Raw genomic sequence first — 52106 nt, 5'->3', positions numbered from 1 at the left:
GCCTGCGCAGCTCGAAGACGGCACCGTCGTCGGCTCGTGGGCGATCCTGCTCGCCGCCGCGGCGACCCGCGTGCTCGCGGCCGGACGCAGCGCCGTCATCGCCGTCCCCGACCATCGCGACCGCGCGCAGCTCGAGGCCGCCCTGCTGAGCCGCATCCCTGCCGACGCGTTCGTCCGCGACGACGCCAAGCAGAGCGGTCCCGCCCGGTATGCCGCGTTCCTGCGCACCCTCGCGGATGCGCCGTGCGTGGTCATCGGCAACCGCTCCACCGTGTACGCGCCGGTCGCCGACCTCGGTCTCGTCGCGCTGTGGGACGACGGCGACCCGCTCCTGGCCGAACCGCTCAGTCCGGGCGTCCACGCCCGCGACGCAGCACTGCTGCGCCAGGAGCTGCACGGCGGCGCGCTCGTCTTCGCGGGGCACACGCGCACCACCGATGTGGAGCGACTCGTCGCGGTGGGCTGGGTGCGCGAACTCCCGGCCGCGCGCCGGCTGAGCCCGCGCGTGGTGCTCAGCGCGAACCGCGAGGGCGAGTCGCGGGCGGCGCGCGTGCCGTCGTCGGCGTTCGCCGCCGCGCGCGAGGCTCTCGTCGATGGGCCCGTTCTCGTCCAGGTCGCGCGGCCGGGGTATGCCCCCGTCCTCGTGTGCGCGAAGTGCCGGCACCCCGCCCGATGCCCGCACTGCGGCGGACCGCTCCACGCAGCTCGGCAGGGCGCGGTGCCGACGTGCACATGGTGCGGCCGCGCCGCCCACGCCTGGGCCTGCCCCGAGTGCTCGTCGACGCTCCTGCGCATGGCGTCCTCAGGCAGCGAACGGACCGCCGACGAGCTCGGTCGAGCCTTTCCGGGCACCCGCGTGATCATCGCCGACGGCGATCATCCGGTCGCCGAGGTCGACGGGCGTCCGGCGCTCGTGGTCGCGACGCGCGGAGTCGAGCCGCTGGCGACCGGAGGCTACCGGGCGGTGATCCTGCTGGACGGCGACCGGATGCTGATGGCCGAGGATCTGCGCATCGGCGAGTCGTGCCTGCGGTGGTGGTCGAACGCCGCCGCTCTGGCAGCACCGGGCGCCCCGGTGCACCTGGTCGGCGTGGGGGGAGAGGTCGCCCGCGCTCTCGCGACGTGGACACAGGCCGCCTACGCCCGTGCGGAGCTCGCCGACCGCGCGCCGCTGCGCATGCCGCCGACGGTGCGGGTGGCGGCGGTCGAGGGGCCGCGGCGCGCCGTCGACACCGCTCTGGCGGAGCTCCGGCAGGCGGTGCCCGAACTCGACGCCGAGGCGGTGCTCGGGCCGCTCGCCCACGGGGAGTCGGTCCGCGCGCTGGTGAGGTTCGACTACGGTCTGGGACCCCGCGTGACCGAGAGCCTGCGGGCATCGGTCGTGAGTCATGCCGTGAAGGGCCGCCGGCCCGCGAAGGGACGCACACCGGGAGCCGCCCATACACTGAAGGTTCGGGTCGACGTGCCCGATCTCGACCTCTGACCCTCGATCGTTCAGGACCGTCATGCGCCTCGTCTTCGCCGGCACGCCCGAGCCGGCTGTGCCGTCCCTGCGGCGGCTCGCGGCCACCGCTCACGACGTCGTCGCAGTCGTCACCCGCCAGGACGCTCCGCTCGGGCGCAAGCGCGTGCTCACACCGTCGCCCGTCGCCGCCGCCGCCGAGGAGCTCGGGTTTCCCGTGATCCGCGCCGACCGGCTCGATGCGACCGTCACGGCCGAGATCGCCGCCCTCCAGCCCGATCTCGGGGTGATCGTCGCGTACGGCGGCCTGGTGCGCGAGCCGCTGCTGTCCACGCCTGCACACGGGTGGATCAACCTGCACTTCTCGCTGCTGCCGCGCTGGCGCGGCGCGGCGCCCGTGCAGCACGCCCTCATCGCGGGCGATGCGCGCACCGGCGCGAGCGTGTTCCAGCTGGTTCCCGAACTCGACGCCGGCGACGTCTTCGGCGAGCTCGCCGTCGACGTTCCCGCCGACGCCACATCGGGGTCTCTTCTCTCGGCGCTGGCCGTCGACGGCGCCGGGCTCCTCGCCGAGGTCGTCGATGCGATCGCCGCAGGATCCGCGGTCTCCCGCCCGCAGGTGGGCGAGCCGACCTACGCCTCGAAGCTCGGTGACGACGACGGCCGCGTGCGCTGGGACGAACCTGCGGACGCCGTGCTCGGGCGCATCCGCGGCGTCACACCCGAACCGGGCGCCCATACGACGGTCGGGGGCGCGCGCCTCAAGGTGCTCGCGGTCGCGTCTGCGCCGGCAGACGCTCCGCAGCTGCAGCCGGGCGCCCTCGCGCTGCACGGCGGCAAGATCGTCGCCGGCACTGCGTCCGCGCCGATCGTGCTCGACACGGTCCAGCCGGCGGGGAAGGGCGCCATGCGCGCCACGGACTGGTGGCGGGGCCTGCGCGATGCGACCCCGGTGGCGGGATCGTGAGCCGCACGATCGCGGCGCGACGCGTCGCCTACGAGACCCTGCGGGCGGTGCACGAGTCGGACGCCTACGCGAACCTGCTCCTGCCGACCGCGATCGCACGCGCCGGTCTCGCCACGCCCGACGCGGCACTCGCCACCGAGCTCACCTACGGAACCCTGCGCCGCCAGGGCACGTACGACGCGGTCATCGAGATCGCCGCCGACCGGCCCATCGCCGACATCGATCCCGCCGTGCTCGACGCGCTCCGGCTGGGCGTGCACCAGCTGCTGTCGACACGGGTGGCCTCGCACGCCGCCGTCAACGAGTCCGTGGAGCTCGCGCGCGCGGCCGGCGGGCGGGGCGCGGCCGGCTTCACCAACGCTGTGCTGCGCCGGGTCTCTCGCGATACCCCGGGGGACTGGATGACGCACGTCGCCGAGAGCGCGCGCTCCGACGACGAGCAGCTCGGGCTGCTGTTCTCGCATCCGGTGTGGGTGGTGCGCGCCTTCCGGCGGGCGCTGGCGGCCGAGGGCCGGGCCGAGGAGCTCGAGGCACTGCTCACCGCCGACAACGCGTCGCCGCGCGTCACGATGGCGGCGCTTCCCGAGCTCGCCGACGTGCCCGAGGACGCGCGCCGCACCCCGTTCTCGCCGATCGGCTTCCGTCTCGGCGGCGGCGACCCCGATTCGACCGTGCGCGGTTCGGGCGGCCGCATCCGAGTGCAGGACGAGGGATCTCAGCTCGCGGCCCTGGCACTGACGCGCGCCCTGCCGGTCACACCGGGGGAGCGCTGGCTCGATCTGTGCGCGGGCCCCGGAGGCAAGACCGCGGTGCTCGCGGCGGAGGCGCTCGTGCACGGGGCGTCCCTCGAGGCGAACGAGATCTCGCCGGCGCGCGCCGGGCTCGTGCGCCAGGCGCTCGCCGGCGTGCCCCTCGACGTGCCCGTTTCCGAGGAGGACGGCCGGCTGCGTGCGCAGGACGCCCCCGAGACGTACGACCGCATCCTCGTCGACGCTCCCTGCACCGGCCTCGGCGCGCTGCGCCGCCGGCCCGAGGCGCGCTGGCGCAAGGCGCCGAGCGACGTTCCGGCGCTCACGCAGCTGCAGCGCGAGCTGCTCACCGAGGCGGTGAGCGCGCTCAAGCCCGGCGGCGTGGTGGCCTACGTGACCTGCTCACCCCATCTCGCCGAGACGGCGGGCGTCGTGGCCGACATCCGTCGCGAATGGGACGGGGCGATCGAAGAGATCTCGGCGCGCGACGTCATCACGTCGCTGTCGGATGCCGACCCCGGCCTTCCGCCGCAGGCCGACGGCAGCGGGCGCGCCCAGCTCTGGCCCCACCGCCACAACACCGACGCGATGTCGGTGTCGCTCCTGCGCCGCGTCTGAGCTGCGCCCGCGCCCCGCTCACTCGCGCAGGTGAATCCCGTGGGGCATCTGCTCGAACTCGGTGCGCAGGGCGATGAGCGCCGCGCTGTGCGTGCGTCCGAGGTCGCGCGCGTCCACGGTCACCTCGGTGCCCTCCGGCAGCGATTCGGCCAGATCCCGCAGCACGGCGACCACGCGCTCGGTCCCCGCGAGGCCGAGTTCGCCGCCCAGCCGCAGCACGCGGCCTTCGTCGGTGTCCTGGACCGTGAACGCGGGGACCGCGACGCTGTCGTGCGGCTCCAGCGTGTGCATGCCGAAACGCTCGGCGAGCGTCTCGAGGAGGGCGATGCCCCGCACCGAGTTGCCGTGGGCATCCAGGCGAGGGCTGAACGCGGCGACGCCGAACTGCGACGGCGCAACGGCGAGGAGCCCTCCGCTGACACCGCTCTTCGCCGGCAGCCCGACGCGCAGCAGCCACTCGCCGGAGAAGTCGTACATGCCGCAGCTCGTCATGATCGACAGCACATCACGGGCCACGACCTCGGCGACGACCCGCTCGCCGGTGACAGGGTTGACCCCGCCGAAGGCGAGCGTCGCCGACATCACCGCGAGGTCGCGCACGGTCACGAGCAGCGAGCACTGCCGGAAATACGTCTCCACGGCGACGTCGACCGATCCCTCGAGGATGCCATGGGAGCGCAGGAGGTGAGCGAGCGCCCGGTTGCGGTCACCCGTGGCCGACTCCGACTCGTACACCTGCTCGTCGACCCACAGCGATCGTCCGGCGAAGGCCGAGAGACCCGCCGCGATACGGGACGTGCGGTCGTCGACGCCGTCGCCGGGGATGAGCGCGGACGTCGCGATCGCACCGGCGTTGACCATGGGATTGGCCGGGCGTCCGGTGCCGGGTTCGAGGCTGATGGCGTTGAACGGCTCGCCGCTGGGCTCCGCCCCGACTTTGCGCAGCACTGCGTCGCGGCCGCGGTCCGCGAGAGCGAGGGCCAGCACGAACGGCTTCGAGATCGACTGGATCGTGAACTCGTGCCCGATGTCGCCGACGGCCCTCACGCGCCCTCGGGGTCCGACCACGGCGAGCGCCAGACGCTCGGGGTCTGCTGCGGCGAGTTCGGGGATGTAACCCGCGGGGGCGCCGTCGCGGAGCGGGCGGATGTCTTCGAGGACCTCGTCCAGAAGCACGGTGATGGGGTCCACAGGTCGACCATAATGGACGGGTGCCCCCGATCGACGAGAACGGCCGCCAGGTCGGCATCCGCATCAATCCCAGCATCCTGGCCGCCGACTTCGTGAACATGCAGACGGAGCTCGCGCGGATCGCGACGGCGGACTTCGTCCACGTCGACGTCATGGACAACCACTTCGTGCCCAACCTCACGTTCGGGTCGCAGATGGTCGAGCGCATCCAGGCGACGAGCCCCGTGCCGCTGGACGTCCATCTCATGATCACGAACCCCGACCGCTGGGCACCCGGCTATGCGGAACTCGGCGCCGCGTCGGTCACCTTCCACCTCGAGGCGGCGAAGGAGCCGGTCGCTCTGGCACGGAGGCTGCGGGCCATCGGCGCGCGCGCCGGCGTCGCGGTGAAGCCTGCAACGCCCGTGGACGGGCTGTTCGATCTGCTCGACGACTTCGATCAGATCCTCGTGATGACCGTGGAGCCCGGATTCGGCGGCCAGTCGTTCATGCCAGAGACGCTGCCGAAGCTGCGGCGGCTCGCCGACGAGGCCCGCCGCCGCGGGTCGTCGGTCTGGTTGCAGGTGGACGGCGGCATCGGCGAGTCGACCATCGCACAGGCGGCCGAGGCGGGCGCCGACACCTTCGTCGCCGGCTCCGCCGTGTTCGGTGCCGACGATCCGGCGAACGCCATCACCGGTCTCCGGGCGTCCGCCCGCACCCACGCCCACTGACGCCGGCGGACCGCGCGTCATCGATTCGAGAGGGAGCGCATGGCCACCGACGACGAGGCGTCCCCTCCGCAGCCCGTGCATCGCCGTCATCTGCATCGCCTCCTCGACGCGTACAGCGGCGAGCACGCGGTCTATGGCCTGGTGCTCGTGACGGCGCTCGTCGCGGTCGGCTGGGAGGAGGACACCGATTTCGAGGTGCTGCTCTTCGTCTTCGGCACCGTGGTCATCTTCTGGCTCGCGCACATCTACGCCGCGGTGGTCGCCAGCCGCGCCGTCCGCCCGGCGAAGCCGCTGATGGCGGCGGTCGGCGACGGCGCCCGCCACTCCTCCGGGATGCTGATCGCGATGCTCGTTCCGGCTGCGCTGCTGCTGCTGGGCGCCGTCGGCCTCGTCGAGGAGTACACGGCCTACTTCCTGGCGCTCGGCAGTGGCATCGTGCTGCTCGCAGTGATCGGCTATGCCAACGCCGCGCGCAACGGGAGCTCGTGGCCCTGGCGGATCGCCGGCCTCCTGGCGACGACGCTGCTCGGCATGCTCGTGATCGGGCTGAGCATCCTCGCGCACTGACGCCCACGCCGGACCGGGCCGCCCGGCTCACGTGACGCGGCGCCGCGGCATCCGTGCGGTGGGTCCGGGTAACGCGCGCTGCGCGTGTATCGAAGGGCGATACTCTGGCATGGTGAAGACGTTCGACACGCTGTACGCCGAGCTGGCCGCGAAAGCGGCCGAGCGCCCCGAGGGTTCGGGAACCGTCGCACAGCTGGATGCGGGCGTGCATGCGATCGGCAAGAAGATCGTGGAAGAGGCCGCCGAGGTGTGGATGGCGGCCGAGTACGAGTCGACGGATGCCGCAGCCGAGGAGATCTCGCAGCTGCTGTACCACCTGCAGGTGCTGATGCTCGCGAAGGGGCTGAGCCTCGAGGATGTCTACCGACATCTCTGAGCCGGTACCCCCATCCGTCCTCGAACCCGAAAGCCACGCTGCCATGCTGCGAATCGCCGTGCCGAACAAGGGATCGCTCGCCGAGACCGCCTCCGAGATGCTCCACGAGGCCGGTTACATCGGGCGCCGCGACCCGAAGGACCTCCACGTCATCGATCCTCAGAACGAGGTCGAGTTCTTCTACCTCCGCCCCAAGGACATCGCGACCTACGTCGGCTCGGGCGCGCTCGACGTCGGCATCACGGGCCGCGACCTGCTGCTGGACGCGCGGATGCCCGGTGCCCGCGAGATCGAGCAGCTCGGGTTCGCGGCATCGACCTTCCGCTTCGCGGCCCCGGCCGGGCGCTTCTCGGAGGTGGCCGACCTCGAGGGGGCGCGCATCGCGACCTCGTATCCGGGACTCGTCGACGGCTTCCTCGACGAGCACGGCGTCGCAGCCGACCTCGTGCCGCTGGACGGCGCGGTGGAGTCGGCCGTCGAGCTGGGCGTCGCGGACGCGATCGCCGACGTCGTGGAGACCGGCACCACGCTGCGCCAGGCGGGCCTGGACGTCTTCGGACCGGTGATCCTCAAGTCCGAGGCCGTGCTGATCGGCGCGCCGACCGAGGCCGAGGGCGTGGAGACGCTGCTGCGGCGCCTGCGCGGCGTCATGGTGGCCCAGCGCTACGTCATGGTCGACTACGACCTGCCGGCGGAGCTCGTCGACACCGCCGTCAAGATCGCTCCCGGCATCGAGTCGCCGACCATCTCCCCGCTGCGCGACGCGGCATGGGTGGCGGTGCGGGTGATGGTCGCCCGCAAGGGCGTCAACCAGGTCATGGACGCGCTGTACGCGATCGGCGCCCGCGCGATCCTCGTGACCGCGATCCACAACGCGAGGCTCTGATGGACGGGACAGCACCGACGAACGGAGCCGTGTCATGAGCCTGGTCTGCCGCGTCATCCCGTGCCTCGACGTCGCCGCGGGGCGCGTCGTCAAGGGCGTCAACTTCCAGAACCTGCGCGACATGGGCGACCCCGTCGAACTCGCGCGGGAGTACTTCCGCCAGGGCGCCGACGAGATCACGTTCCTCGACGTGACGGCGACGGTCGACGAGCGGTCCACGACCTACGACGTCGTCCGGCGCACCGCCGAAGAGGTCTTCATCCCGCTCACCGTCGGCGGCGGAGTGCGCTCGGCCGACGACGTCGGCCGGCTGCTGGCAGTGGGCGCCGACAAGATCGGCGTGAACTCCGCCGCGATCGCCCGCCCCGCGCTCCTCGACGAGATCGCCGACCGGTTCGGCGCACAGGTGCTCGTGCTCTCGCTCGACGTGAAGCGCGCTTCGCCCGACCTGCTCGACCGGGTGCCGTCCGGCTTCGTCGTCACGACGCACGGCGGCCGCACCGAGACGGAGATCGACGCGCTGGAATGGGCCCGCGAAGCCGTCGAGCGCGGCGCAGGGGAGCTGCTGGTCAACTCGATCGACGCGGACGGCACGAAGCAGGGGTTCGACCTCGAGCTCGTGGCCCTCATGCGCGAGGTCGCCAGCGTGCCGGTGATCGCTTCAGGAGGGGCGGGCTCGGCCGCCGACTTCGGCCCCGCCATCGCCGCGGGCGCCGACGCCGTGCTCGCGGCATCCGTCTTCCACTCCGGCCAGCTCACCATCGGCGACGTGAAGGCCGCGATGGCGGCCGACGGCATCGCTGTGCGGGAGGTGGCGGCATGAGCCAGAGCGTCGACGAGCGCATCGCACGCGTGACGTTCACGGCCGACGGCCTGGTCGCGGCGATCATCCAGCAGTGGGACACGCGCGAGGTCCTCATGCTCGGATGGATGGATGCCGAGGCCCTCCGCCGCACCCTCACCGAGGGCCGCGTGACCTTCTGGTCGCGCTCCCGCCAGGAGTACTGGCGCAAGGGCGACACGTCCGGCAACATCCAGCTGGTGCGCGGGGCGCGCCTGGACTGCGACGGCGACGCCGTGCTGGTCGAGGTCGAGCAGATCGGCCCGGCCTGCCACACCGGCACCCGCACCTGCTTCGACGCCGACGACCTCGAGGCCGTGCGCGGCCCGGAGGCCGTCGAGTGATCCGCAGGGCGCGGCTGCTCGCCGTCGTCGTCACGGTGCTGTGCGGGGCGCTCGGCGTGATCTCGTCGACGCAGACGTGGCTCACCGTCGTGCTCGAGGACGCCGCGCATCATGTGCTCGAGGTCCCCGGTGCCTCGGCGCTGCCGGTGCTGGCGCCGCTCAGCCTCGCGGTCCTCGCCCTCGGCGCGGCCCTCTCGATCGTGGGGCTCGCGCTGCGGTACGTCTTCGGCGCACTGGCCGTGCTCATCGGCGGCGTGCTGACGTGGCTGACCGCCCGCATCGTGCTGGAGCATCCCGTCTCAGCCGTCGCATCGGTCGTCACAGAATCCACCGGGATCGCGGGCGAGTCGTCCGTCGCGACGCTCGTCGCGTCGATCGACGCGACGCTCTGGCCGGCGGTGACCCTCGTCGTCTGGGTGGTGCTCATCGCGGGCGGCGGATTCGTCCTCGCCACCGCACACGGCTGGTCGCGCACCGGGCGGCGCTACCGCACGGACGACGCCGCACAGCCGGCTCTGCGGGCCGGTTCCCGCCGTCCCGGCGGCGATGGTCCGCGCCCCCACGACGCCGCCGGATCCCGGGCCATCGACGACTGGGACGACCTGTCGCGTGGCGAGGATCCCACCGCCTGACCGCTAGACTGGCGTGATCCCGCGCTTCCCAGGCTTCACGAGGAGATATCCATGAGCAACAACATCGGCGACCCCGGCCACGGACACTCGCCCGCCGCCTGGACGGCCGTCGTGATCATGCTCGTGGCGGTCGCACTCGGAACCCTCTTCTACTTCCTCGACATCCCCGCACTGGTCTGGGCCTCCGCCGGTCTCCTCGTCGTCGGCGCCATCGTCGGCTGGGTGATGTCCCGCGCCGGCTACGGCGTGAACGGCTCGAAGTACGTGGCGAAAGAGCACTGATCATGCTCGCCGACCTGACGGCCGGCGCGGTTGAGGATGCCGAGGCACGCGCCTCGGTGCGGCCAGTGGCAGCGGTCGAGGCCGCAGCGCTGGCGCAGCGTCCCGCGATCGACGCCGTCGCCGCCCTCGCTCCGTCCGACCGCGTCAAGATCATCGCCGAGGTCAAGCGGGCGAGCCCCTCGCGCGGCGACCTCGCGGCGATCCCCGACCCCGCCCTGCAGGCCCGTCGCTACGAGGAGGGCGGCGCGTCCGCGATCTCCGTCCTCACCGAGGGGCGGCGCTTCAAGGGAAGCCTCGCCGACCTCGAGGCCGTGAAGGCCGCGGTCACCCTGCCGGTGCTGCGCAAGGACTTCATCGCCACCGAGTACCAGGTGCTCGAGGCCCGCGCCGCCGGTGCGGATCTCGTGCTGCTCATCGTCGCCGCGCTCGAGCAGGATGTCCTCGCTCGCCTGCACGCGTTCACGCGCGAGCTGGGCATGACCGCGCTCGTCGAGACGCACTCGGCCGCCGAGGTCGACCGTGCAGCCGAGCTCGACGCGCAGCTCATCGGCGTCAACGCGCGCGACCTGTCGACGTTCCAGCTCGACCGCGACCTGTTCGGGCGGCTGGCCGAGCGCATCCCCGCCGGCGCGGTCAGAATCGCCGAGTCGGCCGTGCTCGTCCCCGAAGACGTCGCCCACTACCGGGCGGCGGGGGCAGACGTCGTCCTGGTCGGCGAGGCCCTCGTCACCAACGATCCCGTATCCACCCTGCGCGCCTTCCTGGAAGCGGGCGCGGGCGATGCACTGAGCGAAGGAAGGGCGACGCAGTGAGTCTTCGCGAGGCCCCCGGGCCGCTGTTCGGCGAGTTCGGCGGGCGCTACATGCCCGAATCCCTGATCGCCGCCATCGATGAGCTGGCGGCCGAGTACGAGGCGGCCAAGGCCGATCCCGCATTCCAGGCCGAATTCGTGCGCCTGCTGCACTCGTACGCGGGCCGCCCGTCGCCGATCACCGAGGTCGCGCGGTTCGCCGAGCACGCCGGGGGAGCGCGGGTGTTCCTCAAGCGCGAGGACCTCAACCACACCGGCTCGCACAAGATCAACAACGTGCTCGGCCAGGCGCTGCTCACCCAGCGCCTCGGAAAGACCCGCGTGATCGCCGAGACCGGCGCGGGCCAGCACGGCGTCGCGACGGCGACCGCTGCAGCGCTGTTCGGGTTCGAGTGCACGATCTACATGGGCGAGGTCGACACGGAGCGTCAGGCGCTCAACGTCGCCCGCATGCGCCTGCTGGGCGCCGAGGTGGTGCCGGTCAAGACCGGCTCCCGCACGCTGAAGGACGCCATCAACGACGCCTACCGCGACTGGGTCGCCAGCGTCGAGACGACGAATTACATCTTCGGCACCGCCGCGGGGCCGCATCCGTTCCCCGCCATGGTGCGCGACTTCCAGAAGGTCATCTCCGAAGAGGCGCGCGCGCAGCTGCTCGAAGAGGCCGGCCGGCTTCCGGATGCCGTGATCGCGTGCGTCGGCGGCGGCTCGAACGCCATCGGCATGTTCGACGCGTTCCTCGACGACGACGTGAAGCTCTACGGGGTGGAGGCCGCCGGCGACGGCGTGGACACCCCTCGCCACGCCGCATCGATCGAGCGCGGACGCCCTGGGGTGCTGCACGGCGCGAAGACCTACGTGCTGCAGGACGAGGACGGCCAGACGGTCGAGTCGCACTCCATCTCGGCAGGACTCGACTACCCGGGCGTCGGACCCGAGCACGCCTGGCTCGCCTCGATCGGGCGTGCCGAGTACATCCCCGCGACCGACGACGAGGCGATGCAGGCGCTGCGGCTGCTCTCCGAGACCGAGGGCATCATTCCGGCGATCGAGTCGGCGCACGCCCTCGCCGGCGCCCTGCGCATCGGGCGCGAACTCGGGCCGGACGCGATCCTCGCGGTCTGCCTCTCGGGTCGCGGCGACAAGGACATGGACACCGCCGCGCGCTACTTCCACCTGTACGACGCTGCCGCCGCCGCAGCCGCTGAGGGTGCGGGGCCGGTCGAGACGGCACCGTCCGACGACGCCGCCAAGGGAGAGGGCACCAAGCTATGAGCTCCCGCGTCGCCGCGGCGATCGACGCCGCCCACGCCGCCGGCCGGGGCGCGTTCGTCGGCTACCTGCCGATCGGCTTCCCCGACCTGCGCACGAGCATCGACGCGGCCGTGGCCCTCGCCGAGAACGGCGCCGACGTCCTCGAGCTCGGCCCGCCCTACTCCGACCCGGTGATGGACGGCACCGTCATCCAGGAGGCCACGCAGGCCGCGCTCGCCGGCGGCTTCCGGCTGCGCGACACGTTCACGGCGGTGCGCGAGATCACGCGCCGCGTGGACGTTCCGGTGCTCGTGATGACGTACTGGAACCCCGTGCTGCAGTACGGGGTCGACCGGTACGCCGACGATCTCCTCGCCGCCGGGGGAGCAGGCCTCATCACCCCTGACATCACGCCCGAAGCCGCGCCCGAGTGGATCGCGGCCAGCGAGCGCACGGGACTCGACCGCGTGTTCCTCGCCGCGCCGACATCGACCGACGAGCGCCTCGAGCTGATCGTCCAGCAGTCCACCGGGTTCGTCTACACGGTCTCGACCATGGGCATCACCGGCGAACGGGCGCAGCTGGATGCCGCCGCACGCACGCTCGTGGCCCGGCTGCGCGAGCACGGGGTCGAGCACGCGTGCGTCGGCATCGGCATCTCGAACGCCGATCAGGTGGCGGGCGTACTCGAGTACGCCGACGGCGCGATCGTCGGCACCGCGCTCGTCCGCGCGCTGCGCGAGGGGGGAATCGACGGCCTCGCCGCGACCGCGCGCAGCCTCGCCGCCGGCACCGCGCGCAGCGCGAACTAGACTTCTCAGGTCGGCGCGTGCGCCGGCCCCTCCCGCACGGATCCAGCAAGGACACGGTTCTCCCATGATCACCGCCGCCGCGAGCGTCGTCGCCAGCATCCCGAGCCCGTCGATCAGCTACTTCGACATCGGCCCCCTGCGGATCCACATCTACGCGCTGTGCATCATCACGGGGATCATCGTCGCCGTGCTGTGGACGAACGCCCGCCTCACCAAGCGCGGCGCCGAGCCGTGGGTCGTCATCGACATCGCTCTCCTCGCCGTGCCGCTCGCGATCATCACCGCCCGGATCTACCACGTCCTCACGCACTGGAGCTTCTACTTCGGCGAGGGCGCGAATCCGCTGTCGGCGCTGTACATCTGGGAGGGCGGCATCGCGATCTACGGCGCCCTCATCGGCGGCGCCGTCGGCGCATGGCTCGGCTGCCGGTGGACCGGCATCCGCTTCTGGACCTTCGCCGACGCTCTCGCGCCCGGCCTTCTCCTCGCCCAGGCGATCGGCCGCTTCGGCAACTGGTTCAACCAGGAGCTGTACGGCCTGCCGACCGATGTTCCGTGGGGCCTCGAGATCGACTACCCGAACCCCGCGTGGCCGATCGGCCTGCCGGAGGGGACGCTCTTCCACCCCACCTTCCTCTACGAGGTTCTCTGGAACGCCCTGGGCGTCCTGGTGATCGTGTGGGTCGGCCGCCGCTTCCGCCTGCAGTGGGGACGCCTGTTCGCCGTGTACCTCATCTGGTACAGCGCCGGGCGCATCGTGTGGGAGTCGATCCGCATCGACCCGAGCGACATCTTCCTGGGCCTGCGCACCAACGTCTGGGCGGCCATCCTGGGCGTCGTCATCGGACTGGCGATCTTCTTCGTGCAGAAGCGCCGCCATCTCGGTCTCGAGCCGTCGCCCTATGTGTCCGGCCGCGAGTGGAACGCCGGACAGGCTGTACAATCGCAGAACACCGACGACTTCGTCGACGTCAGCGAACCCCCGACGTCCGAGGTCGAAGAGGTCAGCGCCACAAGCACTCCTGCCACCAAATAACGCCGCTCAGTTCCCGAGGAGCGTGCGCCCAGGGCCGACGTCGTCCCATCTTGACTATCAACGTGAGGACGGTAGGTATGGCTTCGAGCCCCCGTCACGTCGTCTCTTCGGAGGCGAACTTCCCCGCTTCGTCCGGCCGCGCCGGCTTCCCGCAGAAGCAGGGGATGTACAACCCTGCCTTCGAGAAGGACGCCTGCGGACTGGCCATGGTCGCGACGCTGCGCGGCGAGGCCGGTCACGACATCATCGATCTGGCCCTGACGGCCCTTCGCAACCTCGAGCACCGGGGCGCGATCGGCTCGGATGCCGGCACCGGCGACGGTGCGGGCATCCTCACGCAGATGCCCGACGCGTTCCTGCGGGCGGTGGCCGGTTTCGAGCTGCCGCCGGTGGGGGAGTACGCCGCCGGCATGGTGTTCCTGCCCCGCGACGCCGACGCGCGCGCGGCCCAGAAGTCGGGCATCGAGCGGATCGCGGCGTCCGAGGGCATGACCGTCCTCGGCTGGCGCGAGGTGCCGACATCCGACGAGAACCTCGGCAAGCTCGCCTTCGCGGCGCGCCCGGTCTTCGAACAGGTCTTCGTGTCGCACCCGGCGTCGGGCGACCAGCCGGCTCTCTCGGGCATCGCGCTGGACCGGCGCGCCTATCGCCTGCGCACCCGTGCGCGCACCGAGCTCGACGCGTATTTCGTGTCACTGTCGGCGCGCACGCTCGGGTACAAGGGCATGGTCACGACGCTCCAGCTGGAGCCGTTCTACCCCGACCTGCAGGACGAGCGCTTCGCCTCGGAGCTCGCCGTCGTGCACTCCCGTTACTCCACCAACACCTTCCCGTCGTGGCCGCTCGCTCAGCCGCTGCGCATGCTGGCACACAACGGCGAGATCAACACCGTCAACGGCAACCGCAACTGGATGCGCGCGCGGCAGTCGCAGCTCCAGTCCGAGCTGCTCGGCGACATCCGCCCGCTGCTGCCGATCTGCACCGACGGCGCCAGCGACTCCGCGTCGTTCGACGAGGTGCTGGAGCTCCTCACGCTGACCGGCCGCAGCCTGCCGCACGCCATCATGATGATGGTGCCGGAGGCGTACGAGAAGCAGGCCGACATCGACCCGAAGCTGCGGGCGTTCTACGAGTTCCACTCCATGCAGATGGAGCCGTGGGACGGTCCCGCCGCGCTGATCTTCACCGACGGCACACTCGTCGGCGCCACGCTCGACCGCAACGGCCTGCGTCCCGGACGCTGGACGGAGACGACCGACGGCCTCATCGTCATCGGCAGCGAGACCGGCGTGCTCGACTTCGAGCCGGAGCGCATCAAGCGTCGCGGGCGCCTGCGCCCCGGCCGCATGTTCCTGGTCGACACGGCACAGCGCCGGATCATCGAGGACGACGAGATCAAGGCGCAGCTCGCCGACCAGGAGCCCTGGCAGGAGTGGCTCGACGCGGGTCGCGTGCGGCTCGCCGAGCTCCCGGAGCGCGAACACATCGTGCACCCGATCGCCTCGATCACGCGCCGTCAGCGCACCTTCGGCTACACCGAGGAAGAGGTCAAGATCCTCCTGACCCCGATGGGTCAGAACGGCGCCGAGCCGCTCGGCGCCATGGGCTCCGACACACCCGTCGCCGTGCTCAGCGAGCGCCCCCGCCTGCTGTTCGACTACTTCACGCAGCAGTTCGCGCAGGTCACGAACCCGCCGCTGGACTCGATCCGCGAAGAGGTCGTCACGTCGCTGGGCCTCGGTCTCGGGCCCGAGCGCAACCTCCTCGAATGGGGCGCCGAGCACACCCGTGTCGTGACCCTCGACTTCCCGGTCATCGACAACGACGAGCTCGCCAAGATCCAGCACATCGACACCGCCCTTCCCGGCCGGACGTCGGTCACGATCCGCGGCCTGTACCGCGTCGAGGCCGGCCACAAGGGCATGAAGAAGCGCCTCGAGCAGATGTGCCAGGAGGTCGACCAGGCGATCGAGGACGGCGCGGAGTTCATCGTGCTCTCCGACCGCGACTCCAACAAGGACCTGGCGCCCATCCCGTCGCTGCTCATGCTGGCCGCCGTGCACCACCACCTCATCCGCAAGGAGACGCGCATGAAGTGCGGTCTCGTGGTCGAGGCCGGCGACGTGCGCGAGGTGCACCACGTGGCGACGCTCATCGGGTACGGCGCATCCGCCGTCAACCCGTATCTCGCCATGGAGACCGTCGAGTACCTGGTGCGCGCGGGCTTCATCACAGGGATCTCGCCCGAGAAGGCCGTCAAGAACCTCATTTACGCGCTCGGCAAGGGCGTGCTGAAGATCATGTCGAAGATGGGCATCTCGACCGTGTCGTCGTACGCGGGCGCGCAGGTGTTCGAGGCCGTCGGTCTGTCGCAGGACTTCGTCGAGACCTACTTCACCGGCACCGAGTCCAAGCTCGGCGGCGTCGGTCTCGACGTCATCGCGGCAGAGAACGCCGCGCGCCACACGTACGCGTACCCTGAGGACGCGGCCGTCCGTGCGCACGAGCGCCTGTGGACCGGCGGCGAGTATCAGTGGCGGCGCGACGGCTCGCCGCACCTGTTCAACCCCGACACGGTGTTCCGGCTGCAGCACTCGACGCGCACCCGCCGGTACGACATCTTCCGCGAGTACACCAAGCTCGTCGACGACCAGGCGAGCGAGCTCAAGACGCTGCGCGGGCTGTTCGCCCTCAAGACCGAGGGCCGCACGCCGGTGCCGATCGACGAGGTCGAGTCGGTCTCGTCGATCGTCAAGCGCTTCTCGACCGGGGCCATGAGCTACGGGTCGATCTCGCGCGAGGCTCACGAGACCCTCGCGATCGCGATGAACCGCATCGGCGGCAAGTCCAACACCGGTGAGGGCGGCGAAGACACCGACCGCCTGCTCGACCCCGAGCGCCGGAGTTCGATCAAGCAGGTCGCCTCGGGCCGCTTCGGCGTCACGAGCCTGTACCTCACCCAGGCCGACGACATCCAGATCAAGCTCGCGCAGGGCGCCAAGCCCGGCGAGGGCGGGCAGCTGCCGCCGACCAAGGTGTACCCGTGGGTCGCCCGTACACGTCACGCGACCGCCGGCGTCGGCCTCATCTCGCCGCCGCCGCACCACGACATCTACTCGATCGAAGACCTCAAGCAGCTGATCTTCGACCTCAAGCGCGCCAACCCCGGCGCGCGGGTGCACGTGAAGCTCGTGAGCCAGTCGGGCATCGGCGCGGTCGCTGCCGGCACCGCCAAGGCGCTGGCCGACGTCATCCTGGTGTCGGGCCACGACGGCGGCACCGGCGCGAGCCCGCTCAACTCGCTCAAGCACGCCGGAACGCCGTGGGAGCTCGGTCTCGCCGAGACGCAGCAGACGCTCATGCTCAACGGCATGCGCGACCGCGTCGTCGTGCAGGTCGACGGCCAGCTCAAGACCGGCCGCGACGTCATCATCGGCGCCCTGCTCGGCGCCGAGGAGTTCGGCTTCGCGACGGCGCCCCTCGTGGTGTCCGGCTGCATCATGATGCGGGTCTGCCACCTCGACACCTGTCCAGTGGGCGTCGCGACGCAGAACCCCGTCCTGCGCCAGCGCTTCAACGGCAAGCCCGAGTTCGTCGTGAACTTCATGGAGTTCATCGCCGAAGAGGTGCGGGAGTACCTCGCCGAGCTCGGCTTCCGCTCGCTCGACGAGGCGATCGGCCGCAGCGACCTGCTCGACGTCAACGGCGCGGTCAACCACTGGAAGGCGAACGGCCTCGACCTCGCCCCGGTGCTCGAGGGCCCCGTCTTCGCCGCGGACGAGCCGCGCCGCAACACCACCGCGCAGCTGCACGAGCTCGACGAGCACTTCGACGTCGCGCTCATCGAGCGCGCCCAGCACGTCATCGCGAACGGCGGCGAGATCACCATCGACCTGCCGATCCGCAACACCGAGCGTGCCGTCGGCACGCTCCTGGGTCACCACGTGACGAAGGAGCGCGGCGAGAACGGCCTGCGTTCGGGCAGCATCGTGGTGAACCTCACCGGCTCGGCGGGCCAATCGTTCGGCGCCTTCATGCCCTCGGGCATCACGTTGCGTCTCGAGGGCGACTCCAACGACTACGTCGGCAAGGGGCTCTCGGGCGGTCAGATCGTGGTGCGGCCGCCGCGCGGCGCCACCTTCGACGCGTCGAAGAACGTCATCGCGGGCAACGTGATCGGCTACGGCGCGACCCTGGGCACGATGTTCCTGCGCGGTGTGGTGGGCGAGCGCTTCTTCGTCCGCAACTCCGGTGCCACCGCGGTCGTGGAGGGCGTCGGAGACCACGCCCTCGAGTACATGACCGGCGGTCTCGCCGTGATCCTCGGAGCGACAGGACGCAACCTGGGCGCCGGAATGTCGGGTGGCACCGCATACGTGTACCGGCTCGACAGCAAGCTCGTCAACCGCGAGGCGCTCGCCTCGGGCGAGCTGGAGCTCGGCGAGCTCGGCTCGGGAGACGCGGAGATCCTCCGCGACCTGCTCGAGCAGCACGTCGCCGAGACCGAATCGACTCTCGCGCAGGCTCTCCTCGACGACTTCGAGGCCGAGCTGGCGAACTTCGTCAGGGTCATGCCGCGCGACTACGCCGCGGTGCTCGAGACCCGTCAGGCGGCCGTCGCGGAGGGGCTCGACCCCGACGGCGACGTCGTCTGGAACCGCATTCTGGAGGTGACGGGTGGCTGACCCGAAAGGCTTTCTCAAGGTCACCGAGCGCGAGCTGCCCCCGCGGCGGCCGGTGCCGGTGCGCATCATGGACTGGAAAGAGGTCTATGAGCCTGGCGACGGCGCGGTGCTCCGCCGCCAGGCCGGGCGCTGCATGGACTGCGGCGTGCCGTTCTGCCACAAGGGCTGTCCGCTCGGCAACCTGATCCCCGAGTGGAACGACCTCACGTGGCGCGGCGAGGGTCGTGCTGCGAGCGAGCGTCTGCACGCGACGAACAACTTCCCGGAGTTCACGGGACGCCTGTGCCCGGCGCCCTGCGAGAGTTCGTGCGTCCTGGGCATCAACCAGCCCGCCGTGACGATCAAGCAGGTCGAGGTGTCGATCGTCGACGAGGCGTTCGCGAACGGCTGGATCGAGCCGGAGCCGCCGGGCCGTCTGACCGGCAAGACCGTCGCCGTCGTCGGATCCGGTCCCGCCGGTCTCGCCGCCGCACAGCAGCTCACCCGCGCCGGTCACACCGTGGCCGTGTTCGAGCGCGACGACCGCATCGGCGGACTCCTGCGCTACGGCATCCCGGACTTCAAGATGGAGAAGAAGCACCTCGAGTCGCGTCTTCGCCAGATGCAGGACGAAGGCACGCGGTTCCGCGCCGGTGTCGAGATCGGCCGCGACATCTCGTGGGCGGACCTCCGTGCCCGCTACGACGCGGTCGTCATCGCGACCGGCTCCACGGTGCCGCGCGAGCTGGCGATCCCCGGTCGCGACCTCGCCGGCGTGCACTTCGCCATGGAGTACCTCGTCGAATCGAACAAGGCGGTCGCCGGCGACGCCGTGCCGAACCAGATCACGGCCGAGGGCAAGCATGTCGTCGTGATCGGCGGCGGTGACACGGGCGCGGACTGCATCGGCACGGCCCACCGCCACGGCGCGCTCAGCGTGACGAACCTCGCGATCGGCCGCCGCCCTCCGGGCGAGCGTCCCGAGCACCAGCCCTGGCCGATGGACCCCCTCGTATTCGAGATGCAGTCGGCTCACGAAGAGGGCGGCGAGCGCACCTACCTCGCCTCGACCGTCGAGTTCCTCGCGAACGACGCGGGCGAGGTGCGCGCCCTGCGCGTCGCCGAGACCGAGTTCGTCGACGGCCGCCGCGTGCCCAAGAGCGGCACCGAGCGCGAGATCCCCGCCGACCTGGTGCTCATCGCGATGGGCTTCACCGGTCCTGAGCGCGCGCTCCTCGAGGAGCAGCTCGGCGCCCGCTTCACCGAGCGGGGCAACGTGCGCCGCGAGGACGACTACCAGACGACCGCCCCGGGCGTGTTCGTGGCCGGCGACGCCGGCCGCGGGCAGTCGCTCATCGTATGGGCGATCGCCGAGGGACGTGCCGCCGCAGCCAGCGTCGACCGCTTCCTCATGGGGGACACGGAGCTGCCTGCTCCGGTCCGCCCGACCGATGTCGCCATCGGCTTGCAGCCCGCGTAGGCTTGCCGAGGCACTCGCCACCTTCAACCCACCCGGAGATACCACGGATGAGACGCGCCAAGATCGTCGCCACCCTTGGGCCCGCCACGTCGACATATGAGATGGTCCGCGCGATCATCGATGCCGGCGTCGACGTCGCCCGCTTCAATCTGAGCCACGGGGACTACTCGGTCCACGACAACAACTTCGCCAACGTGCGCAAGGCCGCCGACGACGCCGGACGGGCGGTCGCGATCCTCGTCGACCTACAGGGTCCGAAGATCCGCCTCGGCAAGTTCGAGAACGGACCGCACGAGCTCGCGGTCGGCGACATCTTCAAGATCACCACCGACGACATCCTCGGCACCAAGGAGATCGTCAGCACCACGTTCAAGGGCCTCCCGCACGACGTCAAGCCGGGCGACTTCCTCCTGATCGACGACGGCAAGGTGCGCGTCGAGGTCATCGAGACCGACGACACCGTCGTGACCACCAAGGTGATCGTCGCCGGCCCGGTCTCCAACAACAAGGGCATCAACCTCCCGGGCGTCGCCGTGAACGTGCCGGCGCTGTCCGAGAAGGACGAGGCCGACCTCCGCTGGGGCCTGCGCGCCGGCGCCGACCTCATCGCGCTGTCGTTCGTGCGCGATGCGAAGGACGTCCAGCGCGTCCACGTCATCATGGCCGAGGAGGGGCGACACGTCCCGGTCATCGCCAAGATCGAGAAGCCGCAGGCGGTCGACAACCTCGAGGAGATCATCGACGCTTTCGACGGCATCATGGTCGCCCGCGGCGACCTGGGCGTCGAGCTGCCGCTCGAGGCCGTCCCGATCGTGCAGAAGCGCGCGGTGGAGCTCTGCCGCCGCATGGCGAAGCCCGTCATCGTCGCGACGCAGATGCTCGAGTCGATGATCGAGAACCCGGTCCCCACCCGCGCCGAGACGAGCGACGTGGCCAACGCCGTGCTCGACGGCGCGGACGCGGTCATGCTCTCGGGCGAGACCAGCGTCGGCAAGTACCCGGTCGGCGTCGTCGAGACGATGGCGCGCATCGTCGACTCCACCGAGGAGCACGGCCTGGACCGCATCCTGCCGCTCACGACGAAGCCGCGAACCCAGGGTGGCGCCATCACGCTTGCCGCGATGGAGGTCGCCGAGTTCGTCGACGCGAAGTTCCTCTGCATCTTCACCGAGTCGGGCGACACCGCCCGTCGCATGTCGCGGCTGCGCCCGCGCATTCCCATGATCGGCTTCGCCCCCGAGCCGGCGATCCGTCGTCGCATGGCGATCACGTGGGGCGTGCAGTCGACGCTGGTCGAGCACGTCGCGCACACCGACCTGATGTTCATCCAGGTCGACGACTACCTGCTGTCGAACGACCTCGCGAAGGTCGGCGACAAGGTCGTCGTGATCTCGGGATCGCCTCCCGGAATCATCGGCTCCACGAACGACATCCGCATCCACAAGGTGGGCGATGCGGTGCACGGCAAGGCGCCGATCTACAAGACACGGGACTGACACCTCTCTCCAGCGGACGGCTGCGACCACTACTGTGGTCGCAGCCGTCCCGGCTTTTTCGAGAAAGGTGACGCCGATGTTCTTCGGTGACTTCTGGTGGTTCCTGCTGTGGAGCTTCTACTTCATCGCCTACCTGTACGTGGTGATCGTGATCATCACGGACCTGTTCCGCGACGAGAACCTGAACGGCTGGCTCAAGGCGCTGTGGATCATCGCCCTCGTGTTCGTGCCTTTCCTCACGGCGATCGTCTACATCATCGCCCGCGGCAAGGGCATGGCAGAGCGGGCCCAAGCCGCCCGCGGGGGAGTGGTCGCCGAGTCCGACGACTACCACCCGGCCGCATCGTCGAGCCCGGCGGAGGACATCGCCAAGGCGAAGGCCCTCCTCGACGCCGGCACGATCTCGCAGGGCGAGTTCGACGCTCTCAAGAGCAAGGCCCTGGGCCACCAGTACTTCGGCGCGTAAGCCCCGAACAGCAGAAGAGCGGATGCCTCGACCCGAGGCATCCGCTCTTCTGCGTGTGCGGTCAGCTGATCTTCTTGCGGTAGATCGCCATCGACGCGATGTACGCGGCGACGAGGATGCCGACCAGCCAGGCCATCGCGACCCAGATGTCGCTGCCGACCGGCTCGCCCGCGAATAGCGCCCGCATGGAGTCGACGATCGAGGTCACCGGCTGGTTCTCGGCGAACCACTGCACCGGCCCCGGCATGCTCTCGGTCGGAACGAACGCCGAGCTGATGAAGGGCAGGAAGATCAGCGGGTAGGAGAAGGCGCTCGCGCCGTCCACCGTCTTCGCCGTCAGACCCGGGATCACGGCGAGCCATGTGAGTGCCAGCGTGAACAGCAGCAGCATGCCGATGACGCCAAGCCACGCGCCGAAGCTGGCACCGGTCCGGAAGCCCATCAGCAGCGCGACGCCGATGACGATGGCGAGCGAGACCACGATGGCCACGACCGAGGTCAGCACGTGCGCCCAGAGCACTCCCGATCGAGCGATCGGCAGCGACTGGAAGCGCTCGAAGATGCCGCCCTGCATGTCCAGGAACAGCCGGTACGCCGTGTAGGCGATCCCCGAGGCGATCGTGATGAGCAGGATGCCGGGCAGCATGTAGTCGATGTACGACCCCTTCCCGGTGTCGATCGCCCCGCCGAAGACGTAGACGAACAGCAGCATCAGGGCGATCGGGGTGACCGCGGTCGTGATGATGGTGTCGGGGCTGCGCAGGATGTGGCGCAGCGACCGGCGGGTGAGTACGGCGGTGTCGCCGATGACGTGGGCGGTCATCGTCCTTCCTTTCCTGTCTTCGCGGCGTCGGGAGCGGCGTCCGCGGATGATTCGGTGTCGTCCTCGCCGGTCAGGGCGAAGAAGACGTCTTCGAGGGTCGGCTGCTTCTCGACGTACTCGACCTTCGCCGGCGGCAGCAGCTGCTTGAGCTCCTGCAGGGTGCCGTTGACGATGATCCGGCCCTTGTGGAGGATCGCGATGCGGTCGGCGAGCTGCTCCGCCTCGTCCAGGTACTGCGTCGTCAGCAGCACGGTCGTGCCGCCGCGGGTGAGCTCCTTGACGGCGTCCCACACCTCGATCCGCGCGGCCGGGTCGAGGCCGGTCGTCGGCTCGTCCAGGAAGATCACCGGCGGGTTGCCGATGAGGCTCATCGCGATGTCGAGCCGGCGACGCATGCCGCCGGAGTAGGTCGACGCCTTGCGCGAGCCCGCCTCGGTGAGCGAGAACCGGGCGAGGAGACCGTCTGCGATCCCGCCGGGGTCCGGCAGATGGCGCAGCTGGGCGATGAGCACGAGGTTCTCGCGTCCGGTCAGGACCTCGTCCACCGCCGCGAACTGGCCGGTGAGGCTGATCGTCTCACGCACGTTCTGCGACTGGGCGACGACGTCGAACCCCGCGACGGCTGCCGCGCCGGCATCCGCCTTGAGCAGCGTCGCCAGGATCCGCACGACCGTGGTCTTGCCGGCGCCGTTCGATCCGAGGAGCGCGAAGATGCTTCCGCGCGCCACCTCGAAGTCCACGCCGCGCAGCACCTGCAGGTCCTTGTAGGACTTCTCGAGTCCCTGGACCTTGATGGCGGTGTCGGTGGTCATTTCTGGTCTCCCTTCTCTGCCTCGTCGATCGCCTTGTTCAGGCGAGCGCGCTCCTTGTCGATCCACTGCTTGCCGGAATACGCGGCGGTGAAGTCCTCGGCGAACGCCGAGGCGTCCTCGCCGACGATGTCGCGCACGGGGGTGCCGTCGGCGGCGGCGCGCTCCCAGAGGTCGGCGGAGTCGCCGAGCATCTGCATCATCGTCACGCCGTCGGTCATGCCGCCGACGGTCATGAAGTACCGGTCCAGCGCCTTGGCGGCGGCGTGGTAGGGCTCGGGCAGAGCCTCGATGCGCGCCTTGTACTGGCGGTACTGCTTCTTCTGCTCGAGCGAGCCGGTGACGACTTCGTACCACTTGGCGGCCATGATCAGTCCTCTTCCTTCGGGGTGTGGGGTTCGTTGTCTGCGTTCTGGTGGTGGAGTTGTTCGATGCGTTCTGCGAGGAAGCTCCACGTCCTCCAGAACTCCGCGAGCTGCTCGCGGCCCTGCGCGTTGAGGGAGTACACCTTGCGCGGCGGTCCCTTCTCCGAGGGAACCTTCTCGACGTCGACGAGGCCGCGCTGCTCGACCCTGACCAGCAGGGCGTACACAGTGCCTTCGGCGATGTCGGAGAAGCCCTGGTCACGCAGCCACGAGGTGATCTCGTACCCGTAGGCGGATCGCCCGGACAGGATCGCCAGGACGATCCCCTCCAGCGTGCCCTTGAGCATCTCCGTCTCCTGCTTGCCCATCCCGCACCTCCTCAGTACTCAGTGTTGTTGACTACTGGTAGACAGTAACACTAGGTACCGCTACTTAGCAACACCGAATAGCAAAATCTCTTTCGCGCCGACGGTGTAATGTCCGACTCCAGATCACAGGGAGAGTAGGCAGCGTTGACTGACGATCCAACGGGCACGACGACCGCGGCCACGGGGACACCGGAGCCGGTCGTGACAGACGGGGCGGACGGACCTGGGGGATCCGAGCCGCCACGCGAGGCTGAGCCGCCCGCGGCGGAGAAGCGCGAGGACCTCACACCGCAGCGCCGCGGGCGTGGGCTGGCAGTGGTGGCGATATTGCTCGGCGTCGTCCTGCTCGGGGCCGTGGTCGTCTCGGTGTGGCTGTTCCTCCAGCTCGAGCAGGCGAACGACCGCATCGAGCGACAGAGCGACCTCATCGACGAGCAGCACGACCTCATCGAGAAGAAGGAGGCCTTCGGCGCCGCCGTGGCGGGCATCCAAGAGAGCATCGAGCCGTTGCAGGGGCTTCCGTTCGCCTCGATGGTGCCGTGGGACAGGTACCAGGGGATCGCGGAGAGCGGATACGCGAGCAGATGGGATGCCGAGGCGATGGATGCCGCCATCCTCGTCGCACAGCGCGCCGCACAGGAGATGCAGGCACTGCAGACGGCCGCCGCGCTCGAGGCCGCGACGAACGCGTCCGGGACGGCGTGGGAGGCGACGCTCGACCAGCTCGGCCGGGGCTACGTCGCCACCCGCATCGACGACGCGGCTGTGACCTGCGACCTGGCGACCGCGCTCGGCTGCGTCTTCGAGGCGGAACCCCTCGTCGTGCATCTGAATGCCGCCAGTCAGTCGGACCCTTCGATGACCGACTGGATCCGGCAGGGAGTCGCGTACCACGAGTTCGCCCACGTCCTGCAGTTCACCAATCCCGAGGCCACGCGACCCGTGCTGGAGGCGTTCGCCGGCAATGCGGAGACGATGGCGGACTGCTACGCACTCGCCTTCCTCGACGGCTGGACGCTGGAGCACGAGGTGTGGACCAGCGCCTACGACGGCTGGGACGTCAACGTCGGTTACGGCTACGTCTGCACTGAAGCAGAACGCCGGCTCATCCGGGAGTGGGCCGGCGGACTCGGCGTCGCCATGCGCACGCTGTCGCCGGCAGGCGCCGGATCCTGAGGTGCCGGTGGGCAGTCGCGCTGCGCACGGCTCCCTACGCGAGGTGCCGGTGGTGGGAGTCGAACCCACACGCCCTTGCGGGCAACCGAGTTTGAGTCGGTCGCGTCTGCCATTCCGCCACACCGGCCCGCGCGGCATGCCGCGCGTCCGCGAACGACCATACCGTAGGATTCAATGGTGACTGAGCAGGAGCAGACCGCCGCATCGACGGCATCCACCCCCCGCCGCGTCGTGGTCGCCGAAGACGAGTCGCTCATCCGACTCGACATCGTCGAGATCCTCCGCGACAACGGCTTCGACGTGGTCGGAGAGGCAGGAGACGGTGAGACCGCGGTGGCGCTGGCCACCGAACTGCGCCCCGATCTGGTGATCATGGACGTGAAGATGCCGCAGCTCGACGGCATCTCGGCCGCTGAGAAGCTCAGCAAGAATCACATCGCCCCGGTCGTGCTGCTGACCGCCTTCAGCCAGAAGGAGCTCGTCGAGCGCGCGAGCGAGGCCGGTGCCCTCGCCTACGTCGTCAAGCCGTTCACGCCGAACGACCTGCTGCCGGCCATCGAGATCGCCCTCGCCCGCTACGAGCAGATCATCACGCTCGAGGCCGAGGTCGCCGACATGGTCGAGCGCTTCGAGACGCGCAAGCTCGTCGACCGGGCCAAGGGCCTGCTCAACGAGAAGATGGGACTCAGCGAGCCCGAGGCATTCCGCTGGATCCAGAAGGCCTCGATGGACCGCCGCCTCACGATGCAGGACGTCGCCAAGGCGATCATCGAGCAGCTCGCGCCCAAGAAGGGCTGACCACACACTTCTTGCAAGAGCGGATGCCTCGATCGAGGCATCCGCTCTTCTCATGCGTGCGGCAGGTCCTTGATGTGGTTCGTGATGCGCACCGTCGAGCAGCGCCGGCCTTGGTCATCGGTCACGACGATCTCGTGGACGGTGATGGTCCGGCCGAGATGGATCGGCGTGCACACCCCCGTGACGTGGCCGGACGTCGCCGAACGCGTGTGCGTGGCATTGATGTCCACACCGACGGCGAGCCGGCCGGGGCCGGCGTGGAAGTTCGCGTGCATCGAACCGAGCGACTCGCCGAGCACCACGTAGGCGCCGCCGTGGAAGAGTCCGACGGGCTGCGTGTTGCCCTCGACCGGCATGCGGGCTACGGCGCGCTCGGGCGTGAACTCGAGCCATTCGAAGCCCATCTTCTCGGCGAGCGCACCGATCCCACGGCCCAGCGCCCACTCGATTCCGTCGACGGCAGCGGGGGAGTGGTCGGGCATGACTCACCTTCGAATCGGGTCGGCAGTGGCGCGCTGCGACGGGGAAATCGACTGTCGTCCGCCCTGACTAGGCTTGCAGGGTGACGGACTCCGCAAAGCCTACCCTTCTCGTCGTGGACGGCCATTCGCTGGCATATCGGGCGTTCTACGCACTCCCGGTCGACAACTTCTCGACGAAGGACGGGCAGCACACGAACGGGATCTACGGGTTCCTCGCGATGCTGATCAACCTGATCAAGGCAGAGAAGCCGACGCACCTCGCCGTGGCCTTCGACACCTCGCGCCAGTCCTTCCGCACCCGCGAATACACCGAGTACAAGGCCAATCGCTCCGAGACGCCCTCCGAGTTCAAGGGCCAGATCCCGCTGCTGCAGGACTGCCTCGCCGCGATGAGCATCCGGGTTCTCCAGCAGGAGGACATCGAGGCCGACGACATCCTGGCGACCCTCGCCACGCAGGGCGTCGAGAAGGGCTTCCGCGTGCTCGTGTGCTCGGGTGACCGCGACACCATCCAGCTGGTCAACGACGACGTCGTCCTGCTCTATCCGAACGTGCAAGGCGTCTCGCAGCTCAAGCGCTACGACCGCGACGCGGTCATCGAGCGCTACGGCGTGCCGCCCGAGATGTACCCCGACGTGGCGGCGCTCGTCGGCGAGACCAGTGACAACCTGCCGGGCGTGCCGAAGGTGGGCGAGAAGACCGCCGTGAAGTGGCTGAACCAGTTCGGCTCGCTCGACGCACTCCTCGACGGCGCCGACGCCATCAAGGGCGTCGTCGGCGGCAACCTGCGAGACCACGTCGAAGACGTCCGCCGCAACCGCCGTCTCAACCGGCTGATGACCGACGTCGAGCTGCCGCTCGGCCCGGACGACCTCGAAGTCCAGCCGATGGACGCGCAGGCCGTTCGCGACATCTTCTCGCGGCTCGAGTTCAAGACGCTGATCCCGCGGGTCGCCGAGCTGGCCGGCATCGAGCAGCAGATGGCGGCTGTCACGTCGGCCGCGGCCGAGCTCGCGCCGATCGCGACGGAGCTCTCCCCAGCGGACTTCGCCGCGTGGCTCGCGAACAGGGACGGAGAGCTCGGCGTGACGATCGCCATCGAGGGCGGCCTGCCGGCGCGCATCGGCGTGGCCACGGCGGATGCCGCGGCCGAGGCATCCTGGACCCCGGAGCTCGCCGCCGCACTCGAGCCCTGGCTCGCGTCCGACGCGCCGAAGGCGTTCGCCGACGCGAAGCCCCAGGTGAAGGCGCTCCGCCGCGCCGGCCTGCGTGTGGGCGGGCTGGCCTTCGACGTGATCGTCGCCGGCTGGCTGCTGCGGCCGAGCTTCCCCGACAAGACGCTCGCCGATCTGGTCGACCGCTACCTCGACGAGAAGCTGCCCGAGGCCGACCCGGCACAGCTCGTGCCCGAGACCGAGGGCGCCACCACCGGCCAGCTGTCGTGGTACCTGGTGCGCGTCGTCCGTGCGGTGCGGGCCGAGCTGCCCGACAGCGTCTCGGCTGTGCTCACCGACATCGAACTGCCGACCCTGCACACGCTCGCCGACATGGAGCTCGCCGGCGTCGCCGTCTCACACGAGCGGCTGTCGGCGTTCTCCGGCGAGCTCGGCGCACGCGCGGACGCCCTCGCTCTGCGGGCCTACGCGGCCATCGGTCGCGAGGTCAACCTCGGCTCGCCGAAGCAGCTGCAGGAGGTCCTGTTCGAAGAGCTGCAGCTGCCGAAGACGCGCAAGACCAAGACCGGATACTCGACCGATGCCGCGGTCCTGGCCGATCTGCAGGAGACCAACCCGCACCCGTTCCTCGATCTGCTGCTCCAGCACCGCGAGGCGACGAAGCTGCGTCAGATCATCGAGTCCCTCGACAGTGCGATCGGCGGCGACCGCACCAGCGGCGCGGACGGACGCATCCACACCACGTATGTGCAGACCGGCAGCCAGACCGGCCGGCTCTCGAGCACCGACCCGAACCTCCAGAACATCCCCATCCGCACCGAGGAGAGCCGCCGCATCCGCTCGGCGTTCATGGTGGGCGAAGGGTACGATACGCTGCTCACCGCCGACTACTCGCAGATCGAGATGCGCATCATGGCGCACCTCTCGGAGGATCCCGGCCTGATCGAGGCGTTCAACTCCGGCGAAGACACGCACCGCTTCGTCGGCTCGCGGGTGTTCGGGGTCGCGCCGGAAGACGTCACACCGGCGATGCGCACGAAGGTCAAGGCGATGTCGTACGGCCTCGTCTACGGCCTCTCCGCGTTCGGGCTCTCGAAGCAGCTGCGCATCGAGCAGGCCGAGGCCAAGCAGCTGATGATGGAGTACTTCGCCCGCTTCGGCGCCGTACGCGACTACCTGCGCTCATCGGTCGAGCAGGCCCGCATCGACGGCTACACCGAGACGATCTTCGGACGGCGCCGCCCGTTCCCCGACCTCGCCAGCCCCAACCGCGTGCTGCGAGAGAATGCCGAGCGCGCCGCCCTCAACGCCCCGATCCAGGGCAGCGCGGCCGACATCATGAAGATCGCGCTGTTCCACATCCACGACGACTTCGCGGCGGAGGAGCTGCGTTCCCGGGTGCTTCTGCAGATCCACGACGAGCTCGTGATCGAGGTGGCCCCGGGGGAGTGGGATGCCGCCGAGCACATCGTCCGCACGCGCATGGGCGATGCGGCGCAGCTCTCGGTGCCCTTGGACGTGCAGATCGGCCGCGGCGACGACTGGAACGCCGCCGGCCACTGATCGGGCTGCGCGGAGCGATTCGCGATCGGACCGGGATTCTCGTTTGTCGGTACCGCGTCTCATGCCTAGGCTCGGAGCCATGACAGACGAAACCCGCACGCCCACGCAGATCGACAAGATCGCTGATGCGTGGGTCGACACCCTCGCCGAGCTCGAGCCGACGCTCGCGACCTACATCGGTCGGTCCGAGTACAACGACCGCTTCGGCGACTACAGCCCGGCCGGTCAGGAGCGCCTCGTAGAAGAGGGACGCAAGACACTGGCCGCCCTCGAGGCCTCGGCCGTCGCCGACGACGTCGACGCCGTGACGAAGGACGACCTCTCACGAGAGATCCAGCTGGAGCTCGACCTGCACGATGCGAAGTGGCATCTGCGCGACATCAACGTGATCGCCTCGCACGCGCAGAACATCCGTTCCGCGTTCGACCTCATGCCGACCGCCACCCCCGACGACTGGTCGGTGATCGCGACGCGTCTCGGCGCGGTCTCCGGTGCGATCGACGGCTACATCGCCACACTCCGCGAGGGGATCGACCAGGGCGTCGTGCCCGCCCGGCGCCAGGTGGTCGAGGTCGCCACGCAGATCGCCCGCTACACGGCCGACGGCGGATTCTTCGCGACGTTCGCCGCGGAGGCGGCTCCCGAAGAGGGGCAGCTCCCGGCATCCCTCGCCCGCGACCTGGCCGACAACGCCAACGCGGCGCGCGTGGCCTACGACCAGCTCGCGTCGTTCCTGAGCGGCGAACTGGCACCGGCGGCGGGGGAGAAGGACGCGGTCGGCCGCGAGCTGTACGCGCTGCACTCGCGCCGGTTCCTCGGTGCGACCATCGACCTCGACGAGACCTACGAATGGGGCACCGAGGAGCTCGCGCGCATGGTCGCCGAGCAGGAGTCCATCGCAAACGAGATCAAGGCCGGCGCCTCCGTCGAAGAGGCCGTCGCCTTCCTCGAGGAGGACGCCAGCCGCAAGCTGTACGGCACAGACGCCCTGCAGAAGTGGATGCAGGAGACCAGCGATCGCGCGATCGCCGAGCTCGGCAAGACCCACTTCGACATCGCCGAGCCGATCCGCAGCCTCGAGTGCATGATCGCGCCCACGAAGGAAGGCGGGATCTACTACACCGGCCCGACCGACGACTTCTCGCGTCCCGGCCGCATGTGGTGGTCGGTGCCGGAGGGCGTCGAGGAGTTCGACACGTGGCGCGAGCTCACGACGGTGTACCACGAGGGCGTCCCGGGCCACCACCTGCAGATCGCGCAGGCCGTGTACAACCGCGCACAGCTGAACACCTACCGCCGCCTCCTCGCCGGGACGTCGGGGCACGCCGAGGGCTGGGCCCTGTATGCAGAGCGCCTCATGGAGCAGCTGGGCTACCTCTCCGATCCCGCGGACCGGCTCGGCATGCTCGACGGCCAGCGCATGCGCGCGGCCCGCGTCGTGCTCGACATCGGCGTGCACCTCGAGAAGCCGCGTCCCGACGGTCAGGGGCCGTGGGACGCGGACTTCGCCCTCGAGTTCATGCTGCGCAACGTCAACATGCCCGACGAGTTCGTCCGGTTCGAGGTGAACCGCTACCTCGGCTGGCCGGGTCAGGCGCCGTCCTACAAGGTCGGCCAGCGCATCTGGGAGCAGCTGCGCGACGAGGTCGCCGAGCGCGAGGGTGATGACTTCTCGATCAAGAAGTTCCACAAGCGCGCCCTCGATCTCGGCGGCGTCGGACTCGACACGCTGCGCATGGCGCTCTCGCGCTGACCCTTCGACAGGCTCAGTGACGGCCCTTCGACGGGCTCAGTGACCTTCTCCGGTCGCTGAGCCTGTCGAAGCGGCCAGCAACAGCGCCACCACCTCACGGTCGCTCGTCTGCCCGAAGTGCTCGTAGTACTCGCCCACGGCCCAGAAGTCGGATTCGCGGTGCGGGCACACGAAGTCGTCGACCGCGTCCGCCGGTGCGATGAAACGTTCGGGTGCGACAGGCACGGCAAGCACGACCCGGTCGGGATGGCGGGCACGCACCGCGCGGCAGGCGGCGACGGCGGTCGCGCCCGTCGCCACGCCGTCGTCCACCACGAGGGCGGTCCGCCCCGTCAGGTCCACGAAGCGCGAACCGTAGACGTCCGTCCGCCGTGCCAGTTCGTCGCGCTCTGCCGCCTCGACCCGTTCCAGGTCCTTCGCTGACATGCCGGCCCAGCGCACGGCGTCGGGCGTCACGATGCGAACCCCGTCGGCGATCGCTCCGACGGCGAACTCCTCGTGCCCGGACGCTCCGAGCTTGCGCACCACGACGGCGTCGAGCTCGAGTCCCAGCCCTTCGGCGACCGCCGCGGCGACGACGACGCCCCCGCGGGGGATGCCCAGGACCACGGCATCCGTCCCTCGCCACTCCGCGAGCCCGGCGGCGAGCTCTCGTCCGGCGGCGCGGCGATCCGCGAAGAGGGCCATGCCCACCACGCTACGCTCGCGGCGGCCGTGCGTCTCGGGGAATGCCGCAGTCGCGCCGTAGGTTCATGCAAGCGAATAGAAGGAGAAGACCATGACCTCCATCGACCCCGCCACCCTCGAGCTCGGACTCGACACCTTCGGCGACGTCACCCGCGACGCCTCCGGCGAGCTGATCAGCGGCGCGCAGACGATCCGCAACGTCGTCGAGCAGGCCGTCCTGGCCGATCGGGTCGGCCTGTCGTTCTTCGGGGTGGGGGAGCACCACCGCCGCGAGTTCGCCGTCTCCAGCCCCGAGATCGTACTGGCCGCCGCGGCCGCGCGCACTGAGCGGATCCATCTCGGCACTGCCGTCACCGTGCTCTCGAGCGACGACCCGGTGCGGGTGTTCGAACGGTTCTCGACGCTCGATGCGGTGTCGAACGGCCGTGCCGAGGTCATCCTCGGCCGGGGGTCGTTCATCGAATCGTTCCCGCTGTTCGGCTACGACCTGCGCGATTACGAGGCACTCTTCGACGAGAAGCTCGATCTGTTCTCGCAGCTGCTGACCGAGAAGCCCGTCACGTGGAGCGGCACCCTGCGCGCCCCGCTGGACGCGGCAGACGTGTTCCCCAAGACCGAGAACGGACTGCGCGCGTGGGTCGGCGTCGGTGGCACGCCCGAGTCGGCCGTCCGCGCCGCCCGGTACGGCTACGGCCTCATGCTCGCGATCATCGGCGGCCCCGCCGCACGTTTCCGGCCCTTCGCAGACCTCTATCGCCGGTCGCTCGACACCTTCGACCAGCCGCAGCTTCCCGTCGGCGTGCACTCGCCGGGCCACATCGCCGAGACCGACCAGCAGGCGTGGGACGAGGCGTACGAGGGCTTCGAGGCGATGAACAACTCGATCGGACGCGAGCGCGGCTGGCCGACATACAACCGCCTGCGCTTCCAGCACGACGTCGGTCCCGAAGGCGCGCTGTACGTCGGCTCACCCGAGACGGTCGCCCGCAAGATCGCCGACACCGTGCAGACGCTGGGCGCGACGCGCTTCGACATGAAGTTCTCCACCGGGACGCTGTCGCACGAGAAGATGCTGCGCTCGATCGAGCTGTTCGGCACCGAGGTCGCCCCGCGTGTCCGCGACATGCTGTCGTAGCGCCCGCTCGGGCTCCGGCATCCGTAGCATGACGCTATGACGGATGCCGGACCCCGCACGTCGACGCTCTCGGAGCGGCTCGACCGACTGCCGTTCACCCGCGTGCACCTGCGCGTGCTCACCGGTTCGGGGATCGGGTGGGCCCTGGATGCGATGGACGTCGGGCTCATCTCGTTCGTGATCGCCGCGCTGGCCGCGCAGTGGGACCTGGTTCCGAGCGAGACGGCGTGGATCGCGTCGATCGGCTTCGTCGGCATGGCCGTCGGGGCGAGTGTCGGCGGGCTCCTGGCCGACCGCTTCGGGCGACGCCAGGTGTTCGCGCTGACGCTCCTCGTGTACGGCGTGGCGACGGGCGCGAGTGCGCTCGTCGGCGGGCTGGCGGCACTTCTCGTCCTGCGCTTCCTCGTCGGCCTGGGGCTCGGTGCCGAGCTGCCGGTCGCCAGCACCTACGTCAGCGAGTTCGCACCGGCTCGCATGCGCGGCCGGCTCATCGTGATCCTCGAGGCATTCTGGGCGGTCGGCTGGACGCTCGCGGCACTCATCGGCTACTTCGTCATCCCGGCGTCCGAGAACGGGTGGCGCTGGGCCTTCGCGCTCGGGGCGATCCCGGCGGCGTACGCGCTCATCGTGCGGTGGGGGCTGCCTGAATCAGCACGCTGGCTGGAGCGCCGCGGCCGCTTCACCGAGGCCGAGTCCGTCGTGCACACCTTCGAGGAGGCGGCAGGATCCGACGCGCCGACGTCATCGCTCGCTCGCGCCGACGCGCCTCCCGCCGCGGCGACGTCTCTCCGGCAGCGCTTGGGCGCGCTGTGGGCCCGAGAGTTCCGTGTGCGCACCGCGTGCCTCTGGCTCGTCTGGTTCTGCGTCAACTTCTCGTACTACGGCGCATTCATCTGGATTCCCTCGATCCTGGTGGCGCAGGGGTACGACCTTGTACGCTCATTCGGCTTCACCCTGGTGATCACCCTCGCTCAACTGCCGGGCTACGCGGTGGCCGCGTGGCTGATCGAGGTGTGGGGGCGCCGACTGACGCTCTCGGTGTTCCTGGTCGGCTCGGCGGTGTCCGCCGTCTTCTTCGGCACCGCGGCGGGGCCGGGAGCGATCATCGCGGCGGGCATGGCGCTGTCGTTCTTCAACCTCGGCGCCTGGGGCGCGCTGTACGCCGTGACCCCCGAGATGTACCCCACCTCGTTGCGGGCGACCGGCACCGGATGGGCTGCGGGCGTCGGACGCATCGCATCCATCGTCGCGCCGCTGGTCGTGCCGCCGCTGCTGCTGGCCGGGGGCGCCCCGGTGCTCTTCGTGGTGTTCGCCATCTTCTTCGCCATCGCGGCCGCAGCCGCATGGGGACTCGTCGACCGCCGCGGCGTGGCGCTCGACGACCGATGACCCTGGCCGGACGCACGCCGGGCCGGCCGTAGGCTGGAGCCCGTGGCATCCGTTCGATACGTCGCGATCGGCGACTCCTTCACCGAGGGCGTGGGCGACGAGCTCCCCGACGGGCACGTCCGCGGCTGGGCCGACCTCGTGGCGCAGGGATGGGCCGACGCCGCCGGCGAGCCGATCGAGTACGCCAACCTGGCGATCCGCGGCAAGCTCGTGTGGCCGATCGTCGAGCAGCAGCTGGAACCGGCTCTCGCCCTGAACCCGACCCACCTTTCGTTCAACGGCGGCGGCAATGACATGCTGCGACCCCGGACGAGCATCGCGCACGTCCTCGCCGCGTTCGAGACGGTGGTCCGCCGCTGCGACGAGGAGGGCGTGCACCTCATCGTCCTCTCGGGGGCGAACCCCACCGGGCAGCTGCCGCTGCGGCGCGTCATCCAGCGGCGCGGAGATCTGCTCTCCCACGCCGTGGAGAAGCGCCTGGCATCGCGCACCGACGTCGTGCAGGCGTACAACTGGTTCGACGAGGAGCTCGCGACCCCGCCCTACTGGTCGGAGGACCGTTTGCACATGAACGCGCGTGGCCATCATCGCGTCGCCGCCCGCGTCCTGGACGCTCTGGGCGTGGAGCCGGTTCCGCAGGAATGGTGGTCGCTGCCGCCGCTGCCACCGAGGGGCGCCCGTGGCGCGGCGTACTATCGCGAGCACGTCGGTCCCTGGGTGCGCCGGCGCCTGACCGGCACGTCTTCGGGCGATGGCCGCGAGGCGAAGTTCGGTCAGTGGACCGAGTTCGCACCCCGCGCGCACTGACCGCGAACGCGACTCACCAGCGCGGCGGGTTCTGCGTAGCGCCTGTTGCTCAGGATGCCCCGCCGGTCACCGCGTAGGTCAACTCGGCGAAGACACCGGCCTGGCGCACCGAGGTCAGTTCGAGGCGGTCGGCGCCGAGGTTGCGGGGGAGAAGCGGCTTGCCCGAAGACAGGGTCGCCGGCGCGATGGAGACCCGGATCTCGTCGAGGAGGCCCGCGTCGGCGAACTGGCCGGCGAGATCACCGCCGCCCACGACCCAGACATCCCGCTCACCCGCCGCGTCGCGGATCTCGGGCCAGACGTCGCGGACCTCTCCGGAGGCGAAACGGATGTCGACGCCCGGCACCACCGGCTGCTCCTTGCTGGTGAACACCCATGTCGGCCGGCTGCCGTAGTAGGACGGCCACTTCTCGGGGTGCGCCACGAGGTCCTCGTGCTCCAGCACCCAGCGGTAGGTCGACGAACCCTGCACCAGCACGCCGATGCCGGAGAGGAAGCGCTGGAAGCCGTCATCACCGCCTTCCCCGCCCGCGGCGGCGAAGAGCCACTCGAGCGAGTCCTGATCGTCGGCGAGAAAGCCGTTGAGCGTGGTGGCGGTGTAGAAGATCACTCGGGGCATGCCCGTCACCGTACTCGGCACCTCGGACAGCGGTCTTGACGCATATTCAACCAACTAGTATTGTACTTATCAGTTGAACAAGGAGGCGAGATGACGGACGCACTGAGCCTGACGTTCTCGGCGCTCGCCGATCCGACCCGGCGCGCGATCCTCGCGCGGCTGAGCGAAGGGGAGGCGACCGTGGGGGAGCTCGCGGCACCGTTCGACATGACGTTCGCCGCGGTGTCGAAGCACCTGCGCGTGCTCGAGGGAGCGGGGCTGGTCACGCGAGGCCGCAACGCCCAGTACCGGCCGGCCCGGCTCGACGCTCGTCCTCTGGCGGCGGCATCCGACTGGATCGGCGGCTACGCGCAGTTCTGGGAGGACAGCCTGGGCGCCCTGGACCACTATCTCAACGCCCTGCAGCAGCTGGGCACCCGTACCGACACACCGACAGGCGGCGACGCCGCACCTACCGAGAAGGAGAACGACCATGACTGAGTACTTCACCGTCACGCGCACGCTGCAGGCGCCCCGCGAGCTGGTGTTCGAGACGCTGACCAAGCCCGAGCACTTCGCCGTGTGGTTCGGCACGGCGGCCGTCGAGGTGCCCCAGGACACCTTGACGATGGACGTGCGCCCGGGCGGCGCCTTCCGTGCGGTCATGCTGCTGCCGGACGGCAACCGGATCGATTGGGCGGGGGAGTACCAGGTGGTCGAACCACCGTCGCATCTGGCGATGACTCTGACCGACCAGCCGGGCGACGACGCCGGACTGCCCGTGCTGTTCGACCTCGAAGAGACCGGCGACGGCACGGTGCTCACCATCCGCCAAGACCGCAGCGATTTCTCGGACGAGCAGGTCGCAGCCACCATCGCCGGCTACAACGCCTTCATCGACGACATCGAGGACGTGCTGGCGCAGCTCCAGAGGGCCTGAGCCCACGCGGGCTGGATCAGAGTGCGCCCGGACGGCGCAGTGCGCTCATCGCGAGCACACTGCCCGCCCGGGCGCTCTCGCACGCGTCAGCGCCGCCGAGCGCCGCGAGGATGTACCCCGCCGCGAAGGCGTCCCCGGCTCCGGTCGAGTCCAGCACGTCGTCGGCTCTCTCGACGGCCACAGCGTGCGCGCACCCGTTCACCCGGACGAGCACTGGTTCGGCGCCGCGCTTGACGACGTAGACCCCTTCCGGCTCGACATCGAGTCCGGCCGTCAGGCGTGCCTCATCCTCGTTGGCGAAGACGACGTCAGGGCGGACCTCCGTGAGAACGCGCTGCAGCTCTGCGCCGCCGAGATCTCGCAGAGTCGCCACGCTCGACAGATCGAGACTGACGCGGGCGCCTCGCGCGGCGGCACGGGTCGCGGCATCCGTCACCGCATCTCTCGAGCGGGTCGACGCGAAGCCGTACAGCGGCAGATGCACCCACTCGGCGCCCGCCATCCACGCGGGATCGACCGGGCCGAGCTCCGCCGCCGCACCGCGGTCGGTGATCATCGTGCGCTCGCCGGCGGCGTCGACGAGAACGACGATCGACCCGGTGCGGCCACCGCGCTGCACCTTGACATCGACGTCCGCGGCCTCGAGCTCGCCGACCAGGGCGTGCCCGAGCGTGTCGTCTCCCACGCAGCCGATGAAGCGCGACGGATGCCGCGGCGCGGCCGCAGCGGCGACGTTGGCGGCGCTGCCTCCTCGCGTGAGGCGCACCTCCGCCGGGTTGTCGGTGCCGCGCTCGAGCGCCGCCCCGCCCAGCACGATCAGGTCGGCGACGAGATCGCCGATCACGACGATCATCCGGCGGTGTCCGCGAGGGCCAGTGCGATGCGCGCACCGAGACCGACGTTGCCTCGATACACCTCGACGTTGACGTCCAGGCTGCGACCTCCGGTCTCGCGCTGGAGGAAATCGAGGAGGAACGGCGTCGTGTCGTGGCCCGAGACGCCCCTCGCATTCGCGGCGGAGAGCGCACGTGCGAGCACATCGTCGTGCAGGGCCGGATCCAGCTGACGCTCGGCGGCGACGGGGTTGGCGACCAGCAGCGTGGACGAGATGCCGAGACCGTCGCGCATGCGCGCGATCGCCGCGATCTCGGCGGGGGAGTCCACCGAGTACTCGATGTCGTGCCCCGAGTCGGCGATGTAGAAGCCGGGATAGTCGGTGGTGCGATAGCCGACGACGGCGAGGTTGAGCGTCTCGAGACGTTCCAGCGTGAGGGGGATGTCGAGGATCGACTTGACGCCCGCGCTCACCACGACGAGCGGCAGGCCGGCCAGCGTCAGCAGGTCTGCCGACTCGTCGAACGTCTGCGGGGCACCGCGGTGGACACCGCCGAGGCCGCCCGTCGAGAAGACGCGCAGACCGGCGCGCGACGCGAGGTACCCGGTCGCCGCGACCGTGGTGCCGGCGCTCAGTCCCTTCACGGCGACGACGGGGATGTCGCGGACGCTCGCCTTGACGACGTCGTCCGCGGTCGAGAGCTGCTCGATCTCGTCCGGGGAGAGCCCCACGGTGGGGCGGCCGTCCACCACGCCGATGGTCGCGGGTACGACGCCGAACGCGCGCACACGCGCTTCGGCTTCGAGGGCGACATCGAGGTTTCGCGGGCGCGGGAGTCCGTGAGTGAAGATCGTGGACTCGAGCGCGAGCACCGGCTCACCGGCCGCGACGGCCTCCCGGACCTCCGCGGCGATGAAGAGGGGAGCGGACACGGGCATCCTTTCGATCGGTCCCTGCTGTGGAGCCGATTAAGGTCACAGTACCGATCTGGCGCCCCGACTCGCCGGGACGTTCTGCTCGACATCCCGTCGGAAGCGGTCAGCGCCGGCGACGCGGCGCGCGCGGCGGCTCCAACCCGAGCCGGATGCGGGTGCGCTTGCGCTCTATCACGATGAACGCGCCGCCGAGGAGCCAGAGCGGCACCTGCATGAGGAACGCGATCCGGAAGGCGTCGAGATTGTAGGTGGCCGGTGTGCCGGCGCCCTGCACGTCGAGCGCGAGGCCGATGAGAAGGATCGCCAGCAGCGCGGCGAGGAAGCCGCCCGCGTTGGTCACCCCTGTGGCGGTGCTGAGGCGATGCGACGGGTTGTGGGTGCGCGCATGGTCGAACGCGATCATGGACGCGGGACCGCCGGTCGCCAACGCGACCGCCAGCGCGAGGAGCAGCCAGAGCGGCGCCGGCCCCGGATAGGCGATCACCGCGAGCCAGGCGACGGCCTGGACGGCCACCGTCGGAAGCACGAGTGCACGAGATCGCAGGTGCGGCACCCGCCGCGAGAGCTCGCCCATGATCGGTCCCAGCGCCATGCCCACCACGACGTACAGCGACATGATGGAGGCAGCCTCTGCCGTGGTGCGCCCCTCGCCCGCGGTGAGGAACGGCATGCCCCACAGCAGCACGAATGCGGTGCCGGCGAACGGCGTGGTGAAATGCGACCAGAACGCCAGTCGCGTGCCCGGATGAGCCCATGCCGCACGGATACCGACCCCGGTGTCGACGGAGGATGTCACGACCCGGATCGCGCCGGTGTCGGTGTCGACCGACACGTCCTCGTCGCGGTCGGGCGGGTGGTTGCGGATCAGGAGGAACACGAGGATCGCGAACAGCACGCCGAGGCCGGCGATGCTGCCGAACGTGATCGTCCACGACGTGGCGTGCAGCAGCGCGGCGAGGGGGATCAGCGCGACAAGCTGTCCGGACTGCCCGACGATGCCGGTGAGCTGCACCATGATGGGTCCGCGCTGGGCGGGGAACCAGGTGGCGATGAGACGCAGCACGCCGGGGAAGATCGCAGCGTCGCCGGCGCCCAGCAGCATGCGAGCGAGGATCGCGACGCCGACGCTGGGGGAGACGGCCATGGTGAGCTGCCCGACCGCCATCAGCAGCATCCCCACCGTCATGATCGGGCGTGCTCCATAGCGGTCGAGGAGCACGCCGATGGGAATCTGCATGCCGCCGTACACCGCCAGCTGGACGACCGCGAACAGTGACAGGGTCGCCGCGTCGGCGTCGAACCGGGCGGCCGCGTCGACGCCGACCGCGCTCAGCGACGAGCGGTTCGTGATCGCGAGGACGTACGCCGCGACCCCGACCGTCCAGATCGCCCAGGCTCGCAGTCCCGGCCCCGTCGCTCGGGGACGGGACAGACTGTGCACCATTCCACAGTAGTCGCCGCCGCGGATGCCCTCACCCGGACAGAGCCGCTCGGAGGCGCATCGCGAAACGCGGGCGAACGCTTCCGCCGTTTGTCAACCCCTTCTTCCGACGCGGGCGGATGCGCCAGCGTTAGAGGCGGGACAACGCGTCCCGGAACAGGGGAGGGCTGATCGCCGTGCCCCGGAAAGGACACCTCGCATGAGTATCGGAGCAGGCATCGCCCTCTTCGCCATCGGCGCGATCCTCGCGTTCGCGGTGAACGTCGAGGTCGAATGGGTGAATCTCGACATGATCGGCTACATCCTCATGGGTGCCGGAGCCGTCATCTTCATCGTCGGCATCGTTCTGCTGGCGCGCCGCCGCCGGTCGGAGTCCGTCACCCACACGGCGGTCGACCCGACTGCCAACGAGCGGGTGACCCGCCAGAGCACGAGCTCGACCGACGACGCCGCAGGCCTCTGACGAACACGCTGACCGCGGGCGCTATGGCGCGCCCGCGGTCAGTGCTGTCTGGCCCCAGCGCCAGGTTGGACCGGCTCGAGCTGTGCCCGGAGGCCCTCGATCCCGTGAAGCTCGACAGCGCCGCCCAGACGTTGGGTGTGGTCCGACCGAACCGACTCCCAACGCTCGCGCGACATGACATAGCGATTGTGAACGACGGCGGCGCCTTCGCGGGCGACGTGGAACGCTCCGTCCCGCTCGTATCCCACACGCTCCGACACGGCGTTCGAGGCGCCGTTGTCGACGAACGCCCCTGACATCGCCTCTCGCGCACCCACACCTTCGAAGGCCAGATGCAGAGCCAGCATCCGCATCCGAGTCCCGATACCGCGTCCCTGGTGCGAGCGTCCGAGCCACGATCCCGTCGTGACACTCCGCAGCACCGGCCAGTCCTTCGCGGTGAGTCCCTGGATCCCCACGGGTACCCCGTCGTGCAGCACGCCCAGTTCGAGCACGAACGCGGTGGGCGAGATCCGATTGCGGATTCCCCACTGGTAGGCCAGCACGCTGCGCGCGACCTCATCGGCCGAGCCGCGCGACCACGGGTGCTCGAACGGCATCGCCTCGGGATCATGGATGCCGCGCCCCGCCACGTCGGCGAGCTCGACCAGGAGCTCGTCATCGATCCAGCGCAGCTCGAGGTCGCCGGCGCTCACGCGAACGGCGGATGCGGGCCAGAGCCGGGTGAGGACGTCGTAGTTCGGCATCCCGGAAGTCTGCCAGACGGTGTCTCTTCGACGACAAGCCCGGACTCGTGTGACGGCATCGACGGCGACTCATCCCCAGGTGCGTGCCCTGTTCCCGGCGAGCGCGTGCCCTGACTGATAGACATCTCGTCAGGCGTCCGCGAAGGAGACCGATGACCGCTCCGACCACCTCATCCACCGATCGTTCGAAGCTCATGGGCGTCATGCTCGCCGGCACTGCGGTCCTGCTTCTGCTGGGAGGTTGCGCGTCCCCGGCGCCGGCAACGGCAGGCAATGACGCTTCATCGGAGGCGGGGGCCTCCGACACGAGTGGTGAGACCCTGTCAGGCGTCGGCGCACCCTCGGAGTCCTCCGACGTCCCGATCGCGATCCCCGAAGATGCGCGTTCGCTCGCCCTCGACTTCGAATGCGCGGGCGGCGGCCCCTTCTCCGTCGAGCTCGGCGATTCGATGATGCTCGGTCAGGCACCCCTCACCGGCACCTGCGACGGCTCCCACAGCCTTGGATGGCCGATTCTCGAGCGCACTGCGCCTGTCCTGCACGTCACGGTGCCCGAGAACGTCGAATGGATGGCGCAGGCCCGATTCTCGACGGCCGAGTTCGAGCAGAACGCAGCGGTCACCGCAGAATGCGAGCGGTTCTCCGAGATCTACAGCGCGCTGGTGAACGCCGACACGGGTTACGCGTACTATGGCGCGTTCGACGAAGCGGCGTGGCGGGCGCGAGTCGAGCGGGCCTCGGAGGATCTCGCCGCCGCGACGCAAACCTCTGATCCCGCATTCGCCGAGAGCTACGAGGCGATGCGCGACGTCGTGAGCGATCCATCGCAGGAGGTGGGCGCCGCACTCATCGGAACAGAAGCAGCGTTCACGCAGATCCGTCAGCTCTGCGACGCCAACCAGACACCTATCGTCATCGTCGCCGAGTTCGGCGGCTGAGGGCCTGGCCATGGTCGCCGACGCGCGGGGAGCTGTCCGCTCTTCTCGACTCCTTTCGCGCGGTGAGTCGTCAACACCGCGTATGGGGTCGAGGCGGAGTCCACCGCGTCGACAGCGCAGCAAAGGGGAGGGGGTTGCCATCGGCGAACCGTCATGGTTCGCCACGCTGACCCTGACCCGAGGGTTGGAGACGAGTGACACCAGCCGCCCAGCCGTCACTCGCGCACGTGGGCCCACAGGAGACGGGACGGAACTGCCTGGCGGAGCGTCGCGGGAACTGCCGTCAGGACTCCCATTCGGCAAGCACGCTCCGTGCCCTGCCCGCCACAGTGTTGAGCAGCCGCTCTGCCGCCGCCACGTCGCTCGGCGGAAGGTCGCGCCAGATGGGCGCCGCCACCGAGTCGACGCTGGCCTGGAGCTCTTCGAGCAGTGTCTGTCCCGCAGGGGAGAGGCGATTGCCGATGATCAGCCCCCGGTCGGTGAGCGAAGTCACGATCCGCTCGGCGTCGGCGAAATGCGCCCGATCGGAGATGAGCCCGACCAGTTCTGTCCGCCCGTCGTTCTGTCCGGCCAGGCGGAGGGCGACCCATTGCCGTTCCGTCAGGCCGGTGTTGTCGAGGACACGAGCGAGTACGCCTCCGAGAGCCTTTTCCGTTTCGCCCAGCAGTTGCGGTCCGAAAGGGGTCATGAGTTCTCCTTGTTCGTTGGAATGGCCAACGATATCTATTGTTGGGCGTTCCAACAACTCCTATGCTGGATCGCGTGCTGACTCGAGTCGTTGACCTGCCCACCTGGCTGCTCAGCCGAGCGAATGCGCGCGCGCAGGACATCCTCCAACGCGCTTTCGCGCCCTTCGCGCTGCGGCCCGTGCATTACCGCACCTTGGCGGTGCTCGACGAGCATGGGGGAGTGAGCCAGGTCGAGATCGGCCGCCATCTCGATCTCGACCGCAAGGACGTCGCCGTCGCCCTGGACAACCTGTCGGCGCGTGAGCTGATCCGCCGGGAGCCGGATCCGGCGGACGGTCGCCGCAACATCGTCAACCTGACCGATGCCGGCCGGGACGTGCTGCCGCGGCTGGAGGACGCCCTGGCAGCTGCGCAGCGGGACGTCGTCGCACCGCTGTCCGGCGAGGAGGAGGGGATGCTGGTCGCGCTGCTCACGAAGCTGCAGCACTCGTCCGACGCTGTGGGGTCTCACACGTCGGGTCTTCACGAACTGACATAATGTGCATTATCGGCGCATTCTGGCACACAAGCCCATTGCGCCCCTTCCGGCCCGGCACTAGAGATGGGCCATGACAGAAACCCCTTCCGGCGCCCGGCCGCTGCCGGAGATCGCCGACCGCAGCGAGTGGCAGAGACGACTCGACGACCTGCTTGTAAAAGAAAAGGCATACACGCGCGCCGGGGACGAACTCGCTGCAGAACGTCGTCGGCTGCCGATGGTCGAGGTCGACCCGACGACGCCGGTGATCGGCGCCGACGGTCCCGTACCGCTCATCGACGTCTTCGAGGGGCGCTCTCAGCTGATCGCGTACTTTCACATGTGGCACGACGGGAAACCTGCGGCCGAGCAGTGCGTCGGGTGCACATTCTCGACCAGCCACATGAACGAGCTGTCTTATCTGAACTCGCGCGACATCACGTACGCGACCTTCTGCGAGGGTCCCTACGGGGCGAGCTCGCGCTACAGGGACTTCATGGGCTGGACGATGCCCTGGTACGCCGTACCTGCGGAATCGTTCGACCGGTTGGTTGCCGGCCGGGAATTCGGGATGCTGGTCTGCTATCTGCGCGACGGCGACCGCGTCTACGAGACCTACTGGACGACCGGTCGCGGCAACGAGCGCATGGCACCCTCATACGCGCTGATGGACCTCACCGTGTACGGCCGGCAGGAGTTCTGGGAGGACTCCCCCACAGGCTGGCCGAAGCAGTTCGACACGCGCGGGCAGCAGATGAGCCTGAAGGGGCGCCCGACCTCGCAGTGGCCCCGAATCCGCGCCGGCCACGTCGACGATCTCGGCCAGGCGGCGGAGAGCTCCCCGGCGGAGCAGGCTCATCACCACTGACACCCGCGCCATCCTCGAGGACCAGCCGGCACCGGGGTCGACGCTCAGACCACCCAGGTACCGTCGCGCATGAGCACGCGTCCGGCCAGCTCGTTCGACTCCCGCCACGCCTGGATGCGCGTCGGTCGCAAGACGAGGAACACGTATCCGTCGAGTCCGCGCGGGTCCCAGTCGGCCTGTGCCGCGTACGCGCTGCCCAGCGACTCGTCGTCGTCGACCCCCACCGAGCGCTCGAGTACCGCGTCGATCATCGCGACGTCGCGGGTGTGTCCGGCTGCCAAGCGCGCGACTCCTGATGCACCGATGTTGCGGGCCGTGACCGAGCGCTCCTCGAGGGCGATGACCGCGCGGTCGTCGATCCACGCCAGCGACAGCGGCACCAGGTGCGGCGCGGCGTCAGTCGACGCGGTCGCCACCCAAACGTCGGCAGCCGGTGCTGTCAGCGCGGCGAGCAGGTCGATCTTGCGGGTCGGGCGGTCACGGGGTTCAGGCATCGATGGCTCCCTGGGTTCGGCGCGTGCCAGTCTGTCAGACGGTGACGCGCGATTCGCTCCCGAGAGAACGATTTCCTAGGCTCGGATCATGCTGGAGTCGCTCACCGGGTTCGTCGTGGTGGGCGTGGCGATCCTCGTCGGGTGGATCCTCGGCCGCATCGACCTCCTCGGCGAGCACGCGCGGCCGGTGCTCGCGCGGCTGACGTTCTTCGTGCTCTCGCCGTTCCTGCTGTTCGTCGTGCTGGCGCAGGCGGACGTGCGGACCCTCTTCTCGGCGCTGCTTCCGGTGTCGGCGATCGCCGCCGTCGCGGTGATCCTCGCGCACGTGCTGATCGCACGGGTCGCCTGGCGGCGCTCGGTCGGCGAGACCGTGATCGGCGCGCTGAGCGCCGGTCAGGTCAACTCCAACAACATCGGCATCCCGCTGTCGCTGTACCTCCTCGGCAGCGCGGCGTATCCGGCGCCGGTCATCCTGATGCAGCTCCTGGTGTTCACCCCGATCACGATGGCGATCCTGGATGCCGTCACCACCGCCCGCGCGTCACTGTGGCGCGCGATCGCGCGTGTGGCCACGAACCCGATCGTGCTCGGTTCGCTGCTCGGCACCCTCGTGTCGGTGTCGGGCATCGAACTGCCGCCGATCGTGATGCAGCCCGCCGTGCTCATCGCGAACGCGTGCGTGCCGATCCTCCTGATCGCCTACGGCATCTCGCTGCACGGGCAGCGGGTGCTGGCGCCCTCGGGCCGCCGGCGCGACATCGTGCTCGCCAGCATCCTGAAGCTCGTGGCCATGCCGGTCATCGCCTGGGCGGTGGCGGAATTCGTCTTCGGCCTCGGCGCGCACGACGTGCTCGTCGTGACGGTGCTCGCCGCGCTCCCGACGGCGCAGAACGTGTTCAACTACTCGCAGCGCTACGACGTGGGCGAGACGATCTCTCGCGACACCGTCTTCTTGACGACGATCGGCTGCGTCCCCGTGCTCATCCTCGTGACCCTGCTGCTGGGATAGCTCCGGCCGCTCGCCGCATCAGGGCCGGACGATCTCGTGCAGGGTGCCGACCACGAGTCGCACTCCGCCCTCGTGCCTGAGCACTGTGAACAGCGTGTGGGTACAGGAGCGGCAGCGCACGATGGCCGCCGCCTCGTCGATCTCGACGATCGCCTCGGCGACCGGTGCGCCCTCGTGGCACCCGCCGCACACCGCGATCAGAGCCGTGACGTCGGCCTCGAACACGTCCCACAGCAGCCCCGCAGCAGCGTTGCCGTCGACCGTACTGGCCGCGATCTCCGCACGCATCATGCACCTCCGAAACGTTCGGTCCTGATCCGGGCCGGCGGATGCCCGAGCCCGACGAGCGCGTCGGCGACGTGCTCGACGAAACCCGTCGGGCCGCACACGTAGACGATCGGCTCCCGCCCGGGCTCCCACGTGGCGGTACGCAGCACGTCATCGTCGATGCGTCCCACGGGTCCCTGCCAGCCGGTGGGTGCGGCTCGCGTGTACCTCCAGGTGAGGCCCACTCCCCCGTCCGTCGCCTGACGTTCCAGCTCATCGCGATATATCGCGTCTTCAATGGTGCGTACCGAGTACAGCAGCCGCACGGATGCCGCGGCCCCGGCATCCGTCGCCGCACGCACGATCGCCATCAGCGGCACGATGCCCGAGCCGCCCGCGATCAGCTGCACCGGCTCCGCTCCCCCGGGCCGCCAGACGAAGTAGCCGCCCAGCGGACCCTTGACCTCGAGCTCGTCGCCCGGCAGCACGTCGCGCACGAGGTAGGGCGACACCTCGCCGTCGGGGATCTCGTCCACGGCGAGCTCGATGGTCTCGCCGGGCCCGTACGACCCGATCGAGTAAGACCGCACGGCCTGATAGCCGTCCTCCGCCGTGAGCCGGATGTCGACGTGCTGACCCGCGTCATTCCCGGGCCACCCGGGCACCTGCAGATGCAGCAGGCGAGCGGACGGCGTTGCACCGACGGCCTCGACCACGCGAGCGGGCTGCCAGCCCCCGACCGTCACCAATACCGCTCCTCGGTCCAGGGATCGCCGTGCATGTTGTAGCCGTTCTGCTCCCAGAAGCCGGGCTCGTCGTCGTCCATCAGCGTGAGGCCGCGCACCCACTTCGCGCTCTTCCAGAAGTAGAGGTGCGGCACGAGCAGTCGCGCCGGTCCGCCATGCTCGGGGTCGAGCGGTTCGCCGTCGAACTCGAACGCGACCCACGCCCGGCCCTCGCGCAGCTCGTCGAGCGGGATGTTCGTGGTGTAGCCGCCGTACGAGTGCGCCATGGCGTACGCCGCATCCGTTTCGACTCCGTCGAGCAGGGTGTCCAGCGACACGCCCCGCCACGAGGTGCCGAGCTTCGACCAGCGCGTGACGCAGTGGATGTCTGTGTCGACGTCCTCGATCGGCAGCGCCTGGAACTCGTCCCACGTCCAGGAGACTTCCCCACCGCCCTCGGTGCGGATGCCGAACCGCCACTCATCCAGATCGATGCGGGGCGTGGGCCCGGCCGACAGCACCGGGAAGTCCTCGGTCAGATACTGGCCGGGCGGCAGTCGCGGATCGCTCTCGCGACGCCGTGCTCCGAAACCCCTCGAGACGACGGCCATCGAACCCCTCCTCCTGTGCGGCGTGCTGAGGCGCACACTCACGGTCACGCACGCTCACGGTAGCGCGCCTCGCGCCGCTGGTGCGATGGGCATCCGGCAACACACGTTCACGCTCGTCGCCAAGTTCGACAAGGGGTCTAAGCTTTAGCCGCACCACATACAGGGAACTCTCAGAAAGGCCCCCATGTCTACTGCATCCGAAGCCGAGAAGTCGGCCGTCAACGGGATCCGCACGGCGCTCGGCGTCGGCGGCGTCCTCGCACTCATCGTCGGCGTCCTGATCCTGGTCTGGCCGGGAAAGACCGCCGCCGTGGTCACCGTCATCATCGCGATCTACGCGATCGCCGCCGGGCTCGTCTACGCCGGACTCGGCATCTTCTCGAAGACGAAGGGCGGATGGGCGCGTGTCGGCCACATCGCGCTCGGCATCCTGTTCATCATCGCCGGCGTCGTGGCGCTGTTCAACATCGGTCAGACGACCGCGTGGCTCGCGCTGTTCCTCGGCATCCTCATCGGAATCATGTGGATCGTCGAGGGCATCGTCGCGCTGTCGACGCTCGGTGACGCCGCCTCGAAGGGCTGGTCGATCTTCTTCGCCATCCTGAGCATCGTCGCGGGCATCATCGTGCTGTTCTCGCCGATCTGGGGCGTCATCGTGCTCTGGTGGATCCTGGGCATCTCGCTCATCGTCCTCGGCATCATCAACATCGTGCGCGCCTTCACCTTCAAGGGCGACATCTGATCCGAGACCGAACGGACGCCGGCCCCGGGAGCGATCGCTCCCGGGGCCGGCGTCTTCGTGCGTCAGCGATCAGTCGACCGGCAGGTGCCGGTGCCACCAGTCGAGCACCGCGTCGAACCGCTCGATGCGGTGACGGGGCTGACCCGAGCGCGTGAGCTCGTGGTTCTCACCGGGGAACACCAGCAGCTCGGCCTCGGTGCCCTGGCGCTTGAGGGCCGCGTAGTACCGTGTCGCCTGCTCCAGCGGGCAGCGGAAGTCGAGCTCCGAGTGCATCACGAGGGTCGGCGTCGTCACCTGGCCGACGACGGCCATGGGGCTCTGCCGGGCGATGTCCTCGGCCGAGATCCCCACGTACTCGTCGCCGAAGAACGAGCCGATGTCACTCGTGCCCTGGAACGACAGCGGCTCGAGGAAGCCGCGTTCCACGATCGCGCCGGCGAAGCGGTGGTCGTTCGCGATCACCCAGGCGGTGAGGTAGCCGCCGTACGAGCCGCCCATCACGCCGACCCGCTCGCCGTCCAGGCGCGCGTCGTCGGCGATGGCTCCGTCGAGGAAGTCGATGACGTCGGCGAAGTCGACGGTGCCCATCTGCTGACGGATGCTGCGACCGTGCGCTCGCCCATAGCCCGCCGAGCCGCGGGGGTTCGAGTAGACCACGGCGTAGCCGGCATCCACGAGCACCTGCGTCTCGTCGAACAGGTGCACCCCGTACGACGCGAACGGCCCGCCGTGGATCTGCAGGATGACCGGGAACGGTCCTTCGCCGACGGGTGCGGCGATCCAGCCGTGCACCGGATAGCCGTCGCGACCCGTCACCGTCAGCTCGCGCGGTAGAGCGATGCCGGATGCCGCGGCGGGCGCGCCGAACGAGGTCAGGCTGCGGGCCCCGCCGTCCTCGAGGAGCACGAGCTCGCCGAATGAGTCGGGGCGCGCCACGGCGGCGACGACGTGGTCGCCTCCGGCGGCGTGGCCGGTCACTTCGACGTCGCCGCCGAGGACCTCGGAGAGGGCGCCGTCGCGGCCGACACGGACCAGCCGCACGCGGCCGCGCGTACGGTCCTGCACCAGGAAGCCGTCGCCGACCGCGGTGATGTGGCTGCCTGCCTCACCGAGATCGATCGTCTCGGCATCCGTGATCCGGACCGGACCGCTCTCTTCGAGCAGCCACAGACCGACAGCCGGTGCGACGAAGTCGACGCCGTCTCCGACCTCGTTGGCGAGCAGGGTGATGGTGCCGTCGTCGGCGACGTCCAGCGCCGACAGCGAGAGGCCCGCGTCGACTGACAGCAGCTCTCGCTCGCCCGAGCCGTCGACGGCGATCGCGACGAGGCGGTTGCGCAGGTCGCGGCGATCCGCCTCGATGTCGTCGGGAACCGTCAGCACCTCGCGGCCGTCGGCGGTGAACGCCAGGCCGCCGTGGGATGTCGCACCTTCGGTCAGCGCACGCGCCTCGGCGGCCACGAGGGTCTTCTTCGGCGGCGTCGCATCGTCGGCGCGCACAGCAGCGGCAGGCTCGTAGAACGGCTCGGAGTCCGGCTCCGGAACCGCGATCACGAAGACGTGCGCCGGCCGGTCGCCGATGTAGCCGAGACCGTTCGCGTGCCAGCGGATGCCCGTGATGTGCCGCGGCGCCTCGGCCGCGGCATCCAGCCCCTCCACGCTGCCATAGCGGCCTTTCTCGGGAACGCGCGCGAGGTAGGCGATCGAGGCGCCGTCGGGCGACCACCTGAAGTCCTCGACGCCGAGAGTCGCGTCGGTGGCCTGCACCGGCTCGCCGCCGCCCGCCGCCACAACGTGCACCTGGGGCTTGCCCTTGGCGTCGGGGCGCGTGAACGCGATGCGGGAGTCGTCGGGCGAGAGCTTCGGAGAGCCGTCGGCGACGCCGCGGGTGAGGCGGCGCGGGGCGCCGCCCGGAAGGTCTACCCTCCAGAGCTGCCCGACGGCCCGGTTGGCGGCGATGTCGGGACGCGAGGACGCGAAAACGGCGAACGAGCCGTCAGCGGCGATCTCGGGGCGTCCGACGGAGACGAGGGTCTCGATGTCCTGTGCCCGCATCGATCACTCCGCCCCGAACGACGTGACGTCGCCGACGAGACGCGTGTTGTCGGCGGGCACGGGCTCGAGCGCGGCGAGGGCGACCTCGGCGGCGAACTCTGAGACGTTGTAGAGCTTGCCGGCATCCTCGCGGCGGGCGGCGATCGCGCCCGGGTTCGCACGCTCGAGCAGCGTCGCGGTGATGGTGCCCTCGATCATGTCGCCCGAGACGACCACGAACTCGACGCCGCGCTCGGTCAGCGCCGGAATCCGCTCGCGCAGCGCGTCCTCGCCGGCGCGCTTCGACAGCGCGACCGGCTCGTACTCGGGCATCGTCGGCGTCGTGCGGATGAAGTGGGCCTGGTGGCTCGTGACGAAGACGACGCGCGAGCCCTCACCGAGAAGCGGCAGCGCGGTCTCGAGCACGCTCACCTGGGCGTCGCGATTGAGCAGCAGCGCATAGTCCTCGGCCATGCCGGACTCCATGCCTCCCGACGCGTTGAGCACGAGGATGTCGAGCGCTCCGAACGTGCGGGCCACCTCGTCGAACATCGCCTGGACGGATGCCGGATCCGTGAGATCCGCACCGACGACGAGCACCTGCACACCGAGCTCGCGCAGCTCCGTCGCGAGCTTCTCAGCCCTCGGAGCCTTGTTGCGGTAGTTGATGACGACGTTCGCGCCGGCCTGTGCGAGGTAGCGCGCGGTGTCCGCGCCGATGCCGCGCGACGAGCCCGTCACGAGTGCGATCTTGCCGCTCAGGGAACTCTCGGGAAGCGGGTTGGATGTCTCAGTCACGTGTAGACCCTACCTGCTAGGTTCGAGCGTAGGAGGCGCATCGTGGAGCTCATCGAGACCGTCGAACAGTGGGCGTGGATCGGCTGGCTGGTGCTGATCCTGGTCTTCCTCGTCATCGAGATGCTCACGCTCGACTTCACGTTCCTGATGCTCAGCATCGGCGGTCTGGCCGGTCTGATCACGGACCTTCTGGGTGCCCCGATCTGGCTTCAGGTGATCATCGCCGCCGGCGTCGCTGCGATCCTCGTGCTGCTGCTGCGACCGCCGTTGCTGCGGCGGCTCCGCCGTGGCGAAGACCCGACGCCCTCCAACGTCGACGCCCTCATCGGACTGCGCGGCACCGTCGTCTCTTCGGTCGGCGCGCACGGCGGGCAGGTCAAGCTCGCCAACGGCGACATCTGGACCGCCCGCACCGAATCCGGCGACCTCGACCCGGGCATGCCGGTGCGCGTGAGCCGCATCGACGGCGCGACCGCGGTGGTGCGCTCCGACTCCCCCACTCCCCCGACACCTGCACCTGAGGACCCGCTCGTATGAACGATTTCGCATCCACCATCCCCGCGGTGATCGGCTGGATCCTTGCGATCGCGGTCTTCATCTTCGTGCTGGTGGTCATCTTCCGATCCGTCCGCATCATCCCGCAGGCCAGTGCCGGCGTCGTCGAGCGTCTGGGCCGCTACCACAAGACCCTCATGCCGGGCCTCAACCTGCTTGTGCCCTTCATCGACCGTCTGCGTCCGCTCATCGACATGCGCGAGCAGGTCGTCTCGTTCCCGCCGCAGCCCGTGATCACCGAGGACAACCTCGTCGTCTCGATCGACACCGTCGTGTACTTCCAGGTCACCGACGCGCGTGCCGCCACCTACGAGATCGCGAACTACCTCGGTGCCGTCGAGCAGCTGACCACGACCACCCTCCGCAACGTGGTCGGCGGGCTGAACCTCGAAGAGGCGCTCACCAGCCGCGACAACATCAACGGCCAGCTGCGCGTGGTGCTGGACGAGGCCACCGGCAAGTGGGGCATCCGCGTCTCCCGTGTCGAGCTGAAGGCCATCGACCCGCCGCACTCGATCCAGGACTCGATGGAGAAGCAGATGCGCGCCGAGCGCGAGCGTCGCGCGACGATCCTTACCGCCGAGGGCTCGAAGCAATCCCAGATCCTCGAGGCCGAGGGCCGTCGGCAGGCCGAGATCCTCAAGGCCGAGGGCGACAAGCAGGCCGCGGTGCTGCGCGCGCAGGGCGAGGCCGAGGCGATCCAGACCGTGTTCGACGCGATCCACTCCGGCAACCCCGACGACAAGCTGCTGGCGTACCAGTACCTGCAGACGCTCCCGAAGATCGCCGACAGCGCGTCGAGCAAGCTCTGGATCATCCCGAGCGAGTTCACCGAGGCGCTCAAGGGCCTGACCGGGTCCTTCGCCGGTGTGATGACGGATGCCGCGGCCAAGGGTCGCGCGCAGAGCACGGGCACCGCCGCAG

55 protein-coding genes and 1 tRNA gene are annotated in these 52106 nt (G+C 69.8%); 36 read left to right on the top strand and 20 right to left on the bottom strand.

Translation table 11 applies throughout. The features are described 5' to 3' along the window. From VIP82_RS04015 to VIP82_RS04005, 3 genes are all read left to right on the top strand, one after another. A partial coding sequence (locus VIP82_RS04015) for a primosomal protein N' (RefSeq protein WP_331905996.1) occupies positions 1-1483 on the top strand: 1483 nt, incomplete at its 5' end. 22 nt (positions 1484-1505) lie between these two features. Further along, positions 1506-2429 (top strand): methionyl-tRNA formyltransferase, encoded by a 924-nt coding sequence (gene fmt, locus VIP82_RS04010; protein ID WP_331905995.1) that lies wholly within the window; start codon positions 1506-1508, stop codon positions 2427-2429. Beyond that, positions 2426-3796, top strand: coding sequence for an RsmB/NOP family class I SAM-dependent RNA methyltransferase (locus VIP82_RS04005; RefSeq protein ID WP_331905994.1), 1371 nt, complete (start codon positions 2426-2428; stop codon positions 3794-3796). Before fmt ends, VIP82_RS04005 begins: the two co-directional genes overlap by 4 nt. Before the next feature lie 18 nt (positions 3797-3814). Here VIP82_RS04005 and glsA read toward each other — a convergent pair whose 3' ends face one another. Then, positions 3815-4987: a glutaminase A gene (gene glsA, locus VIP82_RS04000; RefSeq protein WP_331905993.1), complete on the bottom strand. Its 1173-nt coding sequence runs from the start codon at positions 4985-4987 to the stop codon at positions 3815-3817. A 20-nt stretch (positions 4988-5007) separates the two neighbouring features. Between glsA and rpe the strand changes: the two genes are divergently transcribed. The 16 genes from rpe (at position 5008) to VIP82_RS03920 (ending at position 21647) form a co-directional block, all read left to right on the top strand. Beyond that, a complete protein-coding gene (gene rpe, locus VIP82_RS03995) occupies positions 5008-5700 on the top strand; it encodes a ribulose-phosphate 3-epimerase (protein WP_331905992.1) in 693 nt (230 codons plus the stop codon). Between the two features lie 39 nt (positions 5701-5739). Beyond that, on the top strand, positions 5740-6267 hold the full coding sequence (locus tag VIP82_RS03990) for a hypothetical protein (protein WP_331905991.1): 528 nt from the start codon (positions 5740-5742) through the stop codon (positions 6265-6267). A gap of 112 nt (positions 6268-6379) precedes the next feature. Beyond that, entirely contained in the window at positions 6380-6643 is a 264-nt protein-coding gene (locus VIP82_RS03985; RefSeq protein WP_045302883.1) for a phosphoribosyl-ATP diphosphatase, read from the top strand. A gap of 43 nt (positions 6644-6686) precedes the next feature. Further along, on the top strand, positions 6687-7529 hold the full coding sequence (gene hisG, locus VIP82_RS03980; RefSeq protein ID WP_331905990.1) for an ATP phosphoribosyltransferase: 843 nt from the start codon (positions 6687-6689) through the stop codon (positions 7527-7529). Positions 7530-7563: 34 nt separating this feature from the next. Then, on the top strand, positions 7564-8352 hold the full coding sequence (hisF, locus tag VIP82_RS03975) for an imidazole glycerol phosphate synthase subunit HisF (RefSeq protein ID WP_331905989.1): 789 nt from the start codon (positions 7564-7566) through the stop codon (positions 8350-8352). Continuing rightward, positions 8349-8714: a phosphoribosyl-AMP cyclohydrolase gene (gene hisI / locus VIP82_RS03970; RefSeq protein ID WP_331905988.1), complete on the top strand. Its 366-nt coding sequence runs from the start codon at positions 8349-8351 to the stop codon at positions 8712-8714. The genes hisF and hisI overlap by 4 nt, the downstream gene beginning before the upstream one ends. Continuing rightward, entirely contained in the window at positions 8714-9346 is a 633-nt protein-coding gene (locus VIP82_RS03965) for a Trp biosynthesis-associated membrane protein (protein WP_414684608.1), read from the top strand. The genes hisI and VIP82_RS03965 overlap by 1 nt, the downstream gene beginning before the upstream one ends. A 51-nt stretch (positions 9347-9397) precedes the next feature. Continuing rightward, positions 9398-9628 carry a DUF6704 family protein gene (locus VIP82_RS03960; RefSeq protein WP_331905986.1) on the top strand — a complete coding sequence of 77 codons (231 nt, stop codon included), beginning with the start codon at positions 9398-9400 and terminating at the stop codon, positions 9626-9628. A 2-nt stretch (positions 9629-9630) separates the two neighbouring features. Further along, a complete protein-coding gene (trpC, locus tag VIP82_RS03955) occupies positions 9631-10440 on the top strand; it encodes an indole-3-glycerol phosphate synthase TrpC (protein ID WP_331905985.1) in 810 nt (269 codons plus the stop codon). Next, the gene (gene trpB / locus VIP82_RS03950; RefSeq protein ID WP_331905984.1) at positions 10437-11714 is read left to right on the top strand and encodes a tryptophan synthase subunit beta; all 1278 of its coding nucleotides are present in this window, start codon (positions 10437-10439) and stop codon (positions 11712-11714) included. The genes trpC and trpB overlap by 4 nt, the downstream gene beginning before the upstream one ends. Continuing rightward, positions 11711-12505 (top strand): tryptophan synthase subunit alpha, encoded by a 795-nt coding sequence (gene trpA, locus VIP82_RS03945; protein ID WP_331905983.1) that lies wholly within the window; start codon positions 11711-11713, stop codon positions 12503-12505. Before trpB ends, trpA begins: the two co-directional genes overlap by 4 nt. 64 nt (positions 12506-12569) lie before the next feature. Continuing rightward, positions 12570-13541, top strand: coding sequence for a prolipoprotein diacylglyceryl transferase (gene lgt / locus VIP82_RS03940; RefSeq protein WP_331905982.1), 972 nt, complete (start codon positions 12570-12572; stop codon positions 13539-13541). Between the two features lie 77 nt (positions 13542-13618). Then, positions 13619-18226 carry a glutamate synthase large subunit gene (gene gltB, locus VIP82_RS03935; protein ID WP_414684607.1) on the top strand — a complete coding sequence of 1536 codons (4608 nt, stop codon included), beginning with the start codon at positions 13619-13621 and terminating at the stop codon, positions 18224-18226. Next, positions 18219-19685, top strand: a complete 1467-nt coding sequence (gltD, locus tag VIP82_RS03930; protein WP_331905981.1) for a glutamate synthase subunit beta — start codon at positions 18219-18221, stop codon at positions 19683-19685. Before gltB ends, gltD begins: the two co-directional genes overlap by 8 nt. A 47-nt stretch (positions 19686-19732) precedes the next feature. After that, positions 19733-21181: a pyruvate kinase gene (gene pyk / locus VIP82_RS03925; protein ID WP_331905980.1), complete on the top strand. Its 1449-nt coding sequence runs from the start codon at positions 19733-19735 to the stop codon at positions 21179-21181. A gap of 76 nt (positions 21182-21257) precedes the next feature. After that, complete coding sequence (locus tag VIP82_RS03920) at positions 21258-21647, top strand: SHOCT domain-containing protein (protein WP_331905979.1); 390 nt, start codon at positions 21258-21260, stop codon at positions 21645-21647. Positions 21648-21708: 61 nt separating this feature from the next. On the opposite strand, the gene VIP82_RS03915 is transcribed toward VIP82_RS03920, so the two are convergent. The 4 genes from VIP82_RS03915 to VIP82_RS03900 are packed head-to-tail and all read right to left on the bottom strand — an operon-like array spanning position 21709 to position 24012. Continuing rightward, positions 21709-22470, bottom strand: coding sequence for an ABC transporter permease (locus tag VIP82_RS03915; RefSeq protein WP_331905978.1), 762 nt, complete (start codon positions 22468-22470; stop codon positions 21709-21711). After that, complete coding sequence (locus tag VIP82_RS03910) at positions 22467-23282, bottom strand: ABC transporter ATP-binding protein (protein ID WP_331905977.1); 816 nt, start codon at positions 23280-23282, stop codon at positions 22467-22469. Before VIP82_RS03910 ends, VIP82_RS03915 begins: the two co-directional genes overlap by 4 nt. Then, on the bottom strand, positions 23279-23647 hold the full coding sequence (locus VIP82_RS03905) for a DUF1048 domain-containing protein (protein WP_331905976.1): 369 nt from the start codon (positions 23645-23647) through the stop codon (positions 23279-23281). Before VIP82_RS03905 ends, VIP82_RS03910 begins: the two co-directional genes overlap by 4 nt. 2 nt (positions 23648-23649) lie before the next feature. Next, on the bottom strand, positions 23650-24012 hold the full coding sequence (locus VIP82_RS03900; protein WP_308867316.1) for a PadR family transcriptional regulator: 363 nt from the start codon (positions 24010-24012) through the stop codon (positions 23650-23652). Positions 24013-24156: 144 nt separating this feature from the next. On the opposite strand from VIP82_RS03900, the gene VIP82_RS03895 reads away from it, so the two are divergent. Beyond that, positions 24157-25188, top strand: coding sequence for a hypothetical protein (locus VIP82_RS03895; protein WP_331905975.1), 1032 nt, complete (start codon positions 24157-24159; stop codon positions 25186-25188). Between the two features lie 44 nt (positions 25189-25232). Here VIP82_RS03895 and VIP82_RS03890 read toward each other — a convergent pair. Further along, positions 25233-25315, bottom strand: a tRNA-Leu gene (locus VIP82_RS03890). 47 nt (positions 25316-25362) lie between these two features. On the opposite strand from VIP82_RS03890, the gene VIP82_RS03885 reads away from it, so the two are divergent. Further along, positions 25363-25986, top strand: coding sequence for an ANTAR domain-containing response regulator (locus VIP82_RS03885; RefSeq protein WP_109209425.1), 624 nt, complete (start codon positions 25363-25365; stop codon positions 25984-25986). A gap of 50 nt (positions 25987-26036) precedes the next feature. Here VIP82_RS03885 and VIP82_RS03880 read toward each other — a convergent pair whose 3' ends face one another. Continuing rightward, positions 26037-26468: a PaaI family thioesterase gene (locus VIP82_RS03880; RefSeq protein ID WP_331905974.1), complete on the bottom strand. Its 432-nt coding sequence runs from the start codon at positions 26466-26468 to the stop codon at positions 26037-26039. 80 nt (positions 26469-26548) lie between these two features. Here VIP82_RS03880 and polA point away from each other — a divergent pair, with 80 nt between their 5' ends. Together polA and VIP82_RS03870 are read left to right on the top strand one after the other, a co-directional pair. After that, a complete protein-coding gene (gene polA / locus VIP82_RS03875) occupies positions 26549-29206 on the top strand; it encodes a DNA polymerase I (protein ID WP_331905973.1) in 2658 nt (885 codons plus the stop codon). 79 nt (positions 29207-29285) lie between these two features. After that, the gene (locus VIP82_RS03870; RefSeq protein WP_331905972.1) at positions 29286-30959 is read left to right on the top strand and encodes a DUF885 domain-containing protein; all 1674 of its coding nucleotides are present in this window, start codon (positions 29286-29288) and stop codon (positions 30957-30959) included. 36 nt (positions 30960-30995) lie between these two features. Here the strand turns inward: VIP82_RS03870 and VIP82_RS03865 are convergent, their stop codons facing one another. Next, the gene (locus tag VIP82_RS03865; protein ID WP_331905971.1) at positions 30996-31646 is read right to left on the bottom strand and encodes a phosphoribosyltransferase; all 651 of its coding nucleotides are present in this window, start codon (positions 31644-31646) and stop codon (positions 30996-30998) included. Between the two features lie 91 nt (positions 31647-31737). Here VIP82_RS03865 and VIP82_RS03860 point away from each other — a divergent pair, with 91 nt between their 5' ends. The 3 genes from VIP82_RS03860 to VIP82_RS03850 are packed head-to-tail and all read left to right on the top strand — an operon-like array spanning position 31738 to position 34977. Continuing rightward, a complete protein-coding gene (locus VIP82_RS03860) occupies positions 31738-32781 on the top strand; it encodes an LLM class flavin-dependent oxidoreductase (protein WP_331905970.1) in 1044 nt (347 codons plus the stop codon). Positions 32782-32817: 36 nt separating this feature from the next. After that, entirely contained in the window at positions 32818-34170 is a 1353-nt protein-coding gene (locus VIP82_RS03855; RefSeq protein ID WP_331905969.1) for an MFS transporter, read from the top strand. A gap of 42 nt (positions 34171-34212) precedes the next feature. Next, entirely contained in the window at positions 34213-34977 is a 765-nt protein-coding gene (locus tag VIP82_RS03850) for an SGNH/GDSL hydrolase family protein (protein ID WP_331905968.1), read from the top strand. A gap of 49 nt (positions 34978-35026) precedes the next feature. Here VIP82_RS03850 and VIP82_RS03845 read toward each other — a convergent pair whose 3' ends face one another. Next, the gene (locus VIP82_RS03845; RefSeq protein WP_331905967.1) at positions 35027-35596 is read right to left on the bottom strand and encodes a dihydrofolate reductase family protein; all 570 of its coding nucleotides are present in this window, start codon (positions 35594-35596) and stop codon (positions 35027-35029) included. Positions 35597-35686: 90 nt separating this feature from the next. On the opposite strand from VIP82_RS03845, the gene VIP82_RS03840 reads away from it, so the two are divergent. Then, positions 35687-36076, top strand: a complete 390-nt coding sequence (locus VIP82_RS03840) for an ArsR/SmtB family transcription factor (RefSeq protein ID WP_331905966.1) — start codon at positions 35687-35689, stop codon at positions 36074-36076. Next, on the top strand, positions 36069-36515 hold the full coding sequence (locus tag VIP82_RS03835; RefSeq protein ID WP_331905965.1) for an SRPBCC family protein: 447 nt from the start codon (positions 36069-36071) through the stop codon (positions 36513-36515). Before VIP82_RS03840 ends, VIP82_RS03835 begins: the two co-directional genes overlap by 8 nt. A 16-nt stretch (positions 36516-36531) precedes the next feature. Here VIP82_RS03835 and VIP82_RS03830 read toward each other — a convergent pair whose 3' ends face one another. The 3 genes from VIP82_RS03830 to VIP82_RS03820 form a co-directional block, all read right to left on the bottom strand. Next, complete coding sequence (locus VIP82_RS03830) at positions 36532-37368, bottom strand: carbohydrate kinase family protein (RefSeq protein ID WP_331905964.1); 837 nt, start codon at positions 37366-37368, stop codon at positions 36532-36534. Then, positions 37365-38288 (bottom strand): pseudouridine-5'-phosphate glycosidase, encoded by a 924-nt coding sequence (locus VIP82_RS03825; protein ID WP_331905963.1) that lies wholly within the window; start codon positions 38286-38288, stop codon positions 37365-37367. Before VIP82_RS03825 ends, VIP82_RS03830 begins: the two co-directional genes overlap by 4 nt. 100 nt (positions 38289-38388) lie before the next feature. After that, positions 38389-39726, bottom strand: a complete 1338-nt coding sequence (locus tag VIP82_RS03820) for an MFS transporter (RefSeq protein WP_331905962.1) — start codon at positions 39724-39726, stop codon at positions 38389-38391. 199 nt (positions 39727-39925) lie between these two features. On the opposite strand from VIP82_RS03820, the gene VIP82_RS03815 reads away from it, so the two are divergent. After that, on the top strand, positions 39926-40189 hold the full coding sequence (locus VIP82_RS03815; protein ID WP_331905961.1) for a DUF6458 family protein: 264 nt from the start codon (positions 39926-39928) through the stop codon (positions 40187-40189). A gap of 38 nt (positions 40190-40227) precedes the next feature. Here the strand turns inward: VIP82_RS03815 and VIP82_RS03810 are convergent, their stop codons facing one another. Then, positions 40228-40935 (bottom strand): GNAT family N-acetyltransferase, encoded by a 708-nt coding sequence (locus VIP82_RS03810; protein WP_331905960.1) that lies wholly within the window; start codon positions 40933-40935, stop codon positions 40228-40230. A gap of 152 nt (positions 40936-41087) precedes the next feature. Here VIP82_RS03810 and VIP82_RS03805 point away from each other — a divergent pair, with 152 nt between their 5' ends. Beyond that, positions 41088-41873 (top strand): hypothetical protein, encoded by a 786-nt coding sequence (locus VIP82_RS03805; protein WP_331905959.1) that lies wholly within the window; start codon positions 41088-41090, stop codon positions 41871-41873. A gap of 283 nt (positions 41874-42156) precedes the next feature. On the opposite strand, the gene VIP82_RS03800 is transcribed toward VIP82_RS03805, so the two are convergent. After that, positions 42157-42561, bottom strand: a complete 405-nt coding sequence (locus tag VIP82_RS03800) for a winged helix DNA-binding protein (protein WP_331905958.1) — start codon at positions 42559-42561, stop codon at positions 42157-42159. A 62-nt stretch (positions 42562-42623) separates the two neighbouring features. Here VIP82_RS03800 and VIP82_RS03795 point away from each other — a divergent pair, with 62 nt between their 5' ends. Then, a complete protein-coding gene (locus VIP82_RS03795; protein ID WP_331905957.1) occupies positions 42624-43100 on the top strand; it encodes a MarR family winged helix-turn-helix transcriptional regulator in 477 nt (158 codons plus the stop codon). 70 nt (positions 43101-43170) lie between these two features. Next, positions 43171-43947, top strand: a complete 777-nt coding sequence (locus tag VIP82_RS03790; protein ID WP_331905956.1) for a DUF899 family protein — start codon at positions 43171-43173, stop codon at positions 43945-43947. Between the two features lie 44 nt (positions 43948-43991). On the opposite strand, the gene VIP82_RS03785 is transcribed toward VIP82_RS03790, so the two are convergent. Further along, entirely contained in the window at positions 43992-44441 is a 450-nt protein-coding gene (locus tag VIP82_RS03785; RefSeq protein WP_331905955.1) for a pyridoxamine 5'-phosphate oxidase family protein, read from the bottom strand. A gap of 88 nt (positions 44442-44529) precedes the next feature. On the opposite strand from VIP82_RS03785, the gene VIP82_RS03780 reads away from it, so the two are divergent. Continuing rightward, positions 44530-45450 carry an AEC family transporter gene (locus VIP82_RS03780; RefSeq protein WP_331905954.1) on the top strand — a complete coding sequence of 307 codons (921 nt, stop codon included), beginning with the start codon at positions 44530-44532 and terminating at the stop codon, positions 45448-45450. A gap of 18 nt (positions 45451-45468) precedes the next feature. Here the strand turns inward: VIP82_RS03780 and VIP82_RS03775 are convergent, their stop codons facing one another. From VIP82_RS03775 to VIP82_RS03765, 3 genes are read right to left on the bottom strand one after another with little or no spacing between them, the layout of a single operon-like run. Then, a complete protein-coding gene (locus VIP82_RS03775) occupies positions 45469-45741 on the bottom strand; it encodes a DUF6510 family protein (RefSeq protein ID WP_331905953.1) in 273 nt (90 codons plus the stop codon). Next, entirely contained in the window at positions 45738-46463 is a 726-nt protein-coding gene (locus tag VIP82_RS03770; protein WP_331905952.1) for a ferredoxin reductase, read from the bottom strand. Before VIP82_RS03770 ends, VIP82_RS03775 begins: the two co-directional genes overlap by 4 nt. Then, positions 46460-47053, bottom strand: a complete 594-nt coding sequence (locus VIP82_RS03765) for a sulfite oxidase-like oxidoreductase (protein ID WP_331905951.1) — start codon at positions 47051-47053, stop codon at positions 46460-46462. Before VIP82_RS03765 ends, VIP82_RS03770 begins: the two co-directional genes overlap by 4 nt. Positions 47054-47237: 184 nt before the next feature. Between VIP82_RS03765 and VIP82_RS03760 the strand changes: the two genes are divergently transcribed. Further along, a complete protein-coding gene (locus VIP82_RS03760) occupies positions 47238-47795 on the top strand; it encodes an HdeD family acid-resistance protein (RefSeq protein ID WP_331905950.1) in 558 nt (185 codons plus the stop codon). 69 nt (positions 47796-47864) lie between these two features. On the opposite strand, the gene VIP82_RS03755 is transcribed toward VIP82_RS03760, so the two are convergent. Beyond that, complete coding sequence (locus VIP82_RS03755; protein WP_331905949.1) at positions 47865-49850, bottom strand: S9 family peptidase; 1986 nt, start codon at positions 49848-49850, stop codon at positions 47865-47867. A 3-nt stretch (positions 49851-49853) separates the two neighbouring features. Next, a complete protein-coding gene (locus tag VIP82_RS03750) occupies positions 49854-50627 on the bottom strand; it encodes an SDR family oxidoreductase (RefSeq protein ID WP_331905948.1) in 774 nt (257 codons plus the stop codon). Between the two features lie 42 nt (positions 50628-50669). Between VIP82_RS03750 and VIP82_RS03745 the strand changes: the two genes are divergently transcribed. Then, positions 50670-51164, top strand: coding sequence for an NfeD family protein (locus VIP82_RS03745; protein ID WP_331905947.1), 495 nt, complete (start codon positions 50670-50672; stop codon positions 51162-51164). Further along, positions 51161-52106: SPFH domain-containing protein (locus VIP82_RS03740; RefSeq protein ID WP_331905946.1), on the top strand; the 946-nt coding region annotated here is incomplete at its 3' end. The genes VIP82_RS03745 and VIP82_RS03740, both read left to right, overlap by 4 nt.

The sequence above is a fragment of the Microbacterium sp. genome, from assembly GCF_036566905.1.
Lineage (GTDB): Bacteria > Actinomycetota > Actinomycetes > Actinomycetales > Microbacteriaceae > Microbacterium.
This window is presented reverse-complemented; position numbering and strand designations above follow the sequence as displayed.

What these genes read in the sequence shown, in the direction of transcription:
- VIP82_RS03855 (WP_331905969.1), top strand. Translation starts at nt 32,818, where the DNA reads ATGACGGATGCCGGACCCCGCACGTCGACGCTCTCGGAGCGGCTCGAC.
- VIP82_RS03960 (WP_331905986.1), top strand. Translation starts at nt 9,398, where the DNA reads ATGAGCAACAACATCGGCGACCCCGGCCACGGACACTCGCCCGCCGCC.
- trpC (WP_331905985.1), top strand. Translation starts at nt 9,631, where the DNA reads ATGCTCGCCGACCTGACGGCCGGCGCGGTTGAGGATGCCGAGGCACGC.
- hisF (WP_331905989.1), top strand. Translation starts at nt 7,564, where the DNA reads ATGAGCCTGGTCTGCCGCGTCATCCCGTGCCTCGACGTCGCCGCGGGG.
- VIP82_RS03830 (WP_331905964.1), bottom strand. Translation starts at nt 37,368, where the DNA reads ATGATCGTCGTGATCGGCGATCTCGTCGCCGACCTGATCGTGCTGGGC.
- VIP82_RS03795 (WP_331905957.1), top strand. Translation starts at nt 42,624, where the DNA reads ATGCTGGATCGCGTGCTGACTCGAGTCGTTGACCTGCCCACCTGGCTG.
- lgt (WP_331905982.1), top strand. Translation starts at nt 12,570, where the DNA reads ATGATCACCGCCGCCGCGAGCGTCGTCGCCAGCATCCCGAGCCCGTCG.
- gltB (WP_414684607.1), top strand. Translation starts at nt 13,619, where the DNA reads ATGGCTTCGAGCCCCCGTCACGTCGTCTCTTCGGAGGCGAACTTCCCC.
- pyk (WP_331905980.1), top strand. Translation starts at nt 19,733, where the DNA reads ATGAGACGCGCCAAGATCGTCGCCACCCTTGGGCCCGCCACGTCGACA.
- VIP82_RS03775 (WP_331905953.1), bottom strand. Translation starts at nt 45,741, where the DNA reads ATGATGCGTGCGGAGATCGCGGCCAGTACGGTCGACGGCAACGCTGCT.
- VIP82_RS03835 (WP_331905965.1), top strand. Translation starts at nt 36,069, where the DNA reads ATGACTGAGTACTTCACCGTCACGCGCACGCTGCAGGCGCCCCGCGAG.
- VIP82_RS03910 (WP_331905977.1), bottom strand. Translation starts at nt 23,282, where the DNA reads ATGACCACCGACACCGCCATCAAGGTCCAGGGACTCGAGAAGTCCTAC.
- trpA (WP_331905983.1), top strand. Translation starts at nt 11,711, where the DNA reads ATGAGCTCCCGCGTCGCCGCGGCGATCGACGCCGCCCACGCCGCCGGC.
- VIP82_RS03865 (WP_331905971.1), bottom strand. Translation starts at nt 31,646, where the DNA reads ATGGCCCTCTTCGCGGATCGCCGCGCCGCCGGACGAGAGCTCGCCGCC.
- VIP82_RS03900 (WP_308867316.1), bottom strand. Translation starts at nt 24,012, where the DNA reads ATGGGCAAGCAGGAGACGGAGATGCTCAAGGGCACGCTGGAGGGGATC.
- VIP82_RS03785 (WP_331905955.1), bottom strand. Translation starts at nt 44,441, where the DNA reads ATGCCTGAACCCCGTGACCGCCCGACCCGCAAGATCGACCTGCTCGCC.
- VIP82_RS03825 (WP_331905963.1), bottom strand. Translation starts at nt 38,288, where the DNA reads ATGCCCGTGTCCGCTCCCCTCTTCATCGCCGCGGAGGTCCGGGAGGCC.
- VIP82_RS03805 (WP_331905959.1), top strand. Translation starts at nt 41,088, where the DNA reads ATGACCGCTCCGACCACCTCATCCACCGATCGTTCGAAGCTCATGGGC.
- VIP82_RS03870 (WP_331905972.1), top strand. Translation starts at nt 29,286, where the DNA reads ATGACAGACGAAACCCGCACGCCCACGCAGATCGACAAGATCGCTGAT.
- VIP82_RS03760 (WP_331905950.1), top strand. Translation starts at nt 47,238, where the DNA reads ATGTCTACTGCATCCGAAGCCGAGAAGTCGGCCGTCAACGGGATCCGC.
- VIP82_RS03755 (WP_331905949.1), bottom strand. Translation starts at nt 49,850, where the DNA reads ATGCGGGCACAGGACATCGAGACCCTCGTCTCCGTCGGACGCCCCGAG.
- hisI (WP_331905988.1), top strand. Translation starts at nt 8,349, where the DNA reads ATGAGCCAGAGCGTCGACGAGCGCATCGCACGCGTGACGTTCACGGCC.
- VIP82_RS03885 (WP_109209425.1), top strand. Translation starts at nt 25,363, where the DNA reads ATGGTGACTGAGCAGGAGCAGACCGCCGCATCGACGGCATCCACCCCC.
- fmt (WP_331905995.1), top strand. Translation starts at nt 1,506, where the DNA reads ATGCGCCTCGTCTTCGCCGGCACGCCCGAGCCGGCTGTGCCGTCCCTG.
- VIP82_RS03815 (WP_331905961.1), top strand. Translation starts at nt 39,926, where the DNA reads ATGAGTATCGGAGCAGGCATCGCCCTCTTCGCCATCGGCGCGATCCTC.
- VIP82_RS03845 (WP_331905967.1), bottom strand. Translation starts at nt 35,596, where the DNA reads ATGCCCCGAGTGATCTTCTACACCGCCACCACGCTCAACGGCTTTCTC.
- VIP82_RS03800 (WP_331905958.1), bottom strand. Translation starts at nt 42,561, where the DNA reads ATGACCCCTTTCGGACCGCAACTGCTGGGCGAAACGGAAAAGGCTCTC.
- VIP82_RS03905 (WP_331905976.1), bottom strand. Translation starts at nt 23,647, where the DNA reads ATGGCCGCCAAGTGGTACGAAGTCGTCACCGGCTCGCTCGAGCAGAAG.
- VIP82_RS03790 (WP_331905956.1), top strand. Translation starts at nt 43,171, where the DNA reads ATGACAGAAACCCCTTCCGGCGCCCGGCCGCTGCCGGAGATCGCCGAC.
- VIP82_RS03810 (WP_331905960.1), bottom strand. Translation starts at nt 40,935, where the DNA reads ATGCCGAACTACGACGTCCTCACCCGGCTCTGGCCCGCATCCGCCGTT.
- VIP82_RS03860 (WP_331905970.1), top strand. Translation starts at nt 31,738, where the DNA reads ATGACCTCCATCGACCCCGCCACCCTCGAGCTCGGACTCGACACCTTC.
- VIP82_RS03780 (WP_331905954.1), top strand. Translation starts at nt 44,530, where the DNA reads ATGCTGGAGTCGCTCACCGGGTTCGTCGTGGTGGGCGTGGCGATCCTC.
- VIP82_RS03880 (WP_331905974.1), bottom strand. Translation starts at nt 26,468, where the DNA reads ATGCCCGACCACTCCCCCGCTGCCGTCGACGGAATCGAGTGGGCGCTG.
- hisG (WP_331905990.1), top strand. Translation starts at nt 6,687, where the DNA reads ATGCTGCGAATCGCCGTGCCGAACAAGGGATCGCTCGCCGAGACCGCC.
- VIP82_RS03920 (WP_331905979.1), top strand. Translation starts at nt 21,258, where the DNA reads ATGTTCTTCGGTGACTTCTGGTGGTTCCTGCTGTGGAGCTTCTACTTC.
- VIP82_RS03765 (WP_331905951.1), bottom strand. Translation starts at nt 47,053, where the DNA reads ATGGCCGTCGTCTCGAGGGGTTTCGGAGCACGGCGTCGCGAGAGCGAT.
- VIP82_RS03990 (WP_331905991.1), top strand. Translation starts at nt 5,740, where the DNA reads ATGGCCACCGACGACGAGGCGTCCCCTCCGCAGCCCGTGCATCGCCGT.
- VIP82_RS03840 (WP_331905966.1), top strand. Translation starts at nt 35,687, where the DNA reads ATGACGGACGCACTGAGCCTGACGTTCTCGGCGCTCGCCGATCCGACC.
- VIP82_RS03915 (WP_331905978.1), bottom strand. Translation starts at nt 22,470, where the DNA reads ATGACCGCCCACGTCATCGGCGACACCGCCGTACTCACCCGCCGGTCG.